Annotated in this window: 57 protein-coding genes, 2 tRNA genes and 1 pseudogene (2 of these 60 cut by a window edge); 19 read left to right on the forward strand and 41 right to left on the reverse strand. The window is 60.6% G+C overall.

Translation table 11 applies throughout. The annotated features are described in order from the left end of the window. From mprF to BMW74_RS01575, 3 genes are all read right to left on the reverse strand, one after another. On the reverse strand, nt 1-732 hold the 5' portion of the coding sequence (gene mprF / locus BMW74_RS01565; RefSeq protein ID WP_093412575.1) for a bifunctional lysylphosphatidylglycerol flippase/synthetase MprF. It extends 1911 nt beyond the left edge of the window; only the first 732 of its 2643 coding nucleotides appear in the window; the start codon lies at nt 730-732; the stop codon falls past the left edge of the window. A gap of 279 nt (nt 733-1011) precedes the next feature. Further along, a tRNA-Met gene (locus tag BMW74_RS01570) sits at nt 1012-1088 on the reverse strand. Nucleotides 1089-1310: 222 nt separating this feature from the next. Further along, nucleotides 1311-1387 (reverse strand) — tRNA-Met (locus BMW74_RS01575). Nucleotides 1388-1686: 299 nt separating this feature from the next. Here BMW74_RS01575 and dinB point away from each other — a divergent pair. Continuing rightward, the gene (gene dinB, locus BMW74_RS01580; protein WP_093413414.1) at nt 1687-2748 is read left to right on the forward strand and encodes a DNA polymerase IV; all 1062 of its coding nucleotides are present in this window, start codon (nt 1687-1689) and stop codon (nt 2746-2748) included. Between the two features lie 156 nt (nt 2749-2904). Here dinB and BMW74_RS01585 read toward each other — a convergent pair whose 3' ends face one another. The 4 genes from BMW74_RS01585 to BMW74_RS01600 all read right to left on the reverse strand — a co-directional run bounded on the left by BMW74_RS01585 (nt 2905) and on the right by BMW74_RS01600 (nt 7680). Further along, entirely contained in the window at nt 2905-3858 is a 954-nt protein-coding gene (locus BMW74_RS01585; protein WP_093412579.1) for a hypothetical protein, read from the reverse strand. Between the two features lie 17 nt (nt 3859-3875). Further along, nucleotides 3876-5591: a proline--tRNA ligase gene (locus tag BMW74_RS01590; protein ID WP_093412582.1), complete on the reverse strand. Its 1716-nt coding sequence runs from the start codon at nt 5589-5591 to the stop codon at nt 3876-3878. A gap of 129 nt (nt 5592-5720) precedes the next feature. Further along, a complete protein-coding gene (locus tag BMW74_RS01595) occupies nt 5721-7283 on the reverse strand; it encodes an AmpG family muropeptide MFS transporter (RefSeq protein WP_093412586.1) in 1563 nt (520 codons plus the stop codon). Between the two features lie 43 nt (nt 7284-7326). Continuing rightward, nucleotides 7327-7680 carry an MGMT family protein gene (locus BMW74_RS01600; RefSeq protein WP_093412589.1) on the reverse strand — a complete coding sequence of 118 codons (354 nt, stop codon included), beginning with the start codon at nt 7678-7680 and terminating at the stop codon, nt 7327-7329. Between the two features lie 163 nt (nt 7681-7843). Between BMW74_RS01600 and BMW74_RS01605 the strand changes: the two genes are divergently transcribed. Next, nucleotides 7844-8851 carry a DUF481 domain-containing protein gene (locus tag BMW74_RS01605; protein ID WP_093412592.1) on the forward strand — a complete coding sequence of 336 codons (1008 nt, stop codon included), beginning with the start codon at nt 7844-7846 and terminating at the stop codon, nt 8849-8851. A 64-nt stretch (nt 8852-8915) separates the two neighbouring features. On the opposite strand, the gene BMW74_RS01610 is transcribed toward BMW74_RS01605, so the two are convergent. Continuing rightward, nucleotides 8916-9125: a cold-shock protein gene (locus tag BMW74_RS01610; protein WP_002554837.1), complete on the reverse strand. Its 210-nt coding sequence runs from the start codon at nt 9123-9125 to the stop codon at nt 8916-8918. A gap of 353 nt (nt 9126-9478) precedes the next feature. Between BMW74_RS01610 and dcd the strand changes: the two genes are divergently transcribed. The 3 genes from dcd to BMW74_RS01625 all read left to right on the forward strand — a co-directional run bounded on the left by dcd (nt 9479) and on the right by BMW74_RS01625 (nt 10913). Next, nucleotides 9479-10045, forward strand: coding sequence for a dCTP deaminase (dcd, locus tag BMW74_RS01615; RefSeq protein ID WP_093412595.1), 567 nt, complete (start codon nt 9479-9481; stop codon nt 10043-10045). 108 nt (nt 10046-10153) lie between these two features. Then, a complete protein-coding gene (locus tag BMW74_RS01620) occupies nt 10154-10363 on the forward strand; it encodes a hypothetical protein (RefSeq protein WP_093412598.1) in 210 nt (69 codons plus the stop codon). Nucleotides 10364-10541: 178 nt separating this feature from the next. Continuing rightward, nucleotides 10542-10913, forward strand: coding sequence for a hypothetical protein (locus BMW74_RS01625; RefSeq protein WP_093412600.1), 372 nt, complete (start codon nt 10542-10544; stop codon nt 10911-10913). 53 nt (nt 10914-10966) lie between these two features. On the opposite strand, the gene BMW74_RS01630 is transcribed toward BMW74_RS01625, so the two are convergent. From BMW74_RS01630 to BMW74_RS01675, 10 genes are all read right to left on the reverse strand, one after another. After that, nucleotides 10967-11731, reverse strand: coding sequence for an ABC transporter ATP-binding protein (locus BMW74_RS01630; protein WP_093412603.1), 765 nt, complete (start codon nt 11729-11731; stop codon nt 10967-10969). A gap of 13 nt (nt 11732-11744) precedes the next feature. Then, entirely contained in the window at nt 11745-12863 is a 1119-nt protein-coding gene (locus tag BMW74_RS01635; protein WP_093412606.1) for a succinylglutamate desuccinylase/aspartoacylase family protein, read from the reverse strand. An 11-nt stretch (nt 12864-12874) separates the two neighbouring features. Further along, nucleotides 12875-13585, reverse strand: coding sequence for an ABC transporter permease (locus BMW74_RS01640; RefSeq protein ID WP_093412609.1), 711 nt, complete (start codon nt 13583-13585; stop codon nt 12875-12877). Then, nucleotides 13582-14310 carry an ABC transporter permease gene (locus BMW74_RS01645; protein WP_093412611.1) on the reverse strand — a complete coding sequence of 243 codons (729 nt, stop codon included), beginning with the start codon at nt 14308-14310 and terminating at the stop codon, nt 13582-13584. Before BMW74_RS01645 ends, BMW74_RS01640 begins: the two co-directional genes overlap by 4 nt. A 58-nt stretch (nt 14311-14368) precedes the next feature. Next, nucleotides 14369-15151, reverse strand: a complete 783-nt coding sequence (locus BMW74_RS01650) for a transporter substrate-binding domain-containing protein (RefSeq protein WP_093412614.1) — start codon at nt 15149-15151, stop codon at nt 14369-14371. Nucleotides 15152-15358: 207 nt separating this feature from the next. Next, nucleotides 15359-17809 (reverse strand): penicillin acylase family protein, encoded by a 2451-nt coding sequence (locus BMW74_RS01655; protein WP_093412617.1) that lies wholly within the window; start codon nt 17807-17809, stop codon nt 15359-15361. Between the two features lie 332 nt (nt 17810-18141). Next, nucleotides 18142-18360, reverse strand: coding sequence for an SEC-C metal-binding domain-containing protein (locus BMW74_RS01660; RefSeq protein WP_093412620.1), 219 nt, complete (start codon nt 18358-18360; stop codon nt 18142-18144). A 5-nt stretch (nt 18361-18365) separates the two neighbouring features. Beyond that, on the reverse strand, nt 18366-18851 hold the full coding sequence (locus BMW74_RS01665) for an LEA/WHy family protein (protein ID WP_093412623.1): 486 nt from the start codon (nt 18849-18851) through the stop codon (nt 18366-18368). A 29-nt stretch (nt 18852-18880) separates the two neighbouring features. After that, entirely contained in the window at nt 18881-19354 is a 474-nt protein-coding gene (locus tag BMW74_RS01670) for a YchJ family protein (protein WP_093412626.1), read from the reverse strand. Nucleotides 19355-19356: 2 nt separating this feature from the next. Next, a complete protein-coding gene (locus BMW74_RS01675) occupies nt 19357-19854 on the reverse strand; it encodes a DUF6231 family protein (RefSeq protein ID WP_093412629.1) in 498 nt (165 codons plus the stop codon). 191 nt (nt 19855-20045) lie between these two features. On the opposite strand from BMW74_RS01675, the gene BMW74_RS01680 reads away from it, so the two are divergent. The 3 genes from BMW74_RS01680 to BMW74_RS01690 all read left to right on the forward strand — a co-directional run bounded on the left by BMW74_RS01680 (nt 20046) and on the right by BMW74_RS01690 (nt 21925). Then, the gene (locus tag BMW74_RS01680; RefSeq protein ID WP_093412632.1) at nt 20046-20735 is read left to right on the forward strand and encodes a PA1041 family peptidoglycan-binding anchor lipoprotein; all 690 of its coding nucleotides are present in this window, start codon (nt 20046-20048) and stop codon (nt 20733-20735) included. A gap of 160 nt (nt 20736-20895) precedes the next feature. Beyond that, on the forward strand, nt 20896-21174 hold the full coding sequence (locus BMW74_RS01685; RefSeq protein WP_093412635.1) for a DUF1145 domain-containing protein: 279 nt from the start codon (nt 20896-20898) through the stop codon (nt 21172-21174). Then, nucleotides 21167-21925 (forward strand): hypothetical protein, encoded by a 759-nt coding sequence (locus BMW74_RS01690; protein ID WP_093412638.1) that lies wholly within the window; start codon nt 21167-21169, stop codon nt 21923-21925. The genes BMW74_RS01685 and BMW74_RS01690 overlap by 8 nt, the downstream gene beginning before the upstream one ends. A 60-nt stretch (nt 21926-21985) precedes the next feature. On the opposite strand, the gene BMW74_RS01695 is transcribed toward BMW74_RS01690, so the two are convergent. Continuing rightward, nucleotides 21986-22450, reverse strand: a complete 465-nt coding sequence (locus BMW74_RS01695; protein WP_093412642.1) for a CopD family protein — start codon at nt 22448-22450, stop codon at nt 21986-21988. A 99-nt stretch (nt 22451-22549) separates the two neighbouring features. Here BMW74_RS01695 and dinG point away from each other — a divergent pair, with 99 nt between their 5' ends. The 5 genes from dinG (at nt 22550) to pdxH (ending at nt 30375) form a co-directional block, all read left to right on the forward strand. Then, on the forward strand, nt 22550-24694 hold the full coding sequence (dinG, locus tag BMW74_RS01700; protein WP_093412646.1) for an ATP-dependent DNA helicase DinG: 2145 nt from the start codon (nt 22550-22552) through the stop codon (nt 24692-24694). Between the two features lie 81 nt (nt 24695-24775). Beyond that, nucleotides 24776-27142 (forward strand): beta-galactosidase, encoded by a 2367-nt coding sequence (locus BMW74_RS01705; RefSeq protein ID WP_093412651.1) that lies wholly within the window; start codon nt 24776-24778, stop codon nt 27140-27142. A gap of 104 nt (nt 27143-27246) precedes the next feature. Further along, the gene (locus tag BMW74_RS01710) at nt 27247-28392 is read left to right on the forward strand and encodes a serine hydrolase domain-containing protein (protein WP_093412656.1); all 1146 of its coding nucleotides are present in this window, start codon (nt 27247-27249) and stop codon (nt 28390-28392) included. Nucleotides 28393-28535: 143 nt separating this feature from the next. After that, on the forward strand, nt 28536-29687 hold the full coding sequence (locus BMW74_RS01715; RefSeq protein ID WP_093412660.1) for an OmpA family protein: 1152 nt from the start codon (nt 28536-28538) through the stop codon (nt 29685-29687). A 40-nt stretch (nt 29688-29727) separates the two neighbouring features. After that, a complete protein-coding gene (gene pdxH, locus BMW74_RS01720) occupies nt 29728-30375 on the forward strand; it encodes a pyridoxamine 5'-phosphate oxidase (RefSeq protein WP_093412665.1) in 648 nt (215 codons plus the stop codon). 4 nt (nt 30376-30379) lie between these two features. Here the strand turns inward: pdxH and BMW74_RS01725 are convergent, their stop codons facing one another. Continuing rightward, the gene (locus BMW74_RS01725) at nt 30380-30616 is read right to left on the reverse strand and encodes a hypothetical protein (RefSeq protein WP_093412669.1); all 237 of its coding nucleotides are present in this window, start codon (nt 30614-30616) and stop codon (nt 30380-30382) included. Between the two features lie 167 nt (nt 30617-30783). On the opposite strand from BMW74_RS01725, the gene BMW74_RS01730 reads away from it, so the two are divergent. Further along, nucleotides 30784-31248, forward strand: coding sequence for an outer membrane lipoprotein (locus tag BMW74_RS01730; RefSeq protein ID WP_093412673.1), 465 nt, complete (start codon nt 30784-30786; stop codon nt 31246-31248). A 106-nt stretch (nt 31249-31354) separates the two neighbouring features. On the opposite strand, the gene BMW74_RS25640 is transcribed toward BMW74_RS01730, so the two are convergent. From BMW74_RS25640 to nhaA, 7 genes and pseudogenes are all read right to left on the reverse strand, one after another. Next, nucleotides 31355-31411, reverse strand: a complete 57-nt coding sequence (locus tag BMW74_RS25640) for a hypothetical protein (RefSeq protein ID WP_371911732.1) — start codon at nt 31409-31411, stop codon at nt 31355-31357. 243 nt (nt 31412-31654) lie between these two features. Continuing rightward, nucleotides 31655-31879 carry a hypothetical protein gene (locus tag BMW74_RS01735; protein WP_093412678.1) on the reverse strand — a complete coding sequence of 75 codons (225 nt, stop codon included), beginning with the start codon at nt 31877-31879 and terminating at the stop codon, nt 31655-31657. Then, nucleotides 31876-32028 (reverse strand): annotated as a pseudogene (locus tag BMW74_RS01740) (colicin E3/pyocin S6 family cytotoxin); the annotation flags it as partial. The pseudogene BMW74_RS01740 and the gene BMW74_RS01735, both read right to left, overlap by 4 nt. Next, nucleotides 32029-32268, reverse strand: a complete 240-nt coding sequence (locus tag BMW74_RS01745; protein ID WP_093412682.1) for a pyocin S6 family toxin immunity protein — start codon at nt 32266-32268, stop codon at nt 32029-32031. 103 nt (nt 32269-32371) lie between these two features. Further along, nucleotides 32372-32602 carry a DUF7683 domain-containing protein gene (locus BMW74_RS01750; protein WP_093412687.1) on the reverse strand — a complete coding sequence of 77 codons (231 nt, stop codon included), beginning with the start codon at nt 32600-32602 and terminating at the stop codon, nt 32372-32374. Further along, nucleotides 32599-33801, reverse strand: a complete 1203-nt coding sequence (locus BMW74_RS01755) for a colicin E3/pyocin S6 family cytotoxin (protein WP_093413416.1) — start codon at nt 33799-33801, stop codon at nt 32599-32601. Before BMW74_RS01755 ends, BMW74_RS01750 begins: the two co-directional genes overlap by 4 nt. Before the next feature lie 111 nt (nt 33802-33912). Continuing rightward, nucleotides 33913-35100, reverse strand: coding sequence for a Na+/H+ antiporter NhaA (gene nhaA / locus BMW74_RS01760; protein WP_093412691.1), 1188 nt, complete (start codon nt 35098-35100; stop codon nt 33913-33915). Nucleotides 35101-35350: 250 nt separating this feature from the next. Here nhaA and BMW74_RS01765 point away from each other — a divergent pair, with 250 nt between their 5' ends. Then, entirely contained in the window at nt 35351-36445 is a 1095-nt protein-coding gene (locus BMW74_RS01765) for a PLP-dependent cysteine synthase family protein (protein ID WP_093412694.1), read from the forward strand. 68 nt (nt 36446-36513) lie between these two features. Here the strand turns inward: BMW74_RS01765 and BMW74_RS01770 are convergent, their stop codons facing one another. The 3 genes from BMW74_RS01770 to BMW74_RS01780 form a co-directional block, all read right to left on the reverse strand. Then, nucleotides 36514-38127 (reverse strand): NAD(P)/FAD-dependent oxidoreductase, encoded by a 1614-nt coding sequence (locus BMW74_RS01770; RefSeq protein WP_093412699.1) that lies wholly within the window; start codon nt 38125-38127, stop codon nt 36514-36516. Nucleotides 38128-38235: 108 nt separating this feature from the next. Beyond that, nucleotides 38236-38910 (reverse strand): hypothetical protein, encoded by a 675-nt coding sequence (locus BMW74_RS01775; RefSeq protein WP_093412704.1) that lies wholly within the window; start codon nt 38908-38910, stop codon nt 38236-38238. A 61-nt stretch (nt 38911-38971) separates the two neighbouring features. Next, complete coding sequence (locus BMW74_RS01780; protein WP_093412709.1) at nt 38972-39571, reverse strand: short chain dehydrogenase; 600 nt, start codon at nt 39569-39571, stop codon at nt 38972-38974. 105 nt (nt 39572-39676) lie between these two features. Between BMW74_RS01780 and BMW74_RS01785 the strand changes: the two genes are divergently transcribed. Beyond that, nucleotides 39677-40591: a LysR family transcriptional regulator gene (locus BMW74_RS01785; RefSeq protein WP_093412713.1), complete on the forward strand. Its 915-nt coding sequence runs from the start codon at nt 39677-39679 to the stop codon at nt 40589-40591. Here BMW74_RS01785 and BMW74_RS01790 read toward each other — a convergent pair. The 9 genes from BMW74_RS01790 to BMW74_RS01835 all read right to left on the reverse strand — a co-directional run bounded on the left by BMW74_RS01790 (nt 40534) and on the right by BMW74_RS01835 (nt 48197). Then, nucleotides 40534-41070: a DoxX family protein gene (locus tag BMW74_RS01790; protein ID WP_093412717.1), complete on the reverse strand. Its 537-nt coding sequence runs from the start codon at nt 41068-41070 to the stop codon at nt 40534-40536. The genes BMW74_RS01785 and BMW74_RS01790 overlap by 58 nt on opposite strands. Nucleotides 41071-41072: 2 nt before the next feature. Further along, complete coding sequence (locus BMW74_RS01795) at nt 41073-41843, reverse strand: HvfC/BufC N-terminal domain-containing protein (RefSeq protein ID WP_093412721.1); 771 nt, start codon at nt 41841-41843, stop codon at nt 41073-41075. Then, nucleotides 41840-42730: an MNIO family bufferin maturase gene (locus BMW74_RS01800; protein WP_093412725.1), complete on the reverse strand. Its 891-nt coding sequence runs from the start codon at nt 42728-42730 to the stop codon at nt 41840-41842. The genes BMW74_RS01795 and BMW74_RS01800 overlap by 4 nt, the downstream gene beginning before the upstream one ends. A 26-nt stretch (nt 42731-42756) precedes the next feature. Beyond that, nucleotides 42757-43059, reverse strand: coding sequence for a BufA1 family periplasmic bufferin-type metallophore (locus BMW74_RS01805; RefSeq protein WP_093412730.1), 303 nt, complete (start codon nt 43057-43059; stop codon nt 42757-42759). Nucleotides 43060-43193: 134 nt separating this feature from the next. Next, nucleotides 43194-43895 carry an ABC transporter ATP-binding protein gene (locus BMW74_RS01810; protein ID WP_093412735.1) on the reverse strand — a complete coding sequence of 234 codons (702 nt, stop codon included), beginning with the start codon at nt 43893-43895 and terminating at the stop codon, nt 43194-43196. Then, a complete protein-coding gene (gene livG, locus BMW74_RS01815; protein ID WP_093412740.1) occupies nt 43896-44663 on the reverse strand; it encodes a high-affinity branched-chain amino acid ABC transporter ATP-binding protein LivG in 768 nt (255 codons plus the stop codon). It abuts the gene before it with no gap. Beyond that, nucleotides 44660-45916, reverse strand: a complete 1257-nt coding sequence (locus BMW74_RS01820) for a high-affinity branched-chain amino acid ABC transporter permease LivM (protein ID WP_093412745.1) — start codon at nt 45914-45916, stop codon at nt 44660-44662. Before BMW74_RS01820 ends, livG begins: the two co-directional genes overlap by 4 nt. Continuing rightward, a complete protein-coding gene (gene livH, locus BMW74_RS01825; protein WP_093412750.1) occupies nt 45913-46836 on the reverse strand; it encodes a high-affinity branched-chain amino acid ABC transporter permease LivH in 924 nt (307 codons plus the stop codon). The genes BMW74_RS01820 and livH overlap by 4 nt, the downstream gene beginning before the upstream one ends. Nucleotides 46837-47069: 233 nt before the next feature. Beyond that, on the reverse strand, nt 47070-48197 hold the full coding sequence (locus tag BMW74_RS01835) for a branched-chain amino acid ABC transporter substrate-binding protein (RefSeq protein WP_093412757.1): 1128 nt from the start codon (nt 48195-48197) through the stop codon (nt 47070-47072). A 351-nt stretch (nt 48198-48548) separates the two neighbouring features. On the opposite strand from BMW74_RS01835, the gene BMW74_RS01840 reads away from it, so the two are divergent. Continuing rightward, nucleotides 48549-48854 (forward strand): DUF2288 domain-containing protein, encoded by a 306-nt coding sequence (locus BMW74_RS01840; protein WP_093412761.1) that lies wholly within the window; start codon nt 48549-48551, stop codon nt 48852-48854. A gap of 315 nt (nt 48855-49169) precedes the next feature. On the opposite strand, the gene BMW74_RS01845 is transcribed toward BMW74_RS01840, so the two are convergent. After that, nucleotides 49170-51371, reverse strand: coding sequence for a hypothetical protein (locus tag BMW74_RS01845; RefSeq protein ID WP_093412765.1), 2202 nt, complete (start codon nt 51369-51371; stop codon nt 49170-49172). A gap of 193 nt (nt 51372-51564) precedes the next feature. On the opposite strand from BMW74_RS01845, the gene BMW74_RS01850 reads away from it, so the two are divergent. Then, nucleotides 51565-52461 (forward strand): NAD(P)-dependent oxidoreductase, encoded by an 897-nt coding sequence (locus BMW74_RS01850; RefSeq protein ID WP_093412770.1) that lies wholly within the window; start codon nt 51565-51567, stop codon nt 52459-52461. On the opposite strand, the gene BMW74_RS01855 is transcribed toward BMW74_RS01850, so the two are convergent. Continuing rightward, nucleotides 52352-54637, reverse strand: a complete 2286-nt coding sequence (locus BMW74_RS01855; RefSeq protein WP_093412775.1) for a putative bifunctional diguanylate cyclase/phosphodiesterase — start codon at nt 54635-54637, stop codon at nt 52352-52354. The two genes, BMW74_RS01850 and BMW74_RS01855, sit on opposite strands and share 110 nt — an antisense overlap. 296 nt (nt 54638-54933) lie before the next feature. Between BMW74_RS01855 and BMW74_RS01860 the strand changes: the two genes are divergently transcribed. Further along, a protein-coding gene (locus BMW74_RS01860) for a spinster family MFS transporter (protein WP_093412779.1) crosses the window boundary here: on the forward strand, nt 54934-55077 show its 5' portion. Its footprint extends 1203 nt past the window's final position; the window shows 144 of its 1347 coding nt (coding positions 1-144); its start codon is at nt 54934-54936; its stop codon lies off the right edge, out of view.

The raw sequence follows: 55077 nt of genomic DNA on the forward strand, positions 1-55077 counted from the left end.
CAGCAGTTGCAGCAGGGTCAGGCGGCGACCCGGCAGGCGCAGGGTGCGGCGACCGACGCGCACCAGCAGGTTGTCCGCGTAAGGCTGCTCGGGCAGGCGACGGCGGTAAATGCCAATGGCCAGCACGGCGAACAACAGCAGCACGGCCGTGGCAATCGAGCCGAGTATCAGTGGCGACACATGCAGGGCGTTCGAGGCGGCCGACAGGTTGCTCAGCGTGGCCAGGGCCGCCAGCGGTGGCAGCGCACAACCCAGCGACAGGCTGGCGAACAGCGTCATGTGAGCGACGTCCGAAGCCCCCAGGCCATGGCGTGCGTACAACCGATAGCGCACCGAGCCGCCCGACAATAAAGACAGGCCAATCGCGTTGCCAATGGCGAAGGCGGTGAAGCCGCCCAGGATCATGGTGCGCGGTGGCAGGCTCACGCCGGCATAGCGGGTAGCCGACCATTCATAGCCCAGCAGGAAGATGAAGCCGACGATGGTCGCCCCCACGGCACCGAGCAGGGCGGGCTTGGGCACTTCCAGGATTGAGTCGTGCAGGGCGTAGAGGTCGAGTTCGCTCAATAGATGGCGACAGGCGATCAGCGCGATGGCAAATAACAGCAACGTCACCGCCAGGCCGATGGGCTGTCGATATTTGCTGATCAGGTCCAGCCAGTGCAGGCGGGTGGCTGCAATCGGTTGGGTGCCTGTGGCAGTGTCTTGGGAGTCAGACGAGTTGGCGCGCATCAATCACCTCTTGGATTGTGCGCGACAGGATGGATGCATCGAGCCAAGTTACCAATCCCTGTAGAAAGAAATAGTTACAAATGTTGACGCGGATCATCGCGCATTGGGAGACGCGCGCATTGAAACCTTAAGGGGCGTGACTGCGATTGAGCATAGCCTGAACTGATGGACTTTGGCATTGCGCAAAAGGTTCGCTGCAGATTGCCACATCATTGTTGCGAAAGGACTTTTCGACAGATACAAAAAAGGCCACTCTTTCGAGTAGCCTTTTTTGATGTTTGGTTGCGGGAGCCGGATTTGAACCGACGACCTTCGGGTTATGAGCCCGACGAGCTACCAGACTGCTCCATCCCGCGTCTGTGTGGCGGCATTCTACAGGCGAATGCCAGGGTGTCAACCGTTAATGCTCAGAAGGGTCAAATAAACCGGTATGGGCGCTAAACGGTCGTCCATGGAGACTTAAGTATCGCAAACGTAACGAGAAATCGTCGTGACCAGGATTGCCGGTCAAGAGGGTGGGGATGAAAAACCCCCACGCACAAAAAAGGCCACTCTTTCGAGTAGCCTTTTTTGATGTTTGGTTGCGGGAGCCGGATTTGAACCGACGACCTTCGGGTTATGAGCCCGACGAGCTACCAGACTGCTCCATCCCGCGTCTGTGTGTCGGCATTCTACAGAGGAACGCTGGGCTGTCAACCATCGATTGAGAAAAATCTCTTCCTGTTCAATCGCTTAGCATTCGTGTGGGGAGTGCTAGATGGGCCTGAGGCCTTGTTGTACAAGGGTTGTAGCTCTATTAGAGGGTTCAATTCGATTAACAAAATAAATCCAGCGAGGGGTCCATGCCGCCCGTGCAGAAGATTTAAAGCACTGGTGCTATATACAGGTGTCGGTGAGATACTGGCGCCCCGGCCCGTCATGACCATTTTTCCCACACTCAATGTCGCCCTCTATATGACCCAGCGCAAAATCATCCACGTCGACTGCGACTGCTTTTATGCCGCCATCGAGATGCGTGACGATCCGACTCTCGCCAGCAAGCCGCTGGCCGTAGGTGGCTCGGCGGATCGGCGCGGGGTGATTGCGACCTGTAACTATGAAGCCCGGGCTTATGGGGTGCGTTCGGCGATGTCGTCGCGGCATGCGCTGAAACTGTGCCCGGACCTGGTGATCGTCAAGCCGCGAATGGAGGCCTATCGGGAAGCCTCCAAGGAAATCCAGGCGATCTTTCGCGACTACACCGACCTGATCGAGCCGCTCTCGCTGGACGAGGCCTACCTTGATGTTTCCCAGAGTACTCATTTTGCCGGCAGCGCCACGCGCATTGCCCAGGATATTCGGCGGCGGGTGTCCAATCAGTTGCACATCACGGTCTCGGCGGGAGTGGCGCCGAACAAGTTCCTGGCGAAAATCGCCAGTGACTGGAAGAAGCCCAACGGCCTGTTTGTGATTACCCCGGATCAGGTTGAGGACTTTGTCTCGCAGTTGTCGGTGAGCAAGTTGCATGGCGTAGGCAAAGTCACCGCCGACAAGCTGGGCAGACTGGGGATCGTCGATTGCCTGCAGCTGCGTGAGTGGAACAAGTTGGCGCTGGTGCGCGAGTTCGGCAGTTTTGGCGAGCGGCTGTGGGGTTTGGCCCGTGGGATTGATGATCGGCAGGTGCACAACGACAGTCGGCGGCAATCGATAAGTGTCGAAAATACCTACGACACCGATCTACCGGATCTGGTCAGTTGCCTGGATAAGTTGCCGGAGCTACTGGCGACCTTGAACGGGCGTGTGGCGCGGATCGACAGCAGTTACCGGCCGGGCAAGCCGTTTGTGAAGGTCAAGTTCCATGATTTTACCCAGACGACGTTGGAGCAATCCGGGGCAGGGCGGGACCTGGGCAGTTATCAGTTGTTGCTGACGCAGGCGTTCAATCGAGGTGGCAAGCCGGTACGGCTGCTGGGGATTGGTGTGCGGTTGCAGGATCTGCGGGGCGGGTTTGAGCAGTTGGATCTGTTTGCTCGCTAACGACCGGGTGCGCCGCCGTGGGAGCGAGCCTGCTCGCAAAGGCAATCGCTCAGTCAATATTGATATTGAGTGTGACGGCGCTATCGCGAGCAGTCTCGCTCCCACAGATTTGAGGTTTCAGTGGGGTTGGAGGCCGCCCACGGAGGCACTCAGCGACTAGTTGGCGCCCGGATCAGCCACCAGGCGCCCGGCATCCTTGGTCAGTGACTTGAGGAATTCGGTCTGCAACTCGGGATCGTTGCGGGTCAGTTCGATCAGGCTTTGTTCCAGTTCGCTTGCTTCTTCTTCCAGGCCCAGCTCCGACAGGCGTTTGACGCGGTGTACCCACTGGCTCACTTCGTCATCTTCCAAGTCGTCGTAGATCAGTTCGTGGGCTTCCAGCAGTTTGTTGCGCAGGTTGCCGCTGATGGCCAGGGACGAGTCGATATGCACGTCGTCCTGGGCGTCTTCAACGGTAATGTGCAGCGTGTTGATGGCGCGCAGGTCGGTTTCGGAGAACGGGCTGTCGAGTAGGTTCAAGCGCAGCACGCCGTTGCGGTCGGTCGTGAGCTCGAAGGTTTGCTTGCCGGCCTTGACCTGAACCGGGCGCTCGCTCCAGGGCAGGCTCGAATACTCCGTGCGCTTGTCGCGCTGGACTTCATCGATGGCTGCCAGGTTCTGTTGGGCGCGACCGTTGGACTGCACGTTCATGAACGGGTTGAGCCCGGCGAAGCCGTAGCTGATCCAGTCCCGGGTGACGCTGTCCGGCAGGTTGCCCAGGGCAAACACGTTGACCACGTTGGCGCCGACACCGGCCACCACGGCCACCGCACCGAGCGGGATCTCGTAGATCTTGCGCCACGGTTGGTAGGGCGTGTAGCGATCGTAACGCCGGGTGACTTCGAACTCAGTGACCTCGAAGGTCTTTTGCTCGTGAATCCGTACCCGGCGTTGCGGCAGCTCAAGCACCTTAGGCTCGCCGACATCGATCTGCAGGCTGTGATCGAGCAATTTGCGCTCGACACGTTCCTCGTGCTCGCTGCGTTGTGACATCTGGTTGGCGCAGCCGCTGAGCAACAGGGTGCCGCACAGGGCGGCACCACCGAGGTTTAAGGTGTTTCGCTTGAACATGACTTCTCTATCTGGTGTCAGCGGCGGATACGGGCCTGAAGGAAAGACAATACGTCAGCGACCGGCAGCGCTTGCGGCTCGGCCTCGGTACGGCTCTTGTACTCCAGGTTGCCTTCGGCCAGGCCGCGGTCGCTGACCACGATCCGGTGAGGAATCCCGATCAGTTCCATGTCCGCGAACTTGATGCCCGGGCTGGTTTTCTTGTCGCGATCATCCAGCAGCACTTCGAAGCCGGCAGCGGTCAGCTCTGCGTACAGTTTGTCGGTCGCTTCGCGAACCAGTTCGGTTTCATAGCGCAATGGCACCAGGGCAACCTGGAAGGGGGCGAGGGTGTCGCTCCAGATGATGCCTTTGGCGTCGTTGTTCTGCTCGATGGCGGCCGCCACTACGCGGGAAACGCCAATGCCGTAGCAGCCCATTTCCAGGGTGGCCGGCTTGCCGTTCTCGCCCAGCACTTCGCACTTCATCGCCTTGCTGTACTTGTTGCCCAGCTGGAAGATGTGCCCGACTTCGATGCCGCGCTTGATCTCCAGCGTGCCCTTGCCGTCCGGGCTTGGGTCGCCGGCGACCACGTTGCGCAGGTCGGCCACGGTTGGCACCGGCAGGTCGCGTTCCCAGTTGACGCCGAAGTAGTGTTTGTCGTCGATGTTGGCACCGACACCAAAGTCGCTCATCAGCTCGACCGAGCGGTCGATGATGATCGGCAGCGGCAGGTTCAGTGGGCCGAGGGAGCCGGCGCCGGCGCCGATGGCGTCACGCAGTTCGACATCACTGGCCATGACCAGTGGGCTGGCCACACCTGGTTGTTGGGCGGCCTTGATTTCGTTGAGTTCGTGGTCGCCGCGGATGATCAGTGCGATCAGCTTGCCTTCTTCCTCGGCATGCACGATCAGCGTCTTGACGGTCTTTTCAATCGGCAGATTGAATTTTTCCACCAGCGCGGCAATGGTCTTGGTCTCTGGTGTATCGACCAGGCGCAAGGCTTCGCTTGGCGCAGGACGGGCGGTTTCCCGTGGCACTGCCTCGGCTTTCTCGATGTTTGCCGCGTAGTCGGAGCCGTTGCTGAAGGCGATGTCGTCCTCGCCCGACTCGGCCAGTACGTGGAATTCGTGGGAGCCGGCGCCGCCGATCGAGCCGTTGTCGGCTTCTACCGGACGGAACTTCAGGCCCAGGCGCGTGAACACGTTGCAGTAGGCCTGGTGCATGCGGTCGTAGGTGACCTGCAGCGAAGGCAGGTCCGCATGGAACGAGTAGGCGTCCTTCATGATGAATTCGCGACCGCGCATCAAGCCGAAGCGTGGGCGGATCTCGTCACGGAATTTGGTCTGGATCTGGAACAGGTTGATAGGCAGTTGCTTGTAGCTGCTCAACTCGTTGCGCATCAGGTCGGTGATGACTTCTTCGTGGGTTGGGCCCGCGCAGAAGTCACGGCCGTGACGGTCCTTGAAGCGCAGCAATTCAGGGCCGTACTCTTCCCAGCGACCGGACTCCTGCCACAGTTCGGCGGGCTGGGTGCTCGGCATCAACACTTCGAGAGAGCCGGCGGCGTTCATTTCTTCGCGAACGATGGCCTCAACCTTGCGCATTACCCGCAGGCCCATGGGCAGCCAGGTGTACAGGCCCGAGGCGAGTTTGCGGATCATGCCGGCACGCAGCATCAGCTGGTGGCTGATGACGACCGCATCGGAAGGCGTTTCTTTCTGTGTGGCGAGCAAAAATTGACTGGTGCGCATGGTAGGCCGTTGTCGGTTGCTGATGACGAGAAATGACGGGGCATTGTACGGGCGAGATCCGCTGACGTACAGGAGTGCGGCCGGCGGTGTCGCCCGGATGCGAGGAAAGCCCCGCGCCGCAGGGGGTTGTTACGATTCTTCGACGACGCTGTTCTTGTGTGCCGGTTCCGGCGTGGGCGTCGGGCCTTCGCGGTGGCTTTCCTGATACCAGTGCAGGGCGATCAGTAGCAGCGTGGGCACGCCAAGCAGGGCAGTGATGATGAAAAAGTCGTGGTAGCCGAATTTTTCCACCATGACCCCGGAGTAACCGCCGATCAGGCGCGGCAACAGCAGCATGATCGAGCTGAGCAGGGCGTATTGGGTGGCGGAAAACTTCAGGTTGGTCAGGCTCGACAGGTAGGCGACGAACGCCGAGGTGGCCATGCCGGAGCTGAAGTTGTCCAGGGAGATGGTGACAACCAGCATGTCCAGGTTGGCGCCCATGTCCGCCAGCATCACAAACAACAGGTTGGTGGCGGCCGATGCGATGCCACCGATCAGCAGGATGGGCAGGATGCCGAAGCGCACGATCAACAGGCCGCCCATGCCGGCGCCGACCAGGGTCATGATCAGGCCAAAGATCTTGCTGACCCCGGCGATCTGATCCTTGGTGAAGCCCAGGTCGATGTAGAACACGTTAGCCATCACGCCCATCACCGTATCGGACATGCGATAGGTGGCAATCAGCCCCAGCAGCAGGAGCGCCTGCCAGCGGTAGCGCACGACGAAGTCGTTGACGGGGGTCAGCACCGGCGCCAGGCCGCGCCGACCCATGGTCGACAGGCACATGGCGGTGAGGGTGATGTAGAGAATGGCGCGCAGGAAGGCGCGGTCTTCGAGCAGCAAGTCCAGCAGGCTGGCATCACCGAACAGCACGCTGGCAAAGTCGGTGTTGTAGAGTTGGGTGAACATCGCCGGTACCGAGACCAGCAACACAATCAGCACGAACACCGACGCCAGTTGGTGGACGAAGCTGTAGCGCCCGGCCTGGAGTTGGGTACGCAGCGGCACGGGCGGTTCGCGCATGAACAGGCTGGTCAGCAGCGCCGGCACCATCAGCAGGCCGAACAGCACGTAAGTGCCGGTCCAGGCCGAATGCTTGTAGTTGAAGCCGGTGGAGCCGAAACCTTCGGCAAAGAACAGTGCGCCGGCGGTCGCCAGCAGTGCGGCAACCCGATAGCCGGACATGTAGCTGGCGGCGAGTGCGGCCTGGCGGGTGTCGTCGGCGATTTCCAGGCGATAGGCATCGACGGCGATATCCTGGGTGGCCGAGGCGAAGGCCACCACGACGGCAATTGCAATCAGCCAGGACAGGTGCTGTTGCGGGTCGCAGAAACCCATGCCGATCAGGCCGAGGATCACCAGTAGCTGCGACAGGACCAGCCAGGAACGTCGTCGCCCCAGTTTGCCGAGCAGCGGCAGGCGCCATTGGTCGAGCAGTGGCGACCACACCCATTTGAAGGCATAGGCCAGCCCGATCAGGCTGGCGTAGCCAATGGTTTCACGGGCCACACCCGCTTCGCGCAGCCAGACGGAAAGCGTCGAGAACACCAGCATGTAGGGCAGGCCGGCGGCGAAACCGAGCAGCAACAGCACGAGCGTCGAGGGGCTGGCATAAGCGGCGAGCGCGGCGCGCCAGGTTTTACGGGGCATGGGCTGGAGTCTGCCTCAAAATTGCGAAAACAAAGCGCGCACTCTAACCGCTGTGCTCCATCGGGCGCCAGCCATGGCGCCGAATATCAACACGATTGTTCAGGATACTGATGCCCTCCACGCGTAACCGTGCGCGCTGCTCGTCCCCCGATGGCGTTCCCGCTGCCAGGCTGATCCGTCCTCCGGCGCCGAGTACGCGGTGCCAGGGCAGCTTGCTGTCAGTGGGCAGTTGGCTCAGGGTACGTCCGACCCAGCGTGCGGCGCGCCCCAGGCCGGCCAGTTCGGCGAGTTGCCCGTAGCTGACGACCTTACCCGACGGGACTTGGGCTAGGGTCAGGTAGAGTGCCGTTCGGCGGATTTGTGCCGGGTCCTGGGGTTCGTTCTCGCGGTCACTCACGGGCGGGTATCCTGAAGGGAGGGCCGTCTGGCGTTTGTAGGGTATATCGCCAACGATTGAATGATAAATGAACTCGATACAATTGCCCCGGTCAGTCCTGGTTCGGCATTCCTTTCGGGGATAATGCCGCCTTTTTTCGTAATCCCGAGTCTTGCCCTTGCTTATGTTTCCCAGAACCCTGTTATGCCTCGCCCTCTCCAGTGTTTGCCTGCCGGCCATGGCCGATACCGTATGGCTGAACAATGGTGATCGCCTGAGTGGCAAGATCAAGCTGTTCGACGGTGGCAAGTTGCTGATCCAGACCGAATACGCCGGGGCCGTTGCGATTGACTGGACGCAGGTCAAGACCCTGGAAAGCGACCAGGAGCTGCTGGTCAAGCAGGATGCCTATGTCGGCGAAAAGGCCAAGTCGCTGCAGGCTGCCGGCGTCGGCACAGTCGTTCTGGCTAATGGCGATGCACCCAAGGCGGTGGAGCTGGCCAGTATCCAGCAGATCCTCAAGCCCAGGCCGGTGGTTGAGGATCTGGTGTGGAGGGGCAATGTCGATGTTGCCCTGGACTATGAGCGAGCGGAAAAGGATACGGACGACTACGACCTCGATTTCAAAACCTCTGCCCGCCATGGCAAATGGCGGCATACCGCGGAAGGGGAGTACAACCGCGAGTTCCAGGATGGCGATGTGACCTCGGACAATTGGCGCGCTCAGTACTCCCTCGATCGCTTCATTACTGAGCAATGGTTCTGGCAAGGGCGTTTGAACTACAGGCGCGACAAGGTGGAAGAGCTTTCCCGTCAGCGCACGGTGGGCAGCGGTCCGGGTTATCAGTTCTGGGATGATGAACTGGGCGCGTTTTCCCTGGGCTCTCTGCTAAACCGTACCGACTATGAGTATGAGGATGGCGGCAAGGACAACTTCTACTCATTGGCGATGAAGTGGGACTACAACCGCTATCTGATCGGCAAGTCCGTGGAGTTCTTCACCAGTGGCGAGGTGGGTAAGCCATTGTCCGACGTCGCGGACTTTGCCCTCGATGCCGAAATGGGCTTGCGTTACAGGGTCACGGACTGGGCGTCGCTCAATCTCAAGGCCGAGCGCGACATCATCACCGGCTCCCAGAATGCCGACTTCAGCAAGACTCGCTACACCGCTGGGTTTGGCGTGACCTGGTAGAAAACACACAGGCACAAAAAAGCCCCGCTTTTGAGGGCGGGGCTTTTTACTAAATCAGGACAAGTTAGATAACTTGAACTTCTTCAGCTTGCATGCCTTTCTGACCGCGGGTAGCGATGAAAGAAACCTGTTGGCCTTCTTTCAGGCTTTTGAAGCCGTCGGATTGGATAGCTTTGAAGTGAACGAACAGGTCGTCACCGGATTGTGGGGTGATGAAGCCGAAGCCTTTTTCATCGTTGAACCACTTAACGGTACCGGTTTGGCGATTAGACATGGTGTAACTCCTTGAACAAAGATAACTGCGACTCAGGAAGAACCCTGGCCGAGACTGAGTGCAAAGAGCAGGAAAAATTCTTGTAGATGGTTGGATCGAAATTCAACATATCGTGTAGAGATTCTCAGTGACACAAGCAGCACAGTGGCGCCACCTTAACCCTTTTTCCGGAACGTGCCAATGGTATTTGCCAAGGTTTCTCTGTTTTCGTGACTGACGGTGTCCTTGCACGGGGTAAGGCTTCTGTTATTGCGGGGGCCGGCGATTAATACGTCCCGGACTTTGAACCCGACGGCGCGCCCCGGTAAGATGCCGGACAGATTTTCTCCACCTCGCTATTCAGGACACCCGCCATGAGCATCAAATCGGACAAGTGGATTCGCCGCATGGCGCAAGAACACGGCATGATCGAGCCCTTCGTAGAGCGCCAGATGCGTGGCGAAGGCACCGAACGGCTGATTTCCTTCGGTGTGTCGAGCTACGGCTATGACGTGCGTTGCGCCGATGAATTCAAGGTGTTCACCAACATCAACTCCGCGACCGTCGATCCGAAAAACTTCGATGAGAAGAGCTTCGTCGACGTCAAGAGCGATGTTTGCATCATTCCACCCAACTCCTTTGCCCTGGCGCGCACCGTGGAATTCTTCCGCATTCCGCGTAACGTGCTGACGATTTGCCTGGGCAAGAGCACCTACGCCCGTTGCGGCATCATCGTCAACGTCACGCCGCTGGAGCCGGAATGGGAAGGCCACGTGACCCTGGAGTTTTCGAACACCACCACGCTGCCGGCCAAGATCTACGCCAACGAAGGCGTGGCGCAGATGCTGTTCTTCGAGTCGGATGAAGAGTGTGAAGTGTCTTACAAAGACCGTGGCGGCAAATACCAGGGGCAACGTGGCGTGACCCTGCCGCGTACCTGAGTCAGCCGTCCGGCGAGCCGTTTGAATTCTTGAGCGAGCGTACACTCTATGGAGTGTACGGCTCCGATCCGCGCAAGGCGGGTCGGGCGAGCGCTCAAGGAGTCCCTGATGAAGATCGATCCGCGAATCACCGCTGAACTGGCAAGGCTTGCGCCCAATCAGGTGGGGATGTTGGCCTGGTCCTTGTTGGCGTATCCGTCTGTCGCCCAGGCTGGCGGGATCCCCGGTCAACCCGACCCCGACACCCCGAACGAACAACCCTCCGAGCCCGGCGAGCCGACCTTGCCCGATGAGCCGCCCCCAGCGCCCATGGCCTGATGTTCATCAGGGTCGCGACAGCCTTGGCCCACTGATCTGTCACGCCAGGCAATAACTGTGTTTGCCTTTGAAACCTTTGGCGGACCCCAGCGTGTTTTTATCGCGGGGAGGCTTGTGTTGCGCGTGTTTCAACGCCAGCGACGAGCGGTAATCCATCAAGGTGAAAAAGGAATTTCAAATGAATACAGATCAAAAAGGCCATTTCAGTGCCGACTTGAACACGGCCAATGGCCGAGAGAGCTTTCGCATGACCAACGGTCTTAGTTACGACGTACGCCAGGGCGTGCATTGCATCGAGGCTATCAACGGTTCAGGTGAGGGTTTTTACGTGTACCTGCCTGCACACATCGAGAGCGGTACCTATGCGCTGGAAGTCGGCCTGCCGTCGGTTATCCATGTGATGCCAGCCAGCGAAGCAGAGCTTTACCCCGTGGGCACGTTGACGTTGACGGTCGGCGGGGCTGCGCGGTTCGCCGGCACCTTCAGCGGTGTCGATGCCAATGGCATCGTGATCGAAAACGGCAGCTTCAGACTTGAGGGTGATGCATAAACCGGAACGCGGTTGAGTGGGCGCCGGGATGACCCGCGCCCACTCAACCGCGGCTACTTCAGGTTGCCGCTGAGGAACTGCTGCAGGCGTTCGCTCTGCGGATTGCCGAGCACTGCTTCGGGGGCGCCTTCTTCTTCCACCAGGCCCTGATGCAGGAACAGCACCTGATTGGACACCTTGCGGGCGAAGCTCATTTCGTGGGTGACCATGATCATGGTCCGCCCCTCTTCGGCCAGGCCCTGGATCACCCTGAGCACTTCGCCCACCAGTTCCGGGTCCAGTGCCGAGGTGGGTTCATCGAACAGCATCACTTCCGGCTCCATCGCCAACGCCCGGGCAATCGCCACCCGCTGTTGCTGGCCGCCGGAGAGGAACGCCGGGTATTGATCCGCGACGCGCGCCGCCAGGCCCACCTTGTCCAGATAGCGCCGGGCGCGGTCTTCGGCGTCCTTCTTGCTGACACCCAGCACCCGGCGCGGGGCCATGGTGATGTTTTCCAGTACGGTCATGTGGCTCCACAGGTTGAAGTGCTGGAACACCATCGCCAGCCGGGTACGAATGCGTTGCAGCTCAGCCTCGTCGGCCACCCGCATGCCGTGGGCGTCCTTGATCATGCGGACCGCCTGGCCGTCCAGGCTCATGGCGCCGTCGTTGGGTTGTTCGAGAAAGTTGATGCAGCGCAAAAAGGTGCTTTTGCCCGAGCCGCTGGCGCCGATCAGGCTGATAACATCGCCAGTCCTGGCCTTGAGCGAGACACCCTTGAGCACTTCGTGGCTGCCATAGGATTTGTGCAGGCCTTCGATGGTCAGTTTGTACATGGGGCAAATATCCTCAAGGCGAAAGCAGGTAGCCGGTGCGATAGGCCTCAAGGCCCGCGACGTGGGCAATCACCATGCCCGCGGTCGCCATGCGCCGCGTCGAGCGGGCATAGAGCAGGCCGGCGTAGGTGCAGTGGATGGGCGTGACCCGGTCGCTGATGGGGTCGATGATCTCGGCGATCAGTTGCCCGGCCTCCAGGTACTCACCGGGCAGGACGCAGTACACCAACAATCCACCCACGGGGGTGGCCACCGGTTCTACCGCCGCGAGCGGGGTGGCGGGGTAGGGCAGGTCCGGCAATGGCTGGACCTGGCCTTCAATGGCGCCGAAGTGAATCAGGTAGTCGATCACGGCCTGGCAGTCGAGGCTGGCCAGGGGGTGATTGACGTCGCCTTGGCCACGCAGCTCCACGGTGACCGAGAAACTGCCCATCGGGATGGCGAACTGCGCGCCGAAGCGCTCCTGCAACTGCCACCAGAGCAAGGTGAAGCACTCATCGAACGAGTGCCCGCCTGAGTCGGTCGCCAGCAGGCTGGCTTCCGCGCCAATGTAGCGTGCCAGCGGCTCGACCTGCGGCCAGGCCTCGGGCGTGGTGTACAGGTGGGCAACGGCCTCGAAATCACAATGCAGGTCCAGCACCATGTCGGCGTCGCAGGCCAGTGCCTGGAGGGTCAGGCGTTGGGATTGCAGTTGGCTGCTGGCGGTCTGGCGAGCCAGGGCGTTGCGCAGGCTGTGGCGAATCAGCGCCAGATTGTGTTGCGGGTTGTCGGTGAGTTGGCCCTCGATCTCATTGCCGACTTCTTCGCTCAGGTCGAGGAACCAGCGATTGAAGTTCTGTCCGCTTTCCAGCTCGTAGCGACCGAGGGGGACGTCCATCACCACCTGTTCCAGGCCAATCGGGTTGGCGATCGGCACCAGCACGATTTCGCTGCGCAGGCGGCCGGCGGCTTCCAATTCGCTCAGGCGCGCCTTGAGGTGCCAGGCCACCAGCATGCCGGGCAGTTCGTCGGCGTGCAGCGAAGACTGGATGTAGATTTTGCCGTGGCCCTGGGTCGGGCCGAAGTGGAAGCTGTGGATCTGTCGCGCAGTGCCCGGCAAAGGGGCAAGCAGGTCATGGATCTGGTGGCGCATGAAGGGAAGTCCTAGTGAGTCGGTCCAAGGAACGCCAGCCAGCGGCGCTCGGCTAGTCGGAACAGACCGACCAATGCAAAGGTGATGGTCAGATAGATTAGCGCAGCGATACCGAACGACTGAAAGGTCAGGAAGGTCGCCGAGTTGGCATCGCGGGCCACTTTCAGGATGTCCGGGATGGTCGCGGTGAACGCCACCGTGGTCGAGTGCAGCATCAGGATCACTTCGTTGCTGTAGTACGGCAGCGAGCGCCGTAGGGCAGACGGCATGATCACGTAGGCATACAGCTTCCAGCCGGTCAGACCATAGGCCTTGGCGGCCTCGACTTCGCCATGGGCCATGCTGCGAATCGCCCCGGCGAAAATCTCCGTGGTGTAGGCACAGGTGTTCAGGGCAAAGGCCAGGATGGTGCAGTTCATCGCATCGCGAAAGAACGCGTCGAGCACCGGCTGCGCACGGATCGCCGCTAGGCTGTAGATCCCGGTGTAGCAGATCAACAACTGGATGTAGAGCGGCGTACCGCGGAACAGGTAGGTGTAGAACTGCACTGGCAGGCGGATGTAGGGCTTGCTCGAGACACGGGCGATGGACAGCGGGATCGACACCACAAAGCCGATGCAGATCGAGGCGCTGAGCAGCCACATGGTCATGGCCAGGCCGGTGATGTGGTAGCCGTCGCTGTAGAGAAACGGTCGCCAGTACTCCTGGAGAAGTTCGATCATCGTATGGCCTCCCGGCTTCCGGCAGCATACCGGCGTTCCAGCCAGCGCAAAACCGCGTTCGAGGCACTGGTAATCACCAGGTAGATCAAGGCGGCGAGTACCAGGAAGTAGAACAGTTGATAGGTGCTTTTGCCCGCGTCCTGGGCGGCTTTCACCAGGTCCGCCAAGCCGATGATGGACACCAGGGCGGTGGCCTTGAGGATCACCATCCAGTTGTTGCCGATCCCCGGCAGGGCAAAGCGCATCATTTGCGGGAACACCACGAAGCGAAAGCGTTGGCCGCGCTTGAGGCCGTAGGCCGTGGCCGCTTCGACCTGGCCCCGGGGGACAGCGAGGATTGCGCCGCGGAAAGTCTCGGTGAAATACGCGCCGTAGATGAAGCCCAGGGTAATGACCCCGGCACCAAACGGATCGATCTCGATGTAGTCCCAGCCCATCAGCTCGGTCAGGGAAGTCAGCCAGGTTTGCAGGCTGTAGAAAATCAGCAGCATCAACACCAGGTCCGGCACGCCGCGAATCAGCGTGGTGTAGAGCTGGGCAGGGATGCGCAGCAACCGGTTGGAGGAGAGTTTGGCACTGGCGCCCAGCAGGCCGAGCAGCACGGCCAGCAGCAGCGACACCACGGACAGTTTGACGGTCATCCAGGTGCCTTGTATCAGCAGCGGGCCGAAGCCCTTGAGGCTGAAGGCCGAGAGCCCGAGGGAGTGCAGGAGTTGTTCGAACATAAAGTCAGCGACCCGATCCGGTAGAAAAGGCGCCCATCACGGGGATGGGCGCCGGGCATCATTTACCGCTGTACAGGTTAAGCTCACCAAAGTGTTTCTTTTGAATGGTCGCGTAGGTGCCGTCGTCGTGTAACGCTTTGATACCTTTATCCAAGAGCGCCTTGAGGTCGTTGTTACCTTTCGAGATACCGACAGCTGTCTTGGCTGGCAGCAAGGGATCGTCGACCGGCGCGCTGACTTCATAGTCGGCGCCTTGTGGCGACTTCAAAAAGCCCAGCTCCGCTTGCAGCATGTCCTGGATCGAGGCGTCGAGACGACCGGAAATCAGGTCGGCGTAGACCTGGTCCTGGTTGGCGTAGGCCTGGGTGGTCACGCCAGCCTTGTCCAGCACGGCCTTGGCATAGGCTTCCTGGATGGTGCCTTGCTCGTAGCCGACTTTCTTGCCCTTGAGGGACGCGGTGTCGGCACTCAACCCCGAGCCTTTCTTGAAGACCATGGCGGTGGGGCCGGAGAACAGCTCGCTGGAGAAGTCGATGACCTTTTCACGCGCCGCCGTAACGGTCATCGACGAAATCACGCCGTCGAATTTCTTGGCCTTGAGGCCCGGGATCATGCCGTCGAAATCGCTTTCGACCCACTTGCACTTGACCTTCAGTTCGGCGCAGATCGCGTTGCCCAGGTCGATATCAAAGCCCACCAGGCTGCCATCGGCGGCTTTGGACTCAAAGGGGGCGTAGGACGGGTCAACACCAAAACGCAGCTCTTTGTATTCCTTGGCCATGGCTCCACCTGCAGCCATGCACAACGCCAGTGCAGATAGGGTCAGCAATGCTTTTTTCATTATTCAATCCCTAAAACCAAGATGAGCGCTTGTGGCGCGGAATTATTGTTACTGGAATGCGTAAGACCTTATGCAGGTAGCAATTTCCGAACCAGAGTGCTGCGCTCGCGATTTAAAGAGATTTCAACCGACATCTGAATTCAACCCGCGCCCGAAATCGGGCGCGGCTGATAGTGTGCACCATGCTGGGGCAGGCGCTGGCTTCAGCTATTTACCGGGCACCAGGGTCAGGCGCGTGGTGCCATACACCTTGTCGAAGTTCTGCGGTTGCATCGGCAGGCTCTGGTACTGGCCCCTGAGCCATGGGTCGAGGCTGTTGAGGTACTGGGGGCTGGCCGGGTTGCCGGACTGGCCGGTGCCGAGTTGGCCCAGCAGCGGTTCGGCCAGGCCGAAGTCGACGATCATGCGCATGGCCGGGGCTCGTGTCACGTTGAAGTCCTGGCCCCAGGCATAGGCGGTAGCGTTCAGGGTGTTGTGGTCGCCACCGGCGGACATCGCGCCACGTACGACCTGGTCGCGGGTATTTTTCCACGCGTAATGGTGCAGTTTTCCCCACTGCCAGGTTTTGCGGTCGGTCCCCATCTGGCGTTCGCCAGCGCTGATGGCGGCGGCGAGGCTGCGGGCCAGGATCGCGGGTTTGTCTTCTTTTTGCGCGGTTCGCGCGTCATCCCAGAACGGGCTGTCTTCGCGTCCCAGCAAATGGTCGGCCTGGGCCGAATAGGAGCGTTCGCCGTTGGCGACGAAGGCTTGCCATGTCGGGCCGGATTCCGGGCCCAGTTCGTCGAGGAAGATCTGCTGCATGCTCTCCTGAAGGAACAGCGCGTAGATCGCCGCGTCGCTCGAGGTCGGGCTGAGCCGGCCGTCGAATGCCATCAAGCGACCGTAGGCCTCGCGAGCCTTGGCGGCCTCCACGGCCGGCAGGGCGTTGATCGCCTGTTTCAGCGGCTGGGACATGCCCGGCGCTTCAAACATCCGCTTGAGCTTGGCGGCAAACACGGTGCTTTGGTCGTACTGCATGGCGATCATGCTACGGCTGTCATGCCGCCCGGTGCCCGCCAGTTCGGCAATGCGCTCGCCGCGCTCGGGTGCTGCCCACGAGTTGGATAGCTGCATGCCGTAGCCATGGGCAATGACCCGCTGGTTGGCAGTGCCGAGCCAGCCCTGGGGTGGATCCTGGTCGTAGGGGTGGAGCATCGGGTCGGCGTAGCCGTCCCAGTCGTATTGGCCGTCCCAGCCCGGTGATGGCAGCAGGCCTTCCCCTTCGCGTCGGTTGGGGAAGCGCCCGGTGACCTGCCAGCCAATGTGGCTGGCGTCGGCATACATCATGTTCAGGGCAATCGCGCGGATCTCGCGGCTGGCGTCCGAGGCCTTTTCCGCGTTCTGGGCGCGGGTCAGGTCAAAGTAGGCGTCCAGGCTCTTGTCATCGGTAAAGCTGGGCACTTGCAGGGCCAGGCCATAACCGTTGCCCAGCGCAGTGCCCTGGGCGCTGTTGAGCAGGGGGCCGTGGCGGGTTTCGTACACGGCTTCGCGAATCGGTCGCTGGCCTTTGATGAAGTAGGTTTCGTTGCGCACCATGACCGGCAGCCATTTACCGCTCGCCTCGTAGGCCAGGCCGTTGCCCTGGCGCTTCAATTTCTCAAGGAACAGGTCCTGGTTGTCACCCATGACGGCGCTCATGCTCCAGGCCACCTTGCCGTTGAAGCCGGCCAGCACCATCGGCAAACCGGCAATGGTAATGCCGCTCGCCTGGTACTTCGGTGCGCGAATCTGCACGTAGCTCCACAGCGACGGCACCCCCATCGACAACTGGCTGTCGCTGGCCAGCAGGCTCTTGCCGCTGCGGCTGCGTTGCGGGGCAATCGCCCAGTTGTTCGAGGCGGTGGGGCCCAGCAGGTTCAGCCCGGACAACTGCTCGCCAGCCTTGGACAGTTCGCTCAAGCCGGGGATCGTGCCGTTGAGTTTTACGCCCTGGAGCTTCTGTGCCTCAGCCTGCGGCAGTTTTTCATCCGGGGCGGACGGCGACAGCCACGCAAGTTTGTCGGTGGTGACGGTTTGCGCCATCACCAGTGCCGAAATCTCCTGCGGCAGGTTGGCCGATTGGCTGAAGTTGAACAGGCAGAAGATCAGCGCCGAGTCTTCCGGCTTCCAGTACTCAGGCCGGTAGCCCGAGGCGGCGAGGTCGGCGGGCAGCTTGTCACGGTAGCGGAACAGGTAGGCATTGACCCCGCGCGCATACACCTCGAAGAAGCGCTTGAGGCGCGGCGATGAGGCTTTGTACAGCTCGTCAGCGCTCTTCTTCAGGTTGACGGCGCGCATGTAGCGGTCGGCGTCGAGCATCTGCGCGCCGGACATCTCCGACAGACGACCCTGGGCCAGCAAGCGCAGGGTGACCATCTGGTTGATGCGATCACTGGCGTGTACGTAGCCGAGGGTGAACAGCGCGTCGTGGAACGTATTGCTTTCGATCAGCGGCATGCCCATGGCATTGCGTCGCACGGAAACATTCTGTGCCAGCCCCTTGAGTGGCTGCACACCGGAGGTCGGTGGGAGGCTGTCCTGGGCATTCCAGGTCTGACAGCCCGCGAGGCTGAGCATACTGGCCACTGCTGCGGCAACGCCGAACCGGGGAAAAAGGGATGTAAGGGCTGGCGAGGCCATGGCAAAGCTCCTGCGGGGCGGGGGTAGCGTCAGTAAAGGCGCTACGTTAGTGAGCGGCCGAGGGCCGCGCAAGCGCGGGGCGATCTTATTTCAAGGTTTGTCCGATAAAACGCTGGATTTACCCTCCCTGGCCGACGGTCTGTCGCGCGGGGTGGTAGTGCGCTGGTGGGGAACCCGGCCTTCGAACAGGAGAAGTCGCTATTGCGCTTGATGGGGGGGCGATGCTGGAGGGGTGTCTGCAAGAGGTGGGCGTCGAGCCGTTTGCCTGGGGGCCGGCTGCGCCGTAAAACCAATGGGAGCCGCCAGGCGGCGCTCCCACGTGGATCAATTCATCAAGCGCCGTGGCACTTCTTGAACTTCTTGCCGTTGCCGCACGGGCACGGGTCGTTGCGGCCGACGTCCTTCAAGGCGTTGCGTACCGGCTCCTGAGGCGCGTGGCCGCAGTTGGGGCCGTGCACGTGGCCATGGTCGTGATCATGGTGCTCGTGATGGTCGTGATGGTCGTGATCATGGGCACAGTCAGGGCCATGGACGTGGGGTTGTTGGGTCATCGAGGTTACTCCGGAATAAAATCGCCGGGAATTATCTCGCCATAATGCGACAGGTGCACGTCATTGCCGAAGAATAATCCGGTTTTCAACTCACCTTCCAGCCGATAGGGGATGGGTTGGTCGGGTTTCTTCAGTAACTTCACCACTTCGCGCAGGTGCTGCCAGAGGTTGGTGCGGATCGGCACCTGGAAGTAGCCGCTGCTTTTCGGGGCGACGGTGAGCCACTCACTGGACTCGCCTTCGGCCAGCATGAACTGACTCAGGTGGATCTGGTACACCAGGCCGCGTACCGTCAGGTCGCTGTCGTTGGGGTTGTCGACGCGAAAGTGCAGCATGAACTTCTGCTCCAGCAGCTTGGCCCTGACCACTTCGACTTTGACCAGGTGGACGGCGGGGTCGCGTTCTTCGTCGGCAAACCATGACGCACAGCCACTGAGCCCCAGTACCGCCAGCAGGCTGATCGTGCGTAAGGCGCGCCACTGGCTGAGCATGTGATGAGTTCCCCTTTTACGCTGCAAGACTAGGCGAAATACGCCGCACAGCACTTCTTGTACTTTTGCCCGCTGGCACAGGGGCAGTTGTCGTTGCGTCCGGCCTTGAGTGGCACGGTGGGGTCGATGAAGTACCAGCGCCCGGTGTTCTGTACAAAGGAGGAGCGCTCGCGGTGGCTGTGCTCGCCGTTGCTGTCGTGCCAGCGTGCGGTGAAGGTAACGAAGGCGTGTTCGGGTTGGCCGCCGAATACCTCGCAGCTCTCGACGGCCAGGCCCAGCCAGGTGCTTTGCGCGCTCCAGTCACTGATCGACTGGCGATCCAGGCCGTCCTGCTGTGCAGGCAAGGTCGTCGCCACCAGGTAATCCACCAGGCCCAGTACATAGGCGCTGTAGCGCGAGCGCATCAAGGCTTCGGCACAGGGCGCCGGATGGCCCGCGTGGTAGTGGCCGCAGCATGCGTCGAGCAGGGTGCCGCTGCCGCACGGGCAAATGGATGTACTCATGGTTACCACCAGTATTTTCCGAAGTTTTCCGGGTTGGCCCAGAACCGGGCGTTGAGCCAGTCGGGTACTTGTTTGTAGTCAAGCAGATCGTAGGTGAACAGGGTCAGCACCTGCTCGTTGCGCTGGAAGCGTTCGCTGGCTTGCAGGGCCAGGGAAAAGAAGTCGGTCTCCAGCCAGGCGCAGGCCTGCAAGTCCGCCAGCACGGCGATGCGGCTGGCGTTGAGGTTGCGAATACCCCCCAACAGATTCAGGCCGTCGCGCTTGGGCAGGTGTTCGAGGCAATCGAGTGCCAGCGCCAGGTCGAAACGCTGGGCGGCCACCTCGGCCGGCAGCGGCCCCGGCGGGACTTGCGTCACGCTGGCATCGGGGTGGGCTTGCTGGAATGCCTGCAACGCCGGGAAGTCGCTGGCGCCGATCAGCAGCAGTCGTTTCGGGGCATAGCGCTCAAGCAGGGCGGCGAGGGCTTGCTGGGGTGTGCGTGAAGAGATGCCGGCAGTCATCGAAGATCCTCAATCAGATTGGCAGAGACTAGCCTGCCCGAACGTCCTGGCCTAGAGCGGCTTTGTTGCATTTGTCACGATCGCCCGTGAATACGGGCGTAACCACGTATGGCTGAATGCTGGCGCAGATTAAAAGTGGGGTCTTTACTCACCCCATCGGTTTCAAGCCGATCCTTAAGGAGAAAACCAGAATGAGCATAGTCCGGACAGCATTGCCCTTGATTCTGCTAACCAGTGTGTTGACTGGTTGTGCAGGTTTGCAGAAAACCGACTGGCCAACCTGTGCGGCCGTTGGTGGTGTCGTGGGTGCGGGACTCGGTGCGACAAAAAGCTCGGCATGGGCCGGCGGTGGCGCACTCTTCGTGGGCGGCATGGCGGCCGCTTACTGCTGGGTACATGGTGACGGCGACGAAGATGGCGATGGTGTACTAGACAGCCTCGATAAGTGCCCAGGTACGCCGAAGGGCGTGCAGGTCGATGCCAACGGCTGCCCTCCGCCACCGGTTGTGGTGGAAGAAGTCGTGGTGATCAAGGAAGAGGTCATCGTCATCCGCGATGTGAACTTCCAGTTCGATTCGGCCAAGTTGACCGCCGCCGATAAGGACAAGCTGGAAACCATCGCCACCCGCCTGAAACAGGAAGCACCGACCGCCAGGCTGACCGTGACCGGGTATACCGACAGTGTCGGCAGCGATGCCTACAACCAGAAACTCTCGGAAAAACGTGCCCATTCGGTGGTTGAGTACCTGGTCGAACGAGGCGTGCCAAGTGCGTCCTTCGTGTCAGTGAGCGGCGCTGGTGAAAGCAATCCGGTGGCCGACAACAAAACGGCGGACGGTCGTGCGATGAACCGCCGTACCGAAATCAAGATCAACCGCTAGTACCGCTCCTCGGCATCCGCGGCGGTACAGTCGCGGATGCCGATCCTCGCCGATCAGGCTGCCAAGCGCGTACCCGACAAGAATTTTCAAAGCCCTCTGGCGCACCCCTTGTGGAAGTCGTTACTGTGCGCGCAAAGAATAATTATCCAGGGGGGAGGGTATGAAAGTGATTTTGGGGCTTGGCAAGTGTCTGGCGCTGGTGTTCTGGCTGGTGGTGCTGATCAATCTGTACCAGCCACTGGTCAATCCGTTCGATGTGTTGATCAATCTGGCGGGTTGCCTGTTGTTGCTGACCCACCTTCTGGAGTTGCTGCTATTTCACCGCACCATTAAAGCGCGACCGCAGCCCTGGCGCGATCGCCTGCTGATTCTGCTGGTCGGTATTCTCCACGTGCGTACCCTGGCTGCACCTGCTGCGACGGAGACGACCCATGCGTAAGCTCTGTCTGCTCGCCGTGCTGGTCAGTCCGATGGCAATGGCCCAGGTCGTGACCGTCGAAACCAACTCGCTGATGCGCCTGCCCAACACCGCCAGCACGCTGCAACTGGAGCGCCTGGAAGTCGCGGACTACGGCACCTTGTTGATTCCCGCCAACGTCACTGAGCTGACGGTGGGTGAGTTGCGCCTGGGGCGAGACGCGCGGATTGCCATCGTCCCCGGCGAACAGGGCCTGAACCTGAAAGCCAGTCGTGCGCAGTTGGACAGCGGCAGTCAGATCACTTCCCGCGGTGCGCCGGGGACGTATCTCAAGGCCGCTCGCGCCGGGCGTAACCTCAACCTGCACATTGCCTCCCTGAACGCCGCGCAATTATCGGTGGATGCCCGTGGCGGCACCGGTGCACCTGGTTTCGTCGGACTCGATGGTGCCAACGGCGCGGATCCGGGATGTACCTGGGGCGCCGCCGGGCGTGGCTATGACGGTGATAACGGCGGCGATGGGCATGCCGGGGCGCCGGGTGCACAGGTGCGCGTAGAGTTGCCTCGTGACTACCCGGCCGAGCAGATCAAGGTGCTGGTCGACGGCGGCGCCGGTGGCGTGGCCGGTGCTGGCGGCAAGCCCGGCGAGGGTGGTAAGGCCAAGGGCTGTTTTGTCTACGATACCGATGGCGGCAAGCGTGGTCGTGCGGGTACGCCCGGCCAACCAGGCGCTGTGGGGGCACCCGGGGCGGTGACCGTGCAGCGGCTTTGAGTGTTCTGGTGGGAGCGAGCAGGCTCGCTCCCACATTGATGCGTCACTACCCTGGGACGGTTAAAACATCGGCCGCGCCGAGGCGATAGCCACCAACACCAAGCCGACGATCAGGTTGATCCCCACCAGGCGCCGAATCCTGCCCAGGGTGGCGGCCCCCGCTGGCCAGTCTTCGGCCAGCACCGCCTGGCGCAGCTCGGGCAATTGCAATGTCTGGATACGGATGAACAGTGCCGTCATCACCAGGTACAGGCCCATCATGATCTGCACATACCTGGGCGCCGTCTCAAAGCCGGTGAAGCGCATCTGGATCAGGCCGACACCGCTGATCGGCAAGATCACCACCGCGACCCAGACCCAGACGAAAAATCGTTGAAACACTTCTACCCACAGTTTCAGTCGGGCCGGGCCTTCCAGCGCCTTCATGGCGGCGGGGCGCAGCACCATCCAGGCGAAAAACATGCCGCCGACCCAGACCAGGGCGGCCAGCACATGCAGGCTATAAATGAAGGCGAAAGCGGTCATCGGGGTACTCCGTTCTGCGCAGGACTAATTAGCGGGGTATGATAGCGGCCGATCCGAACCACTGAAAATTTATCCAGCGTTTTTTGCGCCCGACAATCCATGATCAGCACTGAACTCAAAACCACGATCCAGGGCGCCTACTCGCGTTTTCTCGAAGCCAAGAGCCTCAAGCCGCGATACGGCCAGCGCCTGATGATCGCCGAAGTGGCGAAAGTCCTGGGCGATATCGACACCGACGACGAAGGCCGGCGCAGTGGCGACCCCGCTGTGGTGGCGGTGGAAGCCGGCACCGGCACGGGCAAAACCGTGGCCTACAGCCTGGCGGCGATCCCGACTGCCAAGGCCGCCGGCAAGCGACTGGTGATTGCCACCGCGACCGTCGCCCTGCAAGAGCAAATCGTCTACAAGGACCTGCCGGACCTGATGCGCAACAGCGGGCTGAACTTCACCTTCGCCCTGGCGAAGGGGCGTGGCCGCTACATGTGCCTGTCCAAGCTCGACATGCTGCTGCAGGAAGGCCACGCACAAACCGCCACGGCCCAGCTGTTCGAAGAAGAAGGCTTCAAGATCGAAGTCGATGAAGCCAGCCAGAAGCTGTTTACCAGCATGATCGAGAAGCTGGCCGGCAATAAGTGGGACGGTGACCGCGACAGCTGGTCCACCGCCCTGGAAGATGCCGACTGGGCCCGCTTGACCACCGATCACAGCCAGTGCACCAACCGCCATTGCCCCAACTTTGGCCAGTGCGCCTTCTACAAGGCCCGCGAAGGCATGGGCAAGGTCGACGTGATTGTCACCAACCACGACATGGTCCTGGCGGACCTGGCCCTGGGCGGTGGTGCGGTGCTGCCGGACCCGCGTGACACGCTCTACGTGTTCGACGAAGGCCATCACCTGCCCGACAAGGCCATCGGCCACTTCGCCCATTACACGCGCCTGCGCTCCACTGCCGACTGGCTGGAAACCACCGCCAAGAACCTCACCAAACTCCTGGCCCAGCATCCGCTGCCGGGGGACTTGGGCAAGTTGATCGAGCAAGTGCCGGAGCTGGCGCGCGAGATCAAGACCCAGCAACAGTTCATGTTCAGCGCCTGCGAGCAGATCGCCGACTTCAAGCCCGGCGAAGACGCCGAAGGCCGCGAGCGCCCACGCTATCGCTTTGTCGGCGGCGTGGTGCCCGAGCACATGCGCGAGATGGGCATCGAGCTGAAGAAGGGCTTCGCCCGTTTGACCGACGTCTTCACCCGCCTCACCGAGTTGCTCAAGGAAGGCATGGATGGCGAGGTCAACATCGGCATCGCCAGCAACCAGGCGGAAGAATGGTACCCGCTGTTCGGCAGCCTGCTGTCGCGTTCCCAGGGCAACTGGGAATTGTGGACCGCGTTCACCGCCGAAGACCCGGACGACAACCCGCCGATGGCGCGCTGGCTGACCCTGGCCGAAAGCGGCTCGCTGTTCGACATCGAGGTCAACGCCAGCCCGATCCTGGCGGCCGAGATGTTGCGCCGCAACTTGTGGAATGTGGCCTACGGTGCGCTCGTCACCTCGGCGACCCTCACGGCCCTGGGGACGTTCGACCGTTTCCGCATGCGCGCCGGGCTGCCGAAAAAAGCCGTGACAGCCGTGGTGCCAAGTCCGTTCCATCACGCTGATGCTGGCGTGCTGCGGGTGCCGGACCTCAAGGCCGACCCCCGCGACGCGCCGGCTCATACAGCAGCGATCATTCGCGACTTGCCGGCATTGGTTGAAGGCTCGCGCGGCACCCTGGTGCTGTTTTCCTCGCGTAAACAGATGCAGGACGTGTTCGACGGCCTGGAGCGCGACTGGCGCAAGCAGGTGTTCATCCAGGGCAACCTGTCGAAGCAGGAAACCCTGAACAAGCACAAGGCGCGGGTCGATGGCGGGGACTCCAGTGTGTTGTTCGGCCTGGCGAGCTTCGCCGAGGGCGTCGACTTGCCGGGGGCCTACTGTGAGCATGTGGTGATCGCCAAGATCCCGTTCTCGGTACCCGATGACCCGGTCGAGGCCGCATTGGCCGAATGGATCGAGGCCCGGGGCGGTAATCCGTTCATGGAAATCTCGGTGCCGGACGCCTCGCTCAAACTTGTCCAGGCCTGTGGTCGGCTGCTGCGCACCGAAGAAGACCGCGGCACCATCACCCTGCTTGACCGACGCCTGGTCACGCAACGCTATGGCAAGGCGATCCTCAACGCACTGCCGCCGTTTCGCCGCGAAATATCTTGAGACGAAATGGGCACAAATGCCCATTTCGTTGTCTATCCCCCGTCACCGATTTGCTCTGACCTTAGGGAGAACCAGGTTCATATGATTCGCCGTTCGTTATCCGCCGCTTTTGCCCTGATGTTTACGGCTCCGCTGTGGGCGGCTCCTGTCGCCCCGCAGACGCTGTTCAACTTTGTCCGGCCCGCCGATGTGGTCCAGGTGGCGACCCAGGATGCCAGCCTGCCGCAATCCAATGCGGAGCAAACGGCCGAAGGCGAAGTGCTGCGTCGGGTGACGTTCAACCCAGCGGTGCAACCGACGTTGCGCCTGACCCCGCAAAGCGGTGCCTGGGACTGGTCGCAGTCCGGCGTCATGACCTTGCGCATCCAGAGCGCGATGAGCTGGGCCGTGACGCTGTACGTGAAGGTCCAGAGCAACGACGGCAAAACGCTGGTCAGTCGCATCGACTTGCCTGCCGGCCCTGCGCAAACCTTGCTGGTGCCACTCACGCCCAGCTCGCCACTGAGCCAGGGCATGAAAGCCGGGCCGCCGATGCCGATGACCGTCGATGGTCAGCGCATCCTGCTGGTCAGCAGTGAGGGAGCACTTGATCGCAGCCAGGTGGTGTCCGTCTCGCTGTCGATGGACCGGCCGAAAGTCGCCCAGAGCATCCTGCTGGAGCGCTTTGGGGTGCAGGATGGTGACACGGTGATCAAGGCGGTCTATGCCTCGTTGGTGGACGCCTACGGCCAGTCCAACCGCGCCACATGGCCGGAAAAAGTCACCCGCGACGATCAGCTCAAGGCGGCGGCCGACAAGGAGCAAACCCAACTCAAGACCTGGCTGGCGGAGCGTGAGCGCTCGTCGCTGGACACGTTTGGTGGCTGGAGCAAAGGCCCGGCGTTCAAGGCCAGTGGCTTCTTCCGTACGCAAAAGCTCGATGGTCGCTGGTACCTGGTGACACCTGAAGGGCATCCGTTCTACTCATTGGGGGTCAATGCCGTGACCGCTGGCGCCAGCCAGACCTATGTCGCGGGTCGCGAGGGGATGTTCGACTCATTGCCTGGAGCCGATGAGCCATTGGCCGCTCACTACGGAGAAGGTGATAACCGTAGTGGCAATGGCGCCGACCAGGGGCGGGGGTTCAACGCCGGCCGCTGGTATGACTTCTATGGTGCCAACCTGCACCGTCTCTACGGTCAGCCGTGTGCCGTGGCGATTAAAACCCCTGGCACCGCCGATGCACCTTGTGCGCCTTACGTTTTCGACGAACAACGCTGGAACAGCCGTACCCTGGATCGCCTGCAGGCCTGGGGCTTCAATACGCTGGGGAACTGGAGTGCACCGGCGCTGGGCCTGAATGATCGGGTGCCGTACACCTTGCCGCTGTCGATTGTCGGTGACTACACCAGCATCAGCACCGGCAGCGACTGGTGGGGCGGCATGCCCGATCCGTTCGACCCGCGCTTTGCCATGGCCACCGAGCGTGCCGTGGCGATTGCCGCCCGCGATCATCGTGACGATCCCTGGCTGATCGGCTACTTTGCCGATAACGAACTGGCCTGGGCGGGGCCGGGTGACGATCCCAAGGCCCGCTATGCCCTGGCCTACGGCACCTTGAAAATGACCACCGATGCGCCCGCCAAACGGGCATTCCTCAAGCAACTGCGGGACAAGTACCGCAACCAGGCCGGCCTGTCCAAGGCGTGGGGGGTCGATCTGCCGGCGTGGGAGTTGATGGAAGACCCGGGCTTCGTGCCACCGCTGCCGAACCCCGAGCACCCGGAAATCGAAGCGGACTTCAAATACTTCCAGAAGGTCTTCGCCGACACCTACTTCAAGACCATCTCCGATTCGTTGAAATGGCACGCGCCGAACCACCTGCTGCTCGGTGGCCGTTTTGCGGTCAGCACGCCCGAGGCGGTTGCATCCTGCGCCCAGTATTGCGATGTGCTGAGCTTCAACCTGTACACGCAAAAGCCTCAAGACGGCTATGACTTTACCCAGTTGCGGGCACTTGATAAGCCGGTGCTGATCACTGAGATCAACTTCGGCTCGCGTGACCGAGGTCCGTTCTGGGGCGGTGTCACGCAGGTGGCGAAGGAAGAAGACCGTGGGCCGGCGTATGCCAATTTCGTCAAGCATGCGCTCAGCGAACCTTCGATCGTCGGGGTCCATTGGTTTCAATACCTCGACCAGCCTGTGACCGGTCGTCTGCTGGATGGCGAGAATGGCCATTTCGGTTTGTTGGGGATTACCGACCTGCCGTTTCAGGGTTTTGTCGATAGCGTGCGTAAGACAAATCTTCAAGTTGTTGCTCGGCTGAGCAAGGAAGCGGCGCTGGCCAAGGCCGCCGCCGACAAGGCGGGTGAAACGATTGCCCTGCCAGATGGCGGCAAAGGGCCGGCTGGCAAGGGTTTAGGGGCAGGTGTGGAGCACACGGGCGAGCACTCGGCTAACGGACATTGATGGCTGATTGATAGTTACCGCCCAGCTTGCGCGGGTTCCCAAAAGCCTCAGGGGCTGGAACAATGCGGGCCATTGTGTCGAGATGTTCTTGCGAAGAGGTGCGGGTGCAGATTCAGGGTCATTACGAGCTTAAGTTTGAAGCGGTGCGCGAAGCCTTTGCCGCGTTGTTCGACGACCCTCAGGAACGCGGCGCGGCGCTGTGTATTCAAGTGGGTGGGGAAACCGTCATCGACCTCTGGGCCGGTACGTCGGACAAGGACGGTAGCCAGGCCTGGCACAGCGATACCATCGTCAACCTGTTCTCCTGCACCAAGACCTTTACCGCCGTTACGGCGCTGCAGTTGGTTGCCGAAGGCAAGTTGCAACTCGACGCCCCGGTAGCCCGCTACTGGCCCGAGTTCGCGGCGGCCGGTAAACAATCCATTACCCTGCGTCAATTACTCTGCCACCAGGCCGGCCTTCCGGCGCTGCGCGAGTTGTTGGCGCCAGAAGCCCTTTACGACTGGCAAACCATGGTCGATGCGTTGGCGGCCGAGGCCCCCTGGTGGACGCCGGGCGAAGGGCATGGCTACGCGGCGATTACCTATGGTTGGTTGGTGGGAGAGCTGTTGCGCCGCGCCGATGGCCGTGGCCCGGGTGAATCCATCGTGGCGCGGGTTGCCCGGCCATTGGGGCTGGACTTCCACGTGGGCCTGGCCGACGAAGAGTTCGACCGCGTGGCGCATATCGCGCGTGGCAAGGGCAATGTCGGTGATGCTGCCGCTCAGCGTTTGTTACAGGTGATGATGCGTGATCCGACCGCGATGACGACCCGGGCGTTCGCCAACCCTCCGTCGATCATGACCAGTACCAACAAGCCGGAGTGGCGGCGTATGCAGCAGCCAGCGGCCAATGGCCATGGCCATGCACGGAGCCTGGCCGGGTTTTACGCCGGTTTGCTGGACGGCAGCTTGCTGGAAGGCGAGATGCTCGATGAACTGACCCGCGAGCACAGCCTTGGCGAGGACAAGACGCTACTGACCCGGACCCGTTTTGGCCTGGGTTGCATGCTCGACCAACCGGATGTACCCAATGCAACCTTCGGCCTTGGCCCTAGCGCGTTTGGTCATCCGGGGGCGGGTGGTTCCGTCGGGTTTGCCGACCCGCAATACGATGTCGCCTTCGGTTTCGTCACCAACACCCTGGGGCCCTACGTGTTGATGGACCCTCGGGCACAGAAGCTGGTACGGGTTTTGGCCGGTTGCCTGTAATAGGGGTTGCGGTTAAGCGGTTATTTGCTAAAAAGATACTCATCGCCCCGGGAGGCAACTCCCATGGCTTTTAACGTGGCACAGCGTTTGTTTATACGGGTCGATGCGACCCACTGCTTTCTATCTCATTTTGTGGATATCCCATGTCACTGAACAAATTTCTAACCTTGGCACTGTGCATCAGCATCACCGGTTGTGCGCAAACCCCACAAAGTGATGCAGACGGCGGCCATTGGTGGTCCCAGGGCTCCGACAAGGTCGCGGATGCCAAGCCCGTGACCTCGCCGGACGCCAAGCCAGCGGCCAAGGTTGCCAGTGCCCCGGCGCCAGCCGCGCCAGCGGCTACCCCGGCTCCGGTTGCCAAGCCACAGGACACGGGCAGCAGTTGGTGGCCGTTCTCTTCCAAGGGCGACACCGCTAAAGCACCTACTCCAGCTCCAACTCCAGCCGTTGATAGCAAGCTCATGGCCCCCATCGTTGCAACCAGCGCAGGAGCGGCTGCAGCCAAGGCTGATTCAGAGAGCAAATGGTGGTGGCCGTTCAGCGACCAGCCTAAGGCCGTGACCAAGGCGGACATCAAGGATGTGCCGATGCCTGATCCGAAAATCACCCAGGCGTGGCTGGACGACTACGAGCCGCGCCTGCGCAGCGCTATCCAGGACAAGCACTTGCAGGTCGAGCGTCGCGAAAACGTGCTGGTGGTCGTGGTGCCGGTGGATGACACCTTCAACTCGAAGCGCCCGGCCATGCTGCTGCCTTCCTCCCTGGGCTCATTCAGCCGTATTGCCAAGCTGGTGGAGGGGGATACCAAGACGTCCGTGCTGGTCCTCGGTCACGGCGATTCTTCCGGCGTCGCCTCGGCTACCCAGGTGCTGAGCAAGGAGCGTGCAACGTCCGTGGCCTCGATCTTCAGCCTCAGCGGCATGAAGCGTGATCGCCTGATGCTGCGTGGCATGGGTGACCTGATGCCGCGTGCGGCGAACGACAGCGTGCAAGGCCGTACCTTGAACCGTCGAATGGAAATCGTACTGACCCAACGCACCACCATGCTCGCGTTGTTGAGCAAGTACAGCTCGCCAACCCCGCCCGTGGCAGAAATGGTTGCGGTCCAGGACGTCAAGCCTGCCGCTGTCGCCCCGGCCGGGAAAAAAGCCGCCCCGGCGAAGAAAACCACAATCGCCAAGAAGGCGGCTGCGCCGAAGAAAGCCGCTCCTGCCAAGAAAGCGACTGCCCAGGCCAAGAAACCGGTGGTAGCCAAGGCTACTCCAGTGGCCAAGCCTGCCAGCGGCCAGTAATCAGAGCGGTCACTGATCGACTCAGCACAAGGAAAACGCCATGACCCAGGCCCTGGCAGATATGCGACGCGACTATATCCGCGATGGTTTGACCGAGGCACAGGCCCCGAGCGAGCCATTTGCACTGTTTCATCAGTGGTTCGCCGATGCGGTGAAGACCGAGCAGCCTCCGGTCGAGGCGAATGCCATGACCGTGGCCACTGTCGATTCGGACGGACGCCCGCACTGCCGGATCCTGTTGCTCAAGGGGCTGGATGAGCAAGGTTTTACCTTCTTCACCAACTACGACAGTGCCAAGGGCCAGCAATTGGCGGCCAATCCGTTCGCGGCCATGACCTTCTTCTGGCCGACCCTGGAGCGCCAGGTGCGGATTGAAGGGCGAGTGGTGAAAGTGACTCCGCAGGAGTCCGACGCTTATTACCAGGTGCGCCCTTTGGGCAGTCGTCTGGGCGCCTGGGCATCACCGCAGAGCCGGGTGATTGCTGATCGTGCCGAGCTTGAAGGCTTGCTCAAGAGCACCGAGCAGCGTTTCAGTGACACCCAGCCTGATTGCCCGGCCCATTGGGGCGGCTATCGCCTGCTACCTGAGCGCATCGAATTCTGGCAGGGACGCACGAGCCGATTGCACGACCGCTTGAACTATCGGCGCCAGGACGGCGGCTGGAGCCGCGAACGCCTGGCGCCTTGACCGTTCACTTGGCTGGATAGGTGCCAGCAACGGCCTCCAGCCACTGTGGCAGGTCTCGACGCTTGACCTTCTGCTGCCGGGCGGTTTCCAGTTGTTGCAGCATGAAGTGTTTTTTCTGTTCGTCGTCACCGGCCAGTGCCAGCGCCAGGTCGCGATCCATCCACCGCTTGATCCGAACGTACAGCCACCCGTGGAAGTACAGCCCGGCAGCGGTGGTAATGACGATGATGAAGTAATCCATGAAAATCCTTGGTCGGTGGCGCAGGTTGCTAGAATTGCCGCTAATGTGTGAGGAGAGCCCAGGTGCCGCTGTACTGCGCCTGAATGAACACTCATTTACCTCGGTGACACCGTGACAGGCGTCAAGCTGCGGAGTCTAATGAATCCTTGTCCTTTGGAGTTGATGCTATGCGTAAGTCTGTTCTGTTAGTTGCTTCTTTTTCCACGATGGCGATGTTGCTCACGGGCTGCCAGTCCAGCCTCACCGGTGACTCCTACTCCCGTGACGAAGCGCGTCGGGTGCAGACGATCCGTATGGGCACCATCGAATCCCTGCGTCCAGTGAAAATCGAAGGCACCAAGACCCCAATCGGTGGTGCTGCCGGTGCGGTGATCGGTGGTGTCGGCGGTAGCGCCATCGGCGGCGGCAAGGGCAGCATTGTGGCCGCGGTCATCGGCGCCGTTGCGGGCGGCCTGGTCGGTTCGGCTGCTGAAGAAGGCCTGACCCGTACCCAAGGCGTGGAAATCACCGTTCGCGAAGACGACGGCAGCATGCGTGCCTATGTGCAGCAAGTGCAACCAAACGAAGTGTTCCGTGTGGGTGAGCGCGTGCGCATCTCCACCGTCGGTGGCACCAGCCGCGTTTCGCACTAAGCAGTAAACAGTAAGCAGTAAGCAGTAAGCAGTAAGCAGTAAGCGTTAAAACAAAACCCCGATCAGGTGACTGGTCGGGGTTTTGTGTTTTTGAAGCGTTGAAAGTCTATTTGTCAGTTGATGCATCAAACTCACCAAGATGGCGACCTCTTTTGTCATACATCTCTACTGCGCTATGACTGGTAGTCCCACTCTAGTGTCCTGTCTCGGAAATAAGCTGTTCCCTTTTGACGGCACCTGTCGCCGCCATGCTGCGTTGCCACTCCTCGCCATAGCCCTGCTATGACTCGTCGCGGCGCCTTGCCTGGCAGCAACAGATGCTCGTCAAAAAGGTAACGTATTTCCAAGACAGGACACTAGAATACGATCATTTCCTGTCCTCCAGGACGTTCGTGTGCCACGCCCTTCAATCGTGTGAAGTTAAAAACAGATCTAGATTTTTAGGTAGGTCTAATGAGCGCGCGTTTTCTATATCGATAATTTGCTGTTGGGAAAGTCTGTAGTCATACAAGGGGTCTTCGCTGTTGCTCCATTCCATGATGTGTGTGGGTTTTTCGGCGGTAATAGGAATTAGCCTTTCAAATGAGGGGAGGTCTTCACCTTTCACAACTCCCATAATCAGATGTTTCATGGTTCTACCTTTCTGGTTGGGTCGGCGGATTTGTTTTTGGCGCCTGTTGTGTGGTTGAACTCACCAAGGTGTTTTCCGCGTTTGTTGTATTTTTCGATAGCACCATGCTGGAAATCTCATTCGTAAATCGTTCCATCTCGATCTTTCCACTACGCCTCGATACCAATGTATAAAGCCAGTTCTCGAGGCATGGGGCGCTGCAGCACCTGTTCGATTTTCTGGACTTGAGCAAGGGATAGCGCAAACTCGCCGTCGGGGCTTTCAGCGAAACTCTTCCAGTTCATCACTTCCAGCACTGCATGCTCGCTGTGTTGGGGGATGTCGAGTTCGTACTGTATTGAGTGGTTGTTGCTGTCATTGACAAAAAACCCGCTGATACTCAAGTGCATAACTGGCCTCTCTCGAAGATTTACGTTGTCGTGTTACTGCGTGTAGTTGCTTTCTTATTGTGTTGCTAGGTTCGTATTTCTGGGGTCGATGACCCGATAGGGCTCATTCTGTGCATACCAGTTGGACAAGGTGATTGGCATCATCAAGATTTCTGCCGGTCCAGTCTTCCAGTATTTTTACTTGTTCTGACGACAAGTCGTAACCATCGTATTCGTCGCCAGGATACTGCCAGTTCATTAGTTTTTTTAGCGCCTCACTTCGGCTACCCGGTATTTCTACACTCAGTAATAGTTCTTCGGTATTTTTGTCGAAAACCTCAATGACATGCTTCATTTCTCTACTCTTCTTGTTGGGTCAGCGGGTTTTGTTTGCTCTCCTGTCTGTGGATCGTACTCTCCAAGGTGTTTACCTTGCTTGGTATACAACTCTATTTTTCCATGTTGTGAGTCCCATTCATAAATTCTTCCTGACGAGTCCTTCCAGCGTCTACGTTTTTTTCCGCCTCCACGTACGGATGTTTTTAACGGGGCAGACTTTGTGTCAGGAAACGCTGAAAGAGTCGTTGGTGCTGGGTAGTATTTGAAGTCTCCAGGAACACTCAGAACAATATAAACCGGCCTCACCCCCGACCCTACCGGGAACACCAGGATGAAATCCTTGTATTCAGGCGGGTAAACCGGGTCAACGATAATGCTGTCAGCCAAGGGTGTCGGAGGAAACACCCAGATGTGCGGGGTCTGTGGTGCGGCTTCCAGGGCGGGGATGCCGAGGATGTCGGAGCCGTCTACAGCAGGTGTCCAAATCAGTTCGATGCCGTCGCCAAGGTCAGCGATGTAGTGGCTGCCACGTGCGGTGAGCTGCACGACATCGACCATTTCCCAGTCGGGGTTTTTGCCGGTGTAGAAGGCATAACCCTTGAGGCTGCCGTCCGCGCGTTGTTCGACCTGCAGGCGCATGCGGGTCCGTGCTTGTGTGAGGCTGCGCAGTTGCTCTTCGCTATAGAGGGCACTGTCGCCCAGACGAGGCGTCCAGAACACCGCGACCACCGCGCTGAGTACCACGGCACCCGCGGCACCGGCCTTGGTCGCGAGCGTGACGAGCGGCGTTGCGAGTGCTGGGGCGCGCAGTGCCAGCTGGCCCACACCCAGTGCAATGGTGCTGCCGCTGATGGTCTCCAGGTTCTGCAGGCCAGCCTTGTCGACTTCACGAGCGCCGAGCCAGGCGATTTCCCCGTAGTCCTTCAGGCTGTCGGTGGGTACCCTTTCCCAAGGGTACAAATAGCTAATGATGGCGTCTGGCAGTTTGCACGACTTGGCGAAAACGCAGCCGACCATGGTGGGGCGCGGTGGGCGGGGGGGGCGGTTCCAACGGGCGTTTTCGTAGGCTTCCTGCCTTGCGAGCATCTGATCATAGGCCGCTTGTCGGGCCTTGCGCTCCGCCGGTTCGTCGGGATTCAGGTAGCGCCGGGTGATGTGGTGTCCACAGCCAACCGGTAGGTCTGGAACTAGGGGGATGTTCTTGTTTTCAGCCACGCATGCGCCCTTGCTCATTCGTCATTCGGCAGCCCCCGTGGGTAGGGGCTGCGCGACGTTAGCGAATGTGGCTGCTTGTGGCTGTAGGAAGGGTCCCTAAAACACTAGGGATTAAGAGGCGAGCGTTGTGCTCTTGCGACTGGCAATGACCATCACGGTGTAGCCGATCAGCGCGGCGAGCGTCGAGCCCGTGAGGATGCCCATGCGGTCCATGCCAGCGAATTCGCTACTGCCTGCAACGAAGGCCAGGGAGCCGACAAACAGGCTCATGGTGAAGCCGATCCCGCAGAGAATCGCCACGCCAAGCACTTGCCCCCAGTTGGCCCCAGCAGGCAGGGCGGCGATGCCGGTCTTGACCGCGATCCAGGTCAGGCCGAAGACCCCGACGGTCTTGCCCAGCAGCAGGCCGATGGCGATGCCCATTGGCACGAAGTGGGTGAAGCTTTCAGCGGTGACGCCGGTCAGCGACAGGCCGGCGTTGGCGAATGCGAACAGCGGCAGGATGCCATACGCTACCCAGGGATGCAGGGCGTGCTCCAGGGCCAGCAGCGGCGAGGGTTCGGCATTCTTGGTGCCCAGCGGGATGCAGAACGCCAGGGTCACACCGGCCAGGGTGGCGTGGACGCCACTTTTGAGTACGCAGACCCACAGGATCAGGCCGATGATCATGTAGGGACCCAGCTTGACCACCCCCAGGCGATTCATCGCCACCAGCGCGGCGATACAGGCGGCGGCGAGCATCAGTGACAGTGTGGACAAGGCCCCCGAGTAGAAGATTGCGATGATGATGATCGCACCCAGGTCATCGATGATGGCCAAGGTCATCAGGAACAGCTTCAACGAGACGGGCACGCGCTTGCCGAGCAGGGCGAGCACGCCCAGGGCAAAGGCGATGTCGGTTGCCGTCGGGATCGCCCAGCCATCGAGGGCGGGCGGGTTGTCGCGGTTGAGGAACCAGTAGATCAGCGCCGGCACGAGCATGCCGCCAATGGCGGCGGCACCGGGCAGGACGATCTGCGAAGGCTTGGACAGGTGGCCCTCCAGGACTTCGCGCTTGACCTCCAGGCCAATCAGCAGGAAGAACAACGCCATCAGGCCATCGTTGATCCAGAGCAGCAATGGCTTGGCGATTTGCAGGGCGCCGATCTGGGCGACCACGGGGGTCTCCAGCAGGCCGTTGTAGAGCCAGGACAGTGGTGAGTTGTTGACGATCAAGGCAAGAACTGCGGCGGCAATCAACAACAGTCCGCTGGCAGCCTCCATCTGAAAGAAACGCGTGAACGTGCTACGCAGAGGCAAGGTCGCTCTCCATCTATGGATTCAAAAGGTGGAACACCCTAACCTGTACGCTTAGTTGTTAAAACAAAAGTTATATTCTTTTTTGTTATATGCGCTGGTCACAAGTGTCGGACTGAGCCTAGCAGTTGACCGACATATTGGGCGGCAGCTGTATCTGTGCGTCATGTGGGATTTTTCCTAAGCTTAACGGCTTAGCCTATTGTCACTGTCAGGTTTGCCCGTGCCCAGCCGATCCAATGAGAAAACGACCATGAGCGACAACCGTCAGTGGGCCCGCGAAGCCATCCGCATCATCGAGGCGGACTTCCAGCGCAGTGCCGATACCCATTTGATTCCCCTGCCATTGCCAGGGCTGCCGGGCATCGACTTGTACTTCAAGGACGAGTCCAGTCACCCCACCGGTAGCCTCAAGCATCGCCTGGCGCGTTCGCTGTTCTTGTATGCCTTGTGTAATGGCTGGCTCAAGCCGGGGGCGCCGGTGATCGAGGCGTCCAGCGGCTCGACGGCGATTTCCGAGGCCTATTTCGCACGGTTGCTCGGCCTGCCTTTCATTGCGGTGATGCCGGCCACCACGTCCCGGGAAAAAATCGCGCAGATCGAGTTTTATGGTGGCAAGAGCCATCTGGTGCAGGATCCGACGCAGATCTATGCCGAGTCCGAGCGTTTGGCCCGTGAACATGACGGTCATTTCATCGACCAGTTCACCTATGCCGAGCGCGCCACGGACTGGCGTGCCAATAACAACATCGCCGAGTCGATCTTCCAGCAAATGCGCTTTGAGCGTCATCCCGAGCCGAGCTGGCTGATTTCCAGCCCCGGGACCGGTGGCACCACCGCGACGCTGGGCCGTTACGTGCGCTATCGCCAGCATTGCACCCGCGTGTTGTGTGCCGATGCCGAGCGTTCGGTGTTCTTCGACTATTACCAGAGTGGTGACGCGAGTCTGCGCCTGGATTGCGGCTCGCGTATCGAAGGGATCGGGCGGCCACGGGTCGAGGCCTCGTTCCTGGCGAAGGTGATCGATGCGATGGTCAAGGTCCCGGATGCCTTGTCGCTGGCGGCCATGCACTACTTGGCGCAACGCTTGGGCCGGCGTGTGGGGGGTTCCAGTGGTACCAACCTGGTCGGTGCCTTGATGGCGGCCCAGGAGATGGTAGCGGTGGGGGAGAGTGGCTCGATCGTGGCCATTTTGTGTGATGGCGGTGAGCGCTATGCCACTACCTATTACGACCCGGACTGGTTGAAGGCCCAGGGATATGAATTGGAGGGGTTGGTGGCGGCCATTGCGGCCTGTGTCGAGCGGGGCGAGGCGCTGCCGGACAGCATTCTGCGCGCCAACATCTAACCGCCCAAGGACTCAATGTAGGCGCGGGCGAGCCTCGCGCCTACCGTTGTCAATCCGTGGAGTGGCGATCAGGCCTCGATACCCAGGATATCCCGCACGACGGCTTCGGCGATGCGAATCCCGTCCACGCCTGCCGACAGAATCCCACCGGCGTAGCCAGCGCCTTCTCCGGCCGGGAACAAGCCCTTGACGTTGAGGCTCTGCATCGATTCGTCACGGGTGATGCGCAGGGGTGATGAGGTGCGGGTTTCGATCCCGGTCAGTACCGCGTCATGTAGCGAGTAGCCGCGGATCTGCTTCTCGAACGCCGGCAATGCTTCACGAATGGCTTCGATGGCAAAGGCCGGCAACGCCAGCGCCAAGTCCCCCAGGGCGACCCCAGGCTTGTAGGAAGGCTCGACACTGCCCAGCGCCGTCGATGGCTTGCCGGCAATGAAGTCACCGACCAACTGCGCCGGCGCTTCGTAGTTGCTGCCACCAAGCACGAAGGCATGGGACTCCAGTTGCTCCTGCAACTCGATCCCGGCCAACGGGCCGCCCGGGAAGTCGACTTCCGGGGTAATACCGACGACGATGCCGGAGTTGGCATTGCGTTCATTACGCGAATACTGGCTCATGCCGTTGGTGACCACCCGATTCGGCTCGGAGGTGGCGGCGACCACGGTGCCGCCCGGGCACATGCAGAAGCTGTAGACCGAGCGACCGTTCTTGGCGTGGTGCACCAGCTTGTAGTCGGCGGCCCCGAGTTTCGGGTGGCCGGCGTACTTGCCCAGGCGTGCGCTGTCGATCAGCGATTGTGGATGTTCGATACGGAAACCCACCGAGAACGGCTTGGCTTCCATGAACACGCCACGCTCGTGGAGCATGCGGAAGGTGTCGCGGGCGCTGTGGCCCAGGGCCAGGATCACGTGCCGGGAGTGGATCTGCTCGCCGCTGGCCAGCGTGACGCCGGTCAGTTGGCCGTCTTCGATCAGCACATCGGTGACCCGCTCCTGGAAGCGCACTTCACCGCCCAGGGCGCGAATCTGCTCACGCATGTTCTCGACCACGCCGGTCAGGCGGAACGTACCGATATGGGGTTTGCTGACGTAGAGGATTTCATCCGGCGCACCGGCCTTGACGAACTCGTGTAGCACTTTGCGGCCGTGGTGCTTGGGGTCCTTGATCTGGCTGTACAGCTTGCCGTCGGAGAACGTTCCCGCGCCGCCTTCACCGAATTGCACGTTGGATTCTGGATTGAGCACGCCTTTGCGCCACAGGCCCCAAGTGTCCTTGGTCCGCTGGCGCACTTCGGTGCCGCGCTCAAGAATGATCGGCTTGAAGCCCATCTGCGCCAGCAGCAGGCCGGCGAAAATCCCACAGGGGCCGAAACCGACCACCACAGGTCGGTCCGTCAGGTCGTGTGGGGCCTGGCCGACAACGTTGTAGCTGACATCTGGAGCGGCATTGACGTTACGGTCGTCAGCGAACTTTTGCAGCACATTCGCTTCATCACGCACCTCAAGGTCGATGGTGTAGATGAAGCACAGTTCGGAGGATTTCTTGCGCGCATCGTAGCTGCGCTTGAACAAGGTGAAATCGAGCAGGTCATCACTGGCGATACCCAGGCGCTGCACGATGGCAGGGCGCAGGTCTTCTTCGGGATGGTCGATAGGCAGCTTGAGTTCGGTGATTCGTAACATGACAGGATCCGGTTCGCGGGCGCACCAATGCGCCAAGGCGTTTCACAAGCGGCTGATTATAAGCCTCAAAGCCGGCGTCCAGTGAGGCTTAAACCGCAGCTCGTCGAATCAATCGTTGCGTGAGGCGCCGAAATACGCACAGCCGCGCTGCACCTGGCCGTTGATCCGCAACTCGGCGCTCATGAACTGCACGCTGGGTTGGCGCGGATCGACACAGCGTTGCGGGGCGACCCACAGTTCGACGTGCTGGTTGTTGGCTTCACTGCTGAGGCTGAAGCGCCCGTCACCCATCTGCTCTTCCAGGTAAGGCAAGGCCAGGTCAGGCTGGCCGGCACGGGTGATCACCATGCCCTTGCTGTGGACGTTGACGCTCCACTCGGGCGTGGCGCCGCTGGCCCGCAGGATCAGGCGCTGGAAGTTGGGGTTGTCACACGCAGTGGTTGAACGCTCCAGGCGATAGAGTTGCTGCACATCGAACGGCGCTCCACTCGCAGAGGCCGTGGTCGAGGGAAACCGCCCGCGCACATCGGCAAACACCTTGTGCTGGGGGCCGGCCAATGCTGCAGCTTCCTGCAGCACGCTGGTGCTGCCGGTGTCATTGACCCGGTACGAGGTGTTTGTCTGGCAGGGGGTGAACGCGAGCTTGCCGTTGACCATGCTCAGTTCGCCCTGCAGGCGGGTCAGGCCAGCCGTGGACGGCGCCTGGGGCGAACTCTGGAGTAACTGGCAGCCACCGAACAACGGCAGCAGGGCGACAAACAGCAGGGAACGGGCAGCGCGCATCGTAGGGTCTCCAGGCAAGTGCCGACACGTTACTCAGGCTGCTCGTTCATCACAAGGGCTGTTAGCCAACGCGAAACGTCTGCCCAGTTTGTAGGCCTTCAACGCTCTTGGCGTAGGCCAGGCCTACGTCGGCGCCTGCCACCGGCTTGTAGCCGCGGAAATACGGGGCGTAGCTGCCCATGGCTTCGACCAGTACGGTGGGGCTGATCGAGTTGACGCGCAAGCCACGCGGCAACTCGATGGCGGCCGCACGCACGAAGCTGTCCAGTGCTCCATTGACCAGAGCGGCCGAGGCGCCGCTGCGAATCGGGTCGTGGCTGAGGACGCCGCTGGTGAAGGTGAATGAAGCACCGTCGTTGGCATACTCGCGACCGATCAGCAGCAGGTTGACCTGGCCCATCAATTTGTCTTGCAGGCCCAGGGCAAAACTCTGTTCGGTCATGTCCCCCAGTGGCGCGAAGGTGACGTTGCCGGCCGCGCAGACCAGCGCGTCGAACGTGCCGGTTTTTTCGAACAGTGCCCGAATCGAGGCGCTGTCGCTGATATCGACCTGGAAATCACCGCGGGTGCGGCCGATACGGATGATCTCGTGGCGTTGCGACAGCTCTTTGTCGACGGCCGAGCCAACAGTGCCACTGGCGCCAATCAATAGAATCTTCATCGTGTGGTGTCCTCGGGTGGGTAAGCGAGGTTTGAGTCTAGAGTGGTTTTTTCCGTAGATAAGCGCGCTAATAGGCAACCTTTGGTTTTCAATTGGAAACAATCCATGAGCGAGATGGATGACTTGGCGGCGTTTGCCGTGCTGATCGAAGCCGGCAGCTTCACCTTGGCGGCGCAGCAGTTGGGGTGCAGCAAGGGGCAACTGTCCAAGCGCATCAGCCTGTTGGAGTCGCGGTACAACGTCGTACTGCTGCAACGCACCACCCGCCGCCTGAGCCTGACGGCAGCCGGCGTGGCGCTGCTACCCCAGGCGCAGGCCCTGGTGGTTCAGGTGGAGCGGGCCCGCCAGGCGTTGGCTCGGCTGAAGGACGATATGGTCGGTCCGGTGCGGATCACCGTCCCAGTATCGCTGGGGGAGACGTTCTTCGACGGGGTGTTGCTGGCCTTTTCTCGCCAATATCCTCAGGTCCAGGTTGAGCTTGAACTCAGTAACCACTACCGGGACCTGGCGCGCGAAGGGTTCGACTTGGCCATTCGCTCTGAGGTGGCCAACGACGAACGGCTGGTGGCCAAGCCGCTGTTGGCCTGGCACGAGATGACCTGCGCGAGCCCCGTTTATCTAGAGCAGTTCGGTGAGCCGAAGACCCCCGCCGATCTCGCGGGGCATCGTTGCCTGCTCAACAGCCATTACAGCGCTCGTGAGGAATGGCTGTATCACCAGCAACATGAGCTGCTACGGGTGCGGGTGTGCGGACCGTTCGCGAGCAACCATTACAACCTGCTGAAGAAGGCGGCGCTGGCCCATGCCGGGATCGCACGCCTGCCGTCCTACTCGCTGCAGGCTGAATTGGCTGACGGCCGTTTGCGTTGGCTGCTGTGCGATTACCAGACCCGTCGCCTGCCCATGTACCTCGTGCACCCCTACCAGGGCGGGCTGCCCAAGCGCACGCAAGTGCTGGCCGATTACTTGATGGACTGGTTCAAGCTCAGCGGCGAGGCGCTCGACCGACTGCAGCGATAGTGCCGGGCAATCAGGTGATCGATCGACAGTGTGCCTGGGCCGGTGGCCATCAGGTACAGCAGGAGCGCGGCCCAGGTGCCATGGGTCGGGTAAGCGTCAGGGTAAACGAAGAGCTGGATGGTCAAGGTCATGGCCAGTAGGACCAGCGCCGAAAAACGCGTCGCCAGGCCAAGCAGAATCAGTATTGGAAAGGCGTGTTCGGCAAGCGCCGCCAGGTACGCGGCGACCTCCGGTGACAGCAGCGGTAGGTGATACTCGCTTTTGAACAGGGGGACGGTAGAGGCAGCAAGCTGCGGCACACCGAGTTGCACGGTGCCATCAATCAGGTCGATGGCGAGTCCCTCGACCTTGGTTTGCCCCGACTTCCAGAACACAGCGGCAATGGAAAAGCGCGCAATAAAGGCGATCAGGCTGTGGGGAATGCGGTTAAGCAGCGTAACCAAGTGTTCGATCTGATGGGCAATGGGTTGGATGTTCATGGTCAGGCCTTGTCTTGTTGTTGTAGGTGAGTAATCGCGTTGTGGTTGATCAGCAGGGTGAGGCTCAGTGGCAGGTTGAAATCGGTGGCGACTTCCAGGGTTCTGACCAAGGCCTGGCCCAGCGCAAGACCGCTTTTCAGGTGGTTGATGAAGACCAGGAGCCCGCTGTCGACCAGAAACACCTCGACGTGCAGGCCATTGCGTAACACCAGGGCGTTTTCTTCTTGATAGGGCGCGAGTTGTTGCGGCGCGGTGCTGTGTTGGTGGGCCGTCCACACGCTGACCACGGCGTAGGCCGAGCGCAGGGTAAACAGTGACGGATGCAGGTGGATCTGCAGGTGGGCCAGGGTGGATGGAACGCTCATGGCGGCGGCAATCTGCGTGCGCTCGACGGCGCAGGCATCGTCGGCATGATAGGCATCGATCCGCAGCCGCTCCAGGCGTGCCATGTCGGCCAGGTATGGCACCGTGGCGGCGGGGGCAAAGCCTTGGATGAAGTCCGCGAAGTCACGGCCGTAGTCGTTGATCAAGACGTGGCTGGGCGGGGAGTGTCGAACATAGAGGCCGGCCATTGCCCGAAAGAACGTGTCGCCGACTAATTGCAGGACCACCGGATAGCTGTCTGCCAGGGCGTTGATCAGCGAGTTGTGGACGTTATTGCGATAGACCGCGAAGCGACTGCCCGGGTCGGCGCCGCTGCGGCAGCGTAATCCGGGCGGGCAGGGCAGTTGGGTGTCCAGCAGGGCGGCGGTGAAGGCGGATTGATCGCTCATGATGGCGCGCCAACGCGTTGCAGCCGTTGATCGGCTTGGCGCGCCTCCGCGTGCAGGACGGCAAACGCCGGGACCCGATTGTCGCGCTCGATCAGGGTGGCGACCGGCCCCACCCGTTCCAGCACCTGTTGATACAACGCCCAGACCGCGCGATCGACAGGCGCACCGTGATCGTCGATCAGCAAACGCTCGCCCAGGCTGTCGGTGTCTTCGGCAAAACCGGCCAGATGAATCTCACCCACCGCGTGCAGGGGCAGCGCATCAATGTAGGCCAGTGGGTCGTGTAGGTGATTGATGCAAGAGACGTAGACGTTGTTCACATCCAGCAACAGGCCGCAGCCCGTGCGCTGAATGACCGCGCGGATGAACTCGGTCTCTGGCAGGCTCGAATGCTCGAATTGTAGGTAGGTCGCCGGATTCTCCAGGAGCATTGGACGCTTGAGGTGGCTTTGTACCTGATCGATGTGGGTGCAAACACGGTCAAGGGTGGCCTGGTTGTAGGCCAGTGGCAGCAAATCATTGAGAAACACCTGGCCGTGGCTGGACCAGGCCAGGTGTTCGGAAAAGGCATGGGGCTGATAGCGTTCGATCAGCGTCCCGAGGCGCTCCAGATGTAAGGTATCCAACGGTCCTTCGGCGCCAATCGACAACCCGACGCCGTGCAGCGATAAGGCATAGCGCTCGCGGATCTGACCCAGGTAGTGATGAAACGGACCACCTGCCACCATGTAGTTTTCGGCGTGGACTTCGAAGAAACCAATGTCCGGTAAGGTGTCGAGTACGTGGGTAAAGTGCTCGGGCTTGAGTCCCAGACCCGCGCGGGCCGGGAGTCGGTTGACGCCTGCCTGGGCCGCGTGCCGGATGGGCGGTGCGCAAGATTTCGGCATGATCGATGCTCAGGCAGGCAGGTTGATTAGGACTTGGCCATGAACGCGGCCATCTGCCCAAAGCCCGTGGGGGAGGTGGCGCTGGCGGTCTGCTCGCAGGTGCCTTTTGGTACCAGTTTCCAGGCGTTGGCCTGATGATCGGTTTTTGAGGTGCCCGCGCAGGTGGTGCCGGCGCCCGCCGCGCAATCGTTCTTGCCTTTCATGGCAACGCCAAAGCATTTTTCCATGGTGTCGTCAGCGTGGGCGACGGTTGGCAAGGCGGCCAGGCTCAGGGCGGAGCCGAGGGCCAGGGCAAGTGCTGCGGCAGACAGGGTGGAGGTGGTGGTCATGGTGTTTCTCCTAAGGGTGTTTGGTTGAACAAGCGTTTGCGCTTGCTTACCCCTCTAGAGAGTGGTCATTCACGTTCGTTACAGCGCAGGCGAAAAAAAACGGCCCGCAGGCCGTTTTCGTTTACCGCAGAGGCTTAGCCCCCCAGATACGCTTCGCGCACCTTCGGATCGGTCAGCAGGGCTTCGCCGGTGCCTTGCATCACCACCCGGCCGTTTTCCAGCACGTAGGCGCGGTCGGCAATCTTCAACGCCTGGTTGGCGTTCTGCTCCACCAGGAACACCGTCACACCGTCCTTGCGCAGTTGTTCGATGATGTCGAAGATCTGCTGGATGATGATCGGTGCCAGCCCCAGCGACGGCTCATCGAGCAGCAGCAGCTTGGGCTTGCTCATCAGCGCGCGGCCGATGGCGAGCATTTGCTGTTCGCCGCCGGACATGGTGCCGCCGCGTTGGCTGAAGCGTTCCTTCAGGCGTGGGAACAGTCCCAGGACTTTGTCCATCTGTTCCTGATAGTCGCCCTTGTCGGTGAAGAACCCGCCCATGGCGAGGTTCTCTTCCACGGTCAGTCGAGCGAACACTCGACGACCTTCCGGCACCACGGCGATGCTCTTGCGCATGATCTGCGCCGAGCTCTGCCCCACAAGCTCCTCACCCATGTAGCGGATGCTGCCACTGTGAGCCTGCGGCGAGCCGCAGAGGGTCATCAGCAGGGTGGACTTGCCGGCACCGTTGGCGCCGATCAGCGTGACGATTTCACCCTGGCGGATCTCGACGTTGACGTTGTGCAGGGCCTGGATCTTGCCGTAGAAGGTGGAAACGTTTTCGAACTGCAGCATTTACGCTTCCCCCAGGTAGGCTTTGATCACTTCAGGATTGTCACGGATCTGTTGCGGCGTGCCGTCAGCCAATGGCGTGCCCTGGTTGATCACGACGATGTGGTCGGAAATGCTCATGACCAGCTTCATGTCGTGCTCGATCAGCAGCACGGTGACGTTGTGCTCCTCACGCAGCATGCTGATCAGCGCCTTGAGGTCTTCGGTTTCCTTGGGGTTGAGGCCGGCCGCTGGTTCGTCGAGCATGAGGATCCGCGGACGGGTCATCATGCAGCGGGCGATTTCCAGGCGACGTTGCTGGCCGTAGGCCAAGGTGCCGGCCGGACGGTTGGCGAACTCCGTGAGGTTGACCTTGTCCAGCCAGTACGCCGCGAACTCCATGGCTTCGCGCTCGCTCTTGCGGAACGCCGGGGTCTTGAACAGGCCCGCCAGGAAGTTGGTGTTCAGGTGACGGTGCTGGGCGATCAACAGGTTCTCGATCGCCGTCATGTCCTTGAACAGGCGCACGTTCTGGAAGGTTCGCACCACGCCCTTGCGAGCGATCTGATGGCCCGGCAGGCCTTCGATGGGCTGGCCATCGAGCAGGATGTTGCCGCCGCTCGGTTTGTAGAACCCGGTCAGGCAGTTGAACACGGTGGTCTTGCCGGCGCCGTTGGGCCCGATCAAGGCCACGACCTGTTTTTCCTTGACGGTCAGGGCCACGCCGTTGACCGCCAGCAAGCCGCCGAAGCGCATGCTCAGGTTGGTGACTTTCAGGATCTCACGGCTCATTTTCGCAGCTCCATGTGAGGACGTTGCATGGGCAGCAGGCCTTGAGGGCGCCAGATCATCATCAGCACCATCATGGCGCCGAACATCAACATGCGGTACTCACTGAACTCACGCATCATTTCTGGCAGCAGGATCATCACGATCGCGGCCAGGATGACCCCCAGTTGCGAGCCCATCCCGCCCAGTACGACGATGGCGAGGATGATGGCCGACTCGATGAAGGTGAAAGACTCCGGTGTCACCAGGCCTTGGCGGGCCGCAAAGAAGCTGCCGGCAAAACCGGCGAAGCTGGCGCCCAGGGTGAAGGCCGAAAGCTTGATCACCGTAGGATTGAGACCCAGCGCACGGCAGGCGATTTCGTCTTCACGCAACGCTTCCCAAGCTCGGCCGATGGGCATGCGCAGCAGGCGGTTGATCACGAACAGGGCGAGCAGGGCGAGCAACAGGGCAACCAGGTAGAGGAAGATCACCTTGTTGATCGAGTTGTACTCCAGGCCGAAGTATTCGTGGAACGTCTGCAGGCCTTCGGCCGCTTTGCGCTCGAAGGTCAGACCGAAGAACGTAGGCTTTTCGATGCCACTGATGCCGTTCGGACCGCCCGTGATGTCGGTCAGGTTACGCAGGAACAGTCGGATGATTTCACCGAAGCCCAAGGTCACGATGGCCAGGTAGTCACCCCGCAGGCGCAGGACCGGGAAGCCCAGCAGGAAGCCGAAGGTGGCCGCCATCAGCCCCGCGATAGGCAGGCAGATCCAGAAGCTCAGGCCGTAGTAATGCGACAGCAGTGCATAACTGTAGGCCCCGACCGCGTAGAAACCGACGTAGCCCAGGTCGAGCAGCCCCGCCAGGCCAACCACAATGTTCAGCCCCAGGCCGAGCATCACGTAGATCAGGATCAGGGTGGCGATATCCACCGCGCCGCGTGAGCCGAAGAACGGCCACACCAGGGCACCGGCGACCAACGCGACGATGATCCAGCGTTGGGTGGTCGGCAGGGTCAGGAAGTTGCTGGCCTTGGCCGGGATGAGCGGCATGCTTGGCGAGGATTTCCACGCCGCGCTGATCTGCTGGTTGAACAGCACCCGCAGGAACATCAGTACCGAGCAGATCGCGATGATCGCCAGGGTGGTGTCGCTGGTGCCATGGACTTCGAGGTCGATACCGACGATGGTCAGTTTCAGGCCCAGAACCGGGTAGGCAACTGCCCACACCAAGAGTGCGCTGAACAGCGCTTGCTTAAGATTCCTAGTCATACTTTTTCAACCTCCGGACGGCCCAGAATGCCGGTCGGCCGGAACAACAGAACCAGAATCAACAAGCCGAAAGCCACGACGTCCTTGTACTGGTCGCCGAAGATGTCGGCGCCGAATGCTTCAGCCACCCCCAGTACCAGGCCGCCCAGCATGGCCCCCGGAATACTGCCGATGCCACCCAGTACCGCGGCGGTGAAGGCCTTGAGCCCGACCAGGAAGCCGGCGTTCGGGTTGATCACACCGTATTGCATGCTCAGCAGAACGGCCGCGACCGCTGCCAGCGCCGCACCGATGATGAAGGTCAGGGCAATGATGTTGTTGGTGTTGATACCCAGCAGGTTGGCCATCTTGATGTCTTCGGCACAGGCGCGGCAGGCACGACCCAGGCGAGAGCGGGAGATGAACAACGTCAGGCCGAGCATGGCGACCAGGGTCACCACGAACACCACGATTTGCATGTACGAAATCAGCACTTCATGTGCGCCACCTGGCCCGAAGGTAATGTTGCCGGGGATCAGGTTGGGGATGGACTTGTCCTTGGAGTCTTGTGCCAGCAGAACGGTGTTCTGCAGGAAAATCGACATGCCGATGGCGGAAATCAGCGGGATCAGGCGGTTACTACCCCGTAGCGGGCGGTAGGCCACTCGTTCGATGCTGTATCCGTAGGCACTGCAAACGACGATGCTCGCGATGAAACCGGCGGTCATCAAGAGCGGGACACTGTCGAGTCCCATCATGGTCAGCCCGGCGATAGCGATGAACGCCACGTAGGAGCCGATCATGTACACCTCGCCGTGGGCGAAGTTGATCATTCCAATGATGCCGTAAACCATCGTATAGCCGATGGCGATGAGGGCATACGTACTGCCAACGGTCAGGCCGTTAACCAGCTGTTGGAAAAAGTGATAGATGTCAGGCATTACAGCGCTCCTAAAAACCTGATACGCATTTCACTGGTGGAGTCATTTTCCCGCCCAGCCCCCCGAGGATTTGCATCCACTTCGAGCATGAGATTGGCCAGCGAACCGCTGATGACGGTTTTGAGATTTTCAGGTGGGGAGACTTGCGGATCACGCAAGCGCGGCCCAGTACATTCGTAAAACAAAGCCCACGGCAGGCCGTGGGCTTTGTTGGCAGTCAGTCAGGCAGCGCCTTACTGAGGCGAAGCTTCGGTTTTAGGTTTGCCGAAGTGCCACTGGTAGACCACGAACTTGAAGTCTTTCAGGTCGCCCTTGGCGTCATAGCTGATGTCGCCGGTCGGGGTCTTGAAGGTGCCCGCGTGGATGGCAGCTGCCACTTTGGCTGGGTCTTCGGACTTGGCCTGGGCGATACCCTGAGCGATCACTTCAACCGCCGAGTAGGACGGGAACACGAACGGGCCGCTTGGGTCTTCTTTCTTGGCCTTGAACGCGTCAGCCAGTGCAATGTTGGCAGGGTCCTGGTCGAACGACTTCGGCAGGGTCACCAGCAGGCCTTCGGAAGCGCCTTTGGCAATCTGCGAGATCGAGTCGTTGCCCACGCCTTCCGGGCCCATGAACTTGGCTTTCAGGCCTTTTTCTTCGGCTTGGCGCAGGATCAGGCCCAGCTCTGGGTGGTAGCCGCCGTAGTAGACGAAGTCGACGTTGGCTTGCTTGAGCTTGGCGATGAGCGAGGAGAAGTCCTTGTCGCCGGCGTTGATGCCTTCGAACACGGCAACCTTGACGCCCTTGCCTTCAAGGGTGGTCTTGACGGCAGTGGCAATGCCTTCGCCGTATTGCTGCTTGTCGTGGATGACGGCAACGATCTTCGGCTTCACGTGGTCGGCAATGTAGTTACCGGCGGCAGGGCCCTGGGCGCTGTCCAGACCGATAGTACGGAAGATCATCTTGTAGCCCTTGGACGTGATTTCCGGGCTGGTGGCTGCTGGAGTGATCATGATCACGCCTTCGTCTTCGTAGACGTCGGCAGCAGGCTGGGTAGAGCTGGAGCACAGGTGACCGACCACGAACTTGACGCCGTCGTTGACGACTTTGTTGGCCACGGCCACGGCTTGTTTTGGATCGCAGGCGTCATCGTATTCAACGGCGACGAGTTTCTTGCCGTCTACGCCGCCCTTGGCGTTGATTTGTTCGATGGCCATTTTGGCGCCGCTGAACTGCATGTCGCCGTACTGGGCTACAGGGCCGGTCTTAGGGCCGGCAATGCCGATCTTGATCGTGTCAGCTGCGAACGAATGGCTGGCGACCCCGGCCAGAACCATAGCGGCAAACAGTTTGGAAATCTGCTTAGTAGCCTTATTCATAGTGCTCCACTCTTACTGTTGTAGTTTTTATAGTTCTAGCGGCCTTGTGAGCTACAGAACCGGATCAGATATCTGGGATATCCTCGGAACTGCCCCTGGCAACTGTACCGGTACAGTGTAGAGCGCCGGTTGTTCGCTTGAAAAGCTGGCTGCTAGGGGCAAAACCCGGGGGTGTCGCTTTATTGAAAGAAAAAGACAGAATGGCGGCAGGATTGTGGCTGGGTGATAGCTCGTTTCAGCGGCAATCCTTGGCATTCCGGCGCTTTTCGTTCGGTATCGCATTTGAATCCGGGTTTTTCTGCCAGAGCACCGACGTTATGATTGCGCCGATTTCTTTTCCGGACAGGACCCATGACTCAAGAACCTAGCACCCTCTATGCCAAGCTGCTTGGAGAAACCGCATCTATTACCTGGAAGGAACTGGAACCGTTCTTCGCCAAGGGTGCCCTATTGTGGGTCGATTCTGACCTGGATTTGATCGCGGCCGCCGAGGCCGTAGCGCAAGACGAAGGCGAGAAAGTGGCCGCCTGGCTGGCCGCGGATAAACTCGCCAAGCTCTCTGAAACGCGGGCGTTGGATCTTTTCGAGCGTGATCCACCGCTGTGGGCGGTGGTGGTTTCGCCGTGGATTCTGATCCAGGAAAGAGCGCAGGCCTAAATGGTTGCACCGTGTTGGTGCTTATCGGGCGCTGACAAAAGTGTGTAGCGGGGTAGCGTGATGGCACGTTGCCGTAGAGAAACACCACAGAGCGTTTGGCGTCACGGTGACGTAAACGTCACGGGAACAGTTGATGGAGCGGCCTAAGGGCCGCTCAATTGTTTCTGGATGTTGGAATACTGGTTTTTGTGGTGATTGGAGGGGCGTTTTCGCGAGCAGGCTCGCTCCCACGGTGTCGATGCCGAACACAACCTCTGTGAGCGACGCGAAGGTGGGAGCGAGCCTGCTCGCGATTGAGGGCCCAACGGTCTGATATCAGACCGTGAACGTCTTGCCCGTGTGGTTATTGAGGGAAATAACCTTGGTCTTGCCGATGCGGTGACGGTAGATCTCGCGCAGGTACTTGATGGCTTTCTTCACGCAGTCGCGCGACAGGCGGATGTCGTTGATCGAGACAAACTTGTCCTTGTCGTTGATCAGCTCGCGGTACTTCTTCTCGTACATCGGCTTGATCGCGTACCAGTTGGTGTCGAGGATCTTCGCCGGGTTTTCGAACTCGTTGAGCAAATCGTCGATGCGATCTTCGTCGAAGTCTTCGCTGACGATGAAGTCCAGCATCGAGTTGTCCAGGGTTTCGTCGAAGCGATACGGGTTCTTCGCAAAGCAACGCTTGATGAACGCGACGATCAAGGTCAGGAAGTCGTCGGACAGGCACGGGCTCTTGGCGATCAGGGTGGTCAGCGACAAGTTGGCCGAGGCACCGATCACCAGTGCGTAGCGCTTGAGGGTGGTGTTGGGGAACAGGCTGTTGAGGTGGGTCTTCAACCGGTTCAGGTCCATGTAGGACAGCTTGTAGTCCTTGGGCAAGGACACAATCGACACGACCGACGAGCAGTTCTTGAAGAAGTGCAGGTCGTGCAGGGCCGCGGCGTCGTAGCCGGAGTTCTTGTACTGCTCGAGGGACGCACGATAGCGCTTGGACTCGATCGGCAGCAGGCTGATGCCTTCGATGGCCTGGGTCACCTTGTTGAAGTGCGGCAAGTCGATGGAGCGGAAGAACAGGTCATCGATGTTCAGGCGCTGCGGCTCTTTGTCGAAGACCTTGAACTTGTCATTGCTGGGCGCTGGCTGCTCTGGCACAACCGATTCGGCGTAGGCAATCGCCACCGGGCCGGCCAGGCTCATGAACAGATCGTTGGCGTCCAGGCGAATGGTTTCGCCGATGTCGATGCCGGCCCGGCGGAAGTAGTTCTGGTCGTAGTCGGTGGTCACCGCCTGGGCCGTCAGAATGTTGAAGATCTGCTGCGAGATGTATTGGTTGGCGTGCTTCTCCATGGCATTGACATCAATGTTCTGGATGTTGCCGTCATCGTTCTCTTCGGCGTAACGCATGATGTCGTTGGAGATCAGCATCATGGCGTTCCACGGGCGGATACGGCCCATGACGCTGGCTTCGCTGCTGTCTTCGTTGTCGAAGTTGTACGAGAAGTCCCACTCTTCTGACAGGTACTTGCACAGCAGGCGCCCGGCGTTGATATGCAGCGCCTCGGACATTTCACTGCGGTGATCGGAAATGTTCGGCAGCACGCAAATGCCGCTGGTGAAGATGGGCTCGAAGACGAAGGCGTGGCCGCTCTTGCTGTCGTGCTCGTCCATCGGCTTGGTGTCGAACGTCTTGTTCATGTACGAATGCTGCTGGGCCAGGCCGAACTCCGAGGCCATGCCCGAGCCAGTGCCGCCGCCGGCGCTGAAGATCGAGAAGTACAGGCGCGACTGGTTGGCCTTGATCCCGCAGCTGTCGATCAGGTAGGAGTGGATCATCTTCCAGTCTGGGCTGGAGAAACGCTGGGTGTCCTTGTTCAGGATGATCTTGGCCAGGTACTGGCCGAGGATCGGCGCGTTACCGGCGCCACCGGCGTGGACTTCCGAGAGGTCCATGATCTTCATCTTGCTGTAGTCGCGCAGGAAGCCGCTCTTCTCGCCCTTGCGCGAGAAGCGGATGCGCCCGGCGATGTCCTTGTCCAGGTCACCCAGCATCACCAGCGGCTCGACCAGGAACACCGGCTTGGCCGTCTTGCCAGCACCGAGTTTGAGGTTGTTACGGATCCATTGCGCCGGGCTATAGCCCTTTTCGGCGTACTTCTTTTCCGGGTAGGCGCGGTCTTCGTTGTTGAACTCATTGAGGTAGAACTTGCGGGCGTTGTACACCAGCTCGGCGACGTCCAGCGCAATGTTCGAGCCGCAGCGGCCCAGGCCGATCAAGCACACCGAAGGAAACTCCTGCTCGCTGTGCTGTTCGTTGTCGCCCTCCAGGCGCGGCGGCTGCGGGAACACCATGTCGCGCAGGCCGTCGAGGTTGTCGAGGATGCGGTCGGTGTTGGTCTCGGTGAAGTACAGATACTGTTGAGTCGCCAGCGGGCGCGAGCTGGTCAATGGCTTCGAGTAGGCGGGTTTATCCATGGCGGCGCTGAGCGTCAGTTCGGATGCCGCGGGGGCTGGATTGTTTTTAGAAGTCATTGTGCGCCATGTGCCTGGACTGGTTGGTTCGCGGGGTCGATATCATCGAGCCAGTGCGAAAGGAGTTCGCGACTTTACAGTGCGTTTTTTACCCTGGCGCAGGTGGTCAGCCTGAGCCTCGCCGGGGATGTTTTTTTCCTAAGTCATGTTGAATCGGCCAGTATTCGGCGATCTTTAATCAAAAAGAGGCGAAATGATGGCAGCGCTACCTTCACTTGCGTTCGCGGGGATCGGCTTGATGGGGTTGCCGATGTGCCAGCGTCTATTGGCGGCGGGTTATCCGTTGACGGTGTGGAACCGCAATCCCGAGAAATGCGCCCCGTTGGTGGCGGCCGGAGCGCGGCGGGTCACTACCCCGGCCCAGTTGTGCGAGCACGCCGATGTGGTGATGGTGTGCCTGGCCAATACCGAGGTGGTGCGTGAGGTGGTGTTCGCTGCCGATGGTGTGGCCAGCGGGGCGAAAGGTGGTCAGTTGTTGGTGGATTTTTCCAGCCTTGAACCGACGGCGACCCGGGAAATGGCGGCGCAACTCGTACATCAGTGCGGCATGGGTTGGCTCGATGCGCCGGTGTCCGGTGGTGTGGCGGGGGCCGAGGCCGGGAGCCTGGCGATCATGGTCGGCGGTGAGTTGGCTGATCTGGAACGGGTGCGTGGCGCGCTATTGAGTGTCGGCCAGCGGGTCACGCACATGGGGCCCGTCGGGGCAGGGCAGGTGACCAAGGCCTGCAATCAGATGATCGTGGCCTGTAACGCCCTGGTGATTGCCGAAGTGGTGGCGCTGGCCGAACGCTCCGGGGTGGATGCCCGTTTGTTGGCCGAGGCCCTGGGCGGCGGTTTTGCGGACTCCAGGCCGTTGCAGATTCTCGCCCCGCAAATGGCCGAGAGCCGTTTTGAGCCGGTGAAGTGGCACGTGCGCACCTTGCTCAAGGACCTGGACAGCGCAGTGAAATTTTCCCGCGAGCAAGGCTCGGCGACCCCGATCAGTGGCTTGGCCGCACAGCTGATGCGCTTGCATGGTGGCCAAGGCTTTCTGGAAAAAGATCCCGCGACGTTGATCCATCTATACCGCGAGCCAGGTTCAAAGGGCTGATGATCTGAACAGGGCGTCGCTGGTTGATTTCGTTCAATACCGGGCGCAGTTCGCTCAGTGGCACCGGGCGGCTCAACAGATAACCCTGGATGAAGTCGCAACCGAAGCGTTCGAGGAACTGGTACTGCTCCAGCGTCTCGACGCCTTCGGTGACCACTTGTAAATGCAGGGTATGCGCCATGACGATGATCGCCTGCACGATCTCCATGTCCTGGGTCGCCTTGGGGATGTCCTGGATGAACGAGCGGTCGATTTTCAGGGTGTTGAGCGGCAAGCGCTTGAGGTAGGCCAGGGACGAGTAGCCGGTGCCAAAGTCGTCGATTGACAGCGAAACGCCCAGCGCGCGGATCTGTCGTAACAGCACCAGGGTGTTGGCGATGTTGCCCATCAAGGCGTTCTCGGTCACTTCCAGCTCCAGCCGTTGTGGCGCCACCCCGGCGGTGCGCAGGGCGCTTTCGATTTCTTCGGCGAGTTCCTCGCGGGCCAGGTTGAGGGGGGAGCAATTGACGGTGATCTTCAGCGATTCGCAGCCGCCCCTGGACAGTTCGCTCAAGTCGGCACAGGCCCGGCGCAGGACCCAGTTGTCCAGTTCGGCAATCAGGCCATTGGCCTCGGCGATAGCAATGAAACGGTCGGGCACCAGCAAGCCATGGACCGGATGCTGCCAGCGGATCAGCGCTTCAAGCTTGGTCACCTGGCCAGTCTTGAGGTCGCAGATTGGCTGGTAATACAGCATCAGGCCGGTTCCGTCGCGCAGCGCGTTGCGCAACTCTTCCTCCAGTTGCAGTTCCATCGTGGCCCGGGTTTTGAGGTTGGCACTGAAAAAGTGCAGGCCGTTGCGACCATTGTCCTTGGACTGGTAGAGCGCCAGGTCTGCGTTCTTCAGCAACTCTTCGCATGTCTTGCCGTCGTCGGGATAGACGCTGATGCCAATACTGGTGGTCATGACCATGCGCCGGCCAGCCAGTTCGATGGGCTCTTTCATCTTGTGCATGATGCGCTGGGCCATATGCCGTGCTTCGTCGCGGTCGTGCAGGGTGATGAGGATGCAAAACTCATCGCCGCCAAACCGCGCCACCACGTCTTCGTGGCTGCGGGTCGAACTCTTGATATGGGCGGCGATGACTTTGAGTAACTCGTCGCCAGCATCATGGCCGAGGCTGTCATTGATGCGCTTGAAGTGGTCGATGTCCAGAAACATGATGGCGAGCCTGCCGCCCTGAACGCTTTTTTCGATGAGCTTCTCGGCGAAGATCTGATTGAAGCCCCGGCGGTTGATCAGGTTGGTCAGCGCGTCGTAGTTCGCCGCTTGTTGCAGTGACATGCGGGCCTGATCCAATTGACTGAGCAGCGCGTTGACCCGGCGCAGGTCGTACTCCTTTTGCTGCAGCTTCTTGTCGGCCAGCGCGGCGCTGATGCTGCTGCCAATCACCAGTAGGGCAATCACGGCAATGGTCAGGCCCAGTTGCATGTGGTTGTTGTCCACCGCGATCCGGGCTGCAACCCCTTCCGGGAGCACCAGGCGCATGGCCGCCATGCCGGTGAAGTGCATGCCGACAATCCCGGCGCCGAGGATCAGGCTGGCGGCGTACTTGAGCAGTTGATGGAACATGCCGTTGCCGTTGCGCAGGTAATGCGAGAGCACCAGGGCGACGCCGCTGGCCAGGATCGCGATGACAATCGACAGCATGAACAGCGTGGGTTCGAAGTAGGGCACGGCAGAGGAGCGCATGGCGGCCATGCCGGCGTAATGCATGGCGGCAATCCCCAGGCCGATACCGATGGAGGCTTGTACATACTGCCAGGGACGCAGTTCGGGGGCGCTCAAGGTGTTCATGGCCAGGAACGCGGCAATGAAGGCGATCAGCAAGGACAACAGGGTGATCGACAGGTCGTACTGGATGTCGATAGGGGCCTGGAAGGCCAGCATGCCGATGAAGTGCATGGCCCAGATGCCCCCCGCCAGACACGTCGCACCCACCCAGCGCCAGCGTCGTTGCGAGGTCGGATCTTCGGCATGGCCGGCCCGTTCGGCCATGCCTAGCGTGCCAAAACTGGCCGCGCAGGCCACCAGGTAGGCCAGCAACACCAACAAGGAGTTATGACTGCAGTTGAGTACGACCTGTGCACTGCCCTGCGGCAGTTCGGTCAGGAAATGCAAGCCAAGCCACTCCATAGCATGTCCCGTCTCTGAGTCATTGCGCCCGCGCCATGAACGCTGGCGAATGATTGCAGTATAGAGGCCATCTACAGAGCGCAACCGATAGTGGCACATTGGCTCCAATGATTTTGCAATGGGCTCAAGAGCGTTTTGGAATAAGTTGAAGTGGCTGCCTGGGTGGTTGCCATCGGTGGGTATCAGCTTTACGAATCATTACAGACAACCCGGGCAGGCCTTACTAGATTGCAGGTTCCGGGCTCGGATGCTCTCGGCAGTGAAGCCCCTATAACAACAATAAAAGAGACGGACCCATGCAGAACTCGACCCAAGCGGCGAATGCCTGGCGCATTCTGTTCTTGCTGTTCCTGGCCAACCTGTTCAATTTCTTCGATCGCTCGATTCCGGCGATCATCATCGAACCCATCCGCATGGAGTGGAACCTCAGCGATTTCCAG

The sequence above is a fragment of the Pseudomonas sp. ok272 genome, from assembly GCF_900109995.1.
GTDB lineage: Bacteria > Pseudomonadota > Gammaproteobacteria > Pseudomonadales > Pseudomonadaceae > Aquipseudomonas.

Bases quoted from the DNA above. Each gene is read 5' to 3' on its own strand.
- BMW74_RS01730 (WP_093412673.1), top strand. From the start codon at position 30,784: ATGCGTAAGTCTGTTCTGTTAGTTGCTTCTTTTTCCACGATGGCGATG.
- BMW74_RS01670 (WP_093412626.1), bottom strand. From the start codon at position 19,354: ATGAGTACATCCATTTGCCCGTGCGGCAGCGGCACCCTGCTCGACGCA.
- BMW74_RS01840 (WP_093412761.1), top strand. From the start codon at position 48,549: ATGACTCAAGAACCTAGCACCCTCTATGCCAAGCTGCTTGGAGAAACC.
- BMW74_RS01705 (WP_093412651.1), top strand. From the start codon at position 24,776: ATGATTCGCCGTTCGTTATCCGCCGCTTTTGCCCTGATGTTTACGGCT.
- BMW74_RS01625 (WP_093412600.1), top strand. From the start codon at position 10,542: ATGAATACAGATCAAAAAGGCCATTTCAGTGCCGACTTGAACACGGCC.
- BMW74_RS01695 (WP_093412642.1), bottom strand. From the start codon at position 22,450: ATGACCGCTTTCGCCTTCATTTATAGCCTGCATGTGCTGGCCGCCCTG.
- BMW74_RS01845 (WP_093412765.1), bottom strand. From the start codon at position 51,371: ATGACTTCTAAAAACAATCCAGCCCCCGCGGCATCCGAACTGACGCTC.
- BMW74_RS01690 (WP_093412638.1), top strand. From the start codon at position 21,167: ATGCGTAAGCTCTGTCTGCTCGCCGTGCTGGTCAGTCCGATGGCAATG.
- BMW74_RS01655 (WP_093412617.1), bottom strand. From the start codon at position 17,809: ATGGCCTCGCCAGCCCTTACATCCCTTTTTCCCCGGTTCGGCGTTGCC.
- BMW74_RS01800 (WP_093412725.1), bottom strand. From the start codon at position 42,730: ATGCCGAAATCTTGCGCACCGCCCATCCGGCACGCGGCCCAGGCAGGC.
- BMW74_RS01595 (WP_093412586.1), bottom strand. From the start codon at position 7,283: ATGCCCCGTAAAACCTGGCGCGCCGCGCTCGCCGCTTATGCCAGCCCC.
- BMW74_RS01725 (WP_093412669.1), bottom strand. From the start codon at position 30,616: ATGGATTACTTCATCATCGTCATTACCACCGCTGCCGGGCTGTACTTC.
- BMW74_RS01685 (WP_093412635.1), top strand. From the start codon at position 20,896: ATGAAAGTGATTTTGGGGCTTGGCAAGTGTCTGGCGCTGGTGTTCTGG.
- BMW74_RS01680 (WP_093412632.1), top strand. From the start codon at position 20,046: ATGAGCATAGTCCGGACAGCATTGCCCTTGATTCTGCTAACCAGTGTG.
- BMW74_RS01850 (WP_093412770.1), top strand. From the start codon at position 51,565: ATGATGGCAGCGCTACCTTCACTTGCGTTCGCGGGGATCGGCTTGATG.
- BMW74_RS01795 (WP_093412721.1), bottom strand. From the start codon at position 41,843: ATGAGCGATCAATCCGCCTTCACCGCCGCCCTGCTGGACACCCAACTG.
- BMW74_RS01855 (WP_093412775.1), bottom strand. From the start codon at position 54,637: ATGGAGTGGCTTGGCTTGCATTTCCTGACCGAACTGCCGCAGGGCAGT.
- BMW74_RS01765 (WP_093412694.1), top strand. From the start codon at position 35,351: ATGAGCGACAACCGTCAGTGGGCCCGCGAAGCCATCCGCATCATCGAG.
- dinG (WP_093412646.1), top strand. From the start codon at position 22,550: ATGATCAGCACTGAACTCAAAACCACGATCCAGGGCGCCTACTCGCGT.
- livG (WP_093412740.1), bottom strand. From the start codon at position 44,663: ATGAGCCGTGAGATCCTGAAAGTCACCAACCTGAGCATGCGCTTCGGC.
- dinB (WP_093413414.1), top strand. From the start codon at position 1,687: ATGACCCAGCGCAAAATCATCCACGTCGACTGCGACTGCTTTTATGCC.
- BMW74_RS01640 (WP_093412609.1), bottom strand. From the start codon at position 13,585: ATGATCGAACTTCTCCAGGAGTACTGGCGACCGTTTCTCTACAGCGAC.
- BMW74_RS01810 (WP_093412735.1), bottom strand. From the start codon at position 43,895: ATGCTGCAGTTCGAAAACGTTTCCACCTTCTACGGCAAGATCCAGGCC.
- livH (WP_093412750.1), bottom strand. From the start codon at position 46,836: ATGCCTGACATCTATCACTTTTTCCAACAGCTGGTTAACGGCCTGACC.
- BMW74_RS01715 (WP_093412660.1), top strand. From the start codon at position 28,536: ATGTCACTGAACAAATTTCTAACCTTGGCACTGTGCATCAGCATCACC.
- BMW74_RS01805 (WP_093412730.1), bottom strand. From the start codon at position 43,059: ATGACCACCACCTCCACCCTGTCTGCCGCAGCACTTGCCCTGGCCCTC.
- dcd (WP_093412595.1), top strand. From the start codon at position 9,479: ATGAGCATCAAATCGGACAAGTGGATTCGCCGCATGGCGCAAGAACAC.
- BMW74_RS01590 (WP_093412582.1), bottom strand. From the start codon at position 5,591: ATGCGCACCAGTCAATTTTTGCTCGCCACACAGAAAGAAACGCCTTCC.
- BMW74_RS01610 (WP_002554837.1), bottom strand. From the start codon at position 9,125: ATGTCTAATCGCCAAACCGGTACCGTTAAGTGGTTCAACGATGAAAAA.
- BMW74_RS01790 (WP_093412717.1), bottom strand. From the start codon at position 41,070: ATGAACATCCAACCCATTGCCCATCAGATCGAACACTTGGTTACGCTG.
- BMW74_RS01660 (WP_093412620.1), bottom strand. From the start codon at position 18,360: ATGACCCAACAACCCCACGTCCATGGCCCTGACTGTGCCCATGATCAC.
- BMW74_RS01770 (WP_093412699.1), bottom strand. From the start codon at position 38,127: ATGTTACGAATCACCGAACTCAAGCTGCCTATCGACCATCCCGAAGAA.
- BMW74_RS01745 (WP_093412682.1), bottom strand. From the start codon at position 32,268: ATGCACTTGAGTATCAGCGGGTTTTTTGTCAATGACAGCAACAACCAC.
- BMW74_RS01835 (WP_093412757.1), bottom strand. From the start codon at position 48,197: ATGAATAAGGCTACTAAGCAGATTTCCAAACTGTTTGCCGCTATGGTT.
- BMW74_RS01585 (WP_093412579.1), bottom strand. From the start codon at position 3,858: ATGTTCAAGCGAAACACCTTAAACCTCGGTGGTGCCGCCCTGTGCGGC.
- BMW74_RS01645 (WP_093412611.1), bottom strand. From the start codon at position 14,310: ATGTTCGAACAACTCCTGCACTCCCTCGGGCTCTCGGCCTTCAGCCTC.
- BMW74_RS01630 (WP_093412603.1), bottom strand. From the start codon at position 11,731: ATGTACAAACTGACCATCGAAGGCCTGCACAAATCCTATGGCAGCCAC.
- BMW74_RS01675 (WP_093412629.1), bottom strand. From the start codon at position 19,854: ATGACTGCCGGCATCTCTTCACGCACACCCCAGCAAGCCCTCGCCGCC.
- BMW74_RS01665 (WP_093412623.1), bottom strand. From the start codon at position 18,851: ATGCTCAGCCAGTGGCGCGCCTTACGCACGATCAGCCTGCTGGCGGTA.
- pdxH (WP_093412665.1), top strand. From the start codon at position 29,728: ATGACCCAGGCCCTGGCAGATATGCGACGCGACTATATCCGCGATGGT.
- BMW74_RS01635 (WP_093412606.1), bottom strand. From the start codon at position 12,863: ATGCGCCACCAGATCCATGACCTGCTTGCCCCTTTGCCGGGCACTGCG.
- BMW74_RS01785 (WP_093412713.1), top strand. From the start codon at position 39,677: ATGAGCGAGATGGATGACTTGGCGGCGTTTGCCGTGCTGATCGAAGCC.
- BMW74_RS01735 (WP_093412678.1), bottom strand. From the start codon at position 31,879: ATGAAACATCTGATTATGGGAGTTGTGAAAGGTGAAGACCTCCCCTCA.
- BMW74_RS01650 (WP_093412614.1), bottom strand. From the start codon at position 15,151: ATGAAAAAAGCATTGCTGACCCTATCTGCACTGGCGTTGTGCATGGCT.
- BMW74_RS01775 (WP_093412704.1), bottom strand. From the start codon at position 38,910: ATGCGCGCTGCCCGTTCCCTGCTGTTTGTCGCCCTGCTGCCGTTGTTC.
- BMW74_RS01780 (WP_093412709.1), bottom strand. From the start codon at position 39,571: ATGAAGATTCTATTGATTGGCGCCAGTGGCACTGTTGGCTCGGCCGTC.
- BMW74_RS01605 (WP_093412592.1), top strand. From the start codon at position 7,844: ATGTTTCCCAGAACCCTGTTATGCCTCGCCCTCTCCAGTGTTTGCCTG.
- BMW74_RS01620 (WP_093412598.1), top strand. From the start codon at position 10,154: ATGAAGATCGATCCGCGAATCACCGCTGAACTGGCAAGGCTTGCGCCC.
- BMW74_RS01750 (WP_093412687.1), bottom strand. From the start codon at position 32,602: ATGAAGCATGTCATTGAGGTTTTCGACAAAAATACCGAAGAACTATTA.
- BMW74_RS01820 (WP_093412745.1), bottom strand. From the start codon at position 45,916: ATGACTAGGAATCTTAAGCAAGCGCTGTTCAGCGCACTCTTGGTGTGG.